We start from the raw sequence: 57,671 nt of genomic DNA, 5'->3' as shown, positions 1-57,671 counted from the left end.
CTTTATAATGTACCAGTAGTGCACACTGGTGTGCTTGATTTTCTTCGTGATCACAAGCATAGATGAGTGTATTGATCACGTGATCAAAGGTATTTACATCATCATTATAGAGTATAATCTCGTGTGCCGGTGATTCTTCGGTTAAGATGTCTAGTTCTTCTTGATATTTTTCTTGATTGCTCATATCATTAAGATTTTTGCTACAAATTTACAAATTTTGTAGGTTTACGCTTTCGCGAAAGCGTAATTCTAACATAATATTATCAACTCTCTAACTGTGTCTAGCCTCGCTTCTCAAACTTACAAGCGACCCAATTATTGCGCTCGTAGTTACTAACGAAATAAAGTCCGTGTTCATTGCATTTTTCGGAAATAAGTGGAATATCTTCTGTATAAAATCCACTTAATAATAAAATTCCATCTTCGGGAAGACAGCTAGCATAGGTAGGAATGTCACTTAGTAGTATGTTGCGATTTATATTTGCGATGATGATGTCATAATTTTTGTCACTAAGTAAAGAGGCTTCTCCCTCATAAGTGGTGATGTGTTTACAGTTGTTACGCTCTACATTTTCTATAGTGTTAAGGTAGCACCAGTTGTCTATATCTATAGCATCTATAGGTTGTGCGCCACGCATCTCTGCAAGTATAGCAAGCACGCCTGTTCCACATCCCATATCTAGTGTTTTCTTACCTGTAACATCAAGTTTAAGAAGGTGCTTGATCATCATATGGGTAGTCTCGTGATGGCCGGTGCCAAAAGACATTTTTGGCTCTATTACGATATCAAACGCTACATCTGTTTTTTTGTGAAAGGGCGCTCTTACCGCACACTTACCATCTACTTCTATAGGTTCAAAATTCTTTTCCCACTCCTCATTCCAGTTTACTTGCTCTATCTCTTCTGCAGTATATGTGATTTTAAATTCTTGAGAATTTAAGATCTGTATATCATTGAGTAGTTGGTCAAACTGCACCTCACCTTCTGGGAACGCCTCTTGCTTCTGTATGTATGCAATTACACCTGTAGAGGTCTCTGTAAAGCTTTCAAAACCTGCGTAGCCTAGCTCTGCAATGAGAATTTCTGTAGCAGGGTCGCGTGGTTCTATAGTAAATGTGTAGCCTAGGTAGATGGGAGTCATTAGTTGTTTTTTTGTAAGTTGTATGTTGCTTCTGGGTCTATGGTGAGAAGTATAGATCCATTTACATCGGGCAAAAATACGGTTTCTGTATCGATGAGAATCTCTTCTTTTGCAGTAAAATCTACTCGGGCAGCTTCTCTAAATTGCTCATTTCTTATAAGTACTTTATAAGGAGCTCGTAAGCTAAAGTTCCATCTTGTAAAGTTTTGATTTTCTAAAAGCGTATAGCTGTCCGGTTGCAGCATTTCGTGTGTCATTTTTACTGCTCTGCCAGTGTGTAAAGACCCTGCGCCATAGAGACCACGTAGCGGCTCGTTTGCCGTGATGTGATCTATGTTTGTAGCAGAGAGTTTTATAATGCTACTCATCTCATCTACAGATAAGTCATTGTTTACGGAGAGCATAAGACCTATAGTGCCGGTTACTAGTGGTGCTGCCGGTGAGGTAGCTTGATAAGGGTTGTAAGCAATCTCTCCATTTTTTTGAAACTTGTAATACTGAAAGATATCATTACCCGGCGCCACAATATCTACTGTGGCGTCAAGATTATTTGTGGAGCTTAAGTACAGTCTATAGCTGTCTTTTGGGTCATTATTTGCAAATCCTCCTGTGCGGGAGAGGTGATACTGTTGTTTTTCGGCATAATATTTACCATTTTTTTCTTCTATGTTGAGACCATCTTCTATAGTATCATATTTATGTTGTACACTACCCACAGATAGTACGTGCTCATAGGCACCTGGGTATCTTAATTGTGTTCCGTTGGTTTTGCTATAAGGTGCATTATGGGGCACAGATACAATGATGGTCCCAAGATCTCGCATCTCATTAATAGCTTCTTGAGCGGTCTCGTAATAGGTGCGACTTCCCCAGCTGCAGTTTATCACTTTCACGCCGCTTCTCGCAAGTTCTAGTAGTTGATTAAATTCTTTAAAATCTCCATAAGTAGTAGTCTTGATGCTACAGTCGTAACAAACACCTGCACCAGCATAGGCATTATCACCTTGAGCAGCTGCAATAGCTGCTATCGTAAAGCCGTGTCCACCAGAGAGGCTGCTTTTTTTTACCATTGTAAGTTTACCAGCAAACTCTGGATCTTCTGGGTCTACATATCCATCAGAAATACCAATGTGAATATCTGGAGAACCCGTTGTGTAATACCAGGCTTGGGGTACTCCCATAAAGTCATAGTAGTCTAATAATAAAGGTGAGCCCAGATTTTGTCCTGTAGTACTTGTTACTCCATAATCATTAGGCTCATAGATTTGTAGCTTTTGAGCGGTAATACTTTCAGAAAACTCAAATATATCTGGAGCAATCATTTTTAACTCCTGCTGAAAGGCAGGTGTAGCCGCAATGGCAAAGAAGGTGCGCTTGAGCTTATCGCGAGTAGCGTATTTAAACCCTTTTCTAAAGATCTTTACATCGTGTTTTTCAAAAAGCGTTTTTAAACGCAAGTCATCTCCTATATACGTAACAACAGAGTCTTGCGTTTGTACAGGTATTTCTATAGCATTTGATACAGTTCTTATATAAAATCTGTCCTCTTGTGCCGTAATGGTATAAGAGAAAGCAATAAGTATGATAATAACTAGCCGCTTCATACCTATGATTTTTTTATCGTAGCTATTTCTTTTTCGAGCGTTGCGACCTTATCTAGTGCTTGTTCTATTTGTTTCTCTTGGCGAATGAGGTGTAGTGTGAGTTCTTCTACTTTTTTGAGGAGTAATCTATTCATCTCACCTAGTTCTATCCCGTTTTTAAGAACCTCTTCGGTAGAGGGGATTTCTGGTAGATGCCCGTTTGTGTTTATGTAGTTTTCAATTTCGCGTAAGCGGGCTAAATCATACCCGTCTTCAAAAACAGTATCTGCCCATTCCTTTAGATCTACTTTTACAGAGCGTGCGTGTATGCGTCCGTTTACTTCTAGCTTATCTGTAGGCTTCTTTTTGCCTATGCCCATATTGCCACTTTTAGTCACATAAATGGCGTTGCTTTCTTTTTTGTTTTTAAAGAGAGCCAGTGATCCATCACGGTTTGTGGCAGTCTCACTAGTAGTTTGAGCAGCACAGCTTGAGGTGGTTAATATTATAAGTAGAGCGAGCGAGAGTATTTTCATTACAATAAGATTTAGCTCTAAAATACTAATACCAATTGATATAAAATAAAAATGCGCCAGCCGTGATGGCTAGCGCATTCCTATTTATGATAAAATGTGGCTGCTTTTATGCAAAAGCATTTACAATTTCAAAAAAGTCATCTGCCTTAAGCGATGCACCACCTATAAGGCCGCCATCTACGTCTGGCTTGCCAAAAATCTCTTTTGCATTAGCAGGTTTTACAGAACCTCCGTAAAGTATGGTTACATTTTCTGCTACTTCTTTGTTATAGGTCTCTGCAACTGTTTTTCTTATAAACGCGTGCATATCTTGTGCCTGCTCTGGTGAGGCAGTCTCTCCCGTACCTATTGCCCATACTGGCTCATATGCTAGCACGATACTAGACCAAGCCGAAGCATCAAGGTGAAAAAGTGCGTTTTTGAGCTGGCTCTCTACAACCTTTTCTTGGTTGCCAGCCTTGCGATCTTCTAGCTCTTCTCCAAAACAAAATATCACTCGCATCTCGTTTTCAAGGGCAGCATTTACCTTTTCTGTAAGAAGCTCATCTCCTTCATTAAAATAAGCACGACGCTCGCTATGACCTAAAATTACTGTATTTACCCCCACACTTTTAAGCATAGCAGCAGAGATCTCACCAGTGTAAGCTCCACTTTTTGCCTGGTGCATATTTTGTGCGGCTACTGTGATGTTACTATCGGTTAGACTCTCAAAGGCACTATGTAAATTAATGTATGTGGGAGCAATAATAACCTCTGCATCACCATTATTTACTTTGCGTTTTAAGTCTGTGATGAGACCAGCTGTGGCAGCAAGGTCATTGTTCATTTTCCAGTTTCCGGCAACGATGTGTTTTCTCATTATGTATATTTTTCGGCGCTAGGGTAGTAGCTTGTTAGTTGTATGTGATTATAGATGAGCTTATCAAAGTGATTAATAAGGGGTGTTATTACGCTTTCGCGAAAGCGTACTCATCATAACAAATATAACACCCGTAATTGAAGTTTGGGGTGCGGTTAACGTAGTTTTCACGATACCGTTTTCGTAAGGTGGCAGTGTCTTATCCCAGTTTTACCTTTGGGTCTAGCCATTTATATACAAAGTCTACTAAGATATTAATGATAACAAATAGGGTTGCAATCACCAGTACAGCTCCCATTATAATAGGGAGATCTAAGGTGTTGAGCGCATCTACTATCTCTTTTCCTAGTCCGTTCCACCCGAAGATATATTCTACAAAAACAGCGCCGGCTAGCATAGATGCAAACCACCCAGAAATAGCAGTTACAACAGGGTTGAGCGCATTTTTTATAGCGTGATTTTTGATAATCTGGTAGGTGCTAAGCCCTTTTGCACGGGCGGTACGTATGTACTCTTGATTATATACTTCAAGAAGTGAGTTGCGCATAAGTTGTATTACAACTGCTAGTGGGCGTATGCCTAAAACGAGGGCTGGTAATATGAGATTTTTCCAGCGTATGTGTACCTCTTCGCCAAAATCATCCATCTCATACAGGCTACCCGTCATATTAAGATTAGTAAAGGAGTGCAATACATAGCCAAATAGCCAAGCAAACAAAATAGCACTAAAAAAACTAGGGACACTCATCCCTAGGGTGCTCACAATCTGTATGGTTTTATCTACCCAAGAGTCCCTCATTTGCGCCGAAATAATACCGAGTATAATCCCAATAACTATCGCTATAAGTATGGCACTTACGGCCAGTACAATAGTGTTAGGTAGCGTTTCTGCGATAACTTGAGTGACCGGTTTACCCGTTTTCTGAAAGCTTTCTCGTAAGTATGGATATTTTAACACCATAGTAGTGTTACCTATCGTAAATAGGGGAGTAGCGTTATACTTTCCGGAAGTGAGAGAGGTGTAGTTAGTATGATCACTTGCGTGAAAAGACAATGGTGACAAATCATTGAGGTAATACGCATACTGCGTACTTACAGGCTTATCAAAACCATACTTTGCACGCACCTTTGCTAGTTGTTCTGGGTCTTCATTTTGATCTAGCATCATACGTGCGGGATCACCGGGTAGTACCGTAAATAAAAAGAAGATAACCGTCACAACTCCCCATAAGGTGAGAAGTGCATAGCCTAGTTTATATATAAGTTGCTTGACCAAGTTATTTTATATCACTAGGAGTGAGTTTTCCTTGTTTTATGGCAAGCGCATCTTCTAGAGAAATCGCTTTATACACAAAGCCTTCACCAAAGAGTGCTTGTGCATACTCCTCAATAGTTTGTGTAAAACCTGCTTGAGCACGTATTGCATTTACCTCTTCTGGGTTTTTTACAGGCCACATAAAATCACCAGACCCATAGTTTACGCCTTGCGTTCCATATACTTGTGGGAGGTCTTGCTGTGAGAGATAACGATCTTCCATCATTGCAACGAGGCGCATAGGTAATTCTCCCTTTGCTCCAGCCTCCTTTATAGTGTCTAGATAAGTGTCTATTTTATTAGAATGCTGCACTACATACCAGGCTGCGGTGTTTGTAGGTTCTCCTACAATGCTTTTACCTGGATAACCAGATGTAGTAAGTATGCGTTCTACCCGCTGTAAATTTATGCTGTCTAGTAGTTCCTGCTGTTTCCATAAAAAGCCTTGCAACTCTTCTGGGGCTACACCTGCTTTTTTAGCTTCAGCTATTTTTTCTGGACCTTCAGGTAGATACATTAGTTTGCGGTATTTCTGGTCAAGGTATGCAATGCTGTCTAGCTCATACTTGAGAGCAAAGTCCATTTCTGGTTTACTATTTTCTTGAGGTACAAGTCGTAGGTCTTCTGCATCATTGTAATGCAATTTTTGAAGAATGGTTCCTTTATGCATACTCACAATACCAGGGTTTGCGCGTATAATGGTTTTAAGTACCGTCTCGTCTGTAAAGAAAAACTTAAAAGGCAATCTATTTTCTTGTACAAAAGCATCTGCAGCTTCTTGGGCAGATGAGCTTAGCCCTATTATATTATACCCTTTGCGTATAGCCTCTTCTGTTATATTACGTATGTTGTAATAACCCTGAGGTTCTGTGTTGAGTAAATTATAGGCAATGATTACGATTAGATTTTCTTTTTCAAGATAAGTAGTTGTATAATCCCTACCGTCACGCTCTATAGTAAAGTCGTGCACAGGTGGTTCATATCCCTCACTAGTTTGTACTACCTCATAAGATACGTATGTGCCATCTACCTCTGGATACCCTCCATCTGTAGTGATCACCTCTTCTTTACCATCTACAAGAAAGGTCCATTGATACTCAAAGGTCGCCTCTGGTGCTCCTTCTGGTACCACCATACCCTCTGCAATATTAGACCCTACTTTGTATGCTCTAAAATCTAGCCACGGTAGGTGCTCAAGTACGTGCATACCAAAAAACATACATCCTAAAAATGATATAAAAACAAGCGATGCATTTATAAGTTTTGAGAAGAGTGGTTTAATGTGTTTCTGGTTAATCATTAAGAAAAGAATCAATACTAGAAGTATGACATCCTTTACAAAAGACTCCCAAGGCACGAGTGGTATCGCATCGCCAAAACACCCACAATCTGTCACCTTATTAAAGTAAGCCGAGTAAAACGTGAGGAATGTAAAAAATACAATCATCGCAAACAGCAGCCACAAGGTGATTTTCTTTCTAAAACCTACGAGCAGTGCAATACCCAGTAACACCTCTACTACAACCAGTATAATGGAGATAAGCAGTGCATAAGGAGATAAAAACTCTAACCCTAACACCTCTGCGCTAAAATATTCTTGAAGTTTATATGAGAACCCAAGCGGGTCATTAAGTTTTATAAAACCAGAAAAAATAAACAAAGCACTTACTATAAAGCGTGCTATGTGTGTAGGTACCTTCATCATAAAAAAGCTTTGGTCGTTTTTAATATAGCTGTAGTCAGTAATAAATATTAAGCCTCTCCTAAGTGTATCATTGCAAACACCGCATAGTTTATCATATCTTGATAATTTGCATCAATCCCCTCAGACACCAGTGTTTTACCTTTATTATCCTCTATCTGTTTTACACGTAACAGCTTCTGCAATATAAGATCAGTAAGGCTGCTCACACGCATATCTCTCCAGGCCTCACCATAGTCGTGATTTTTATCCATCATCAACTGTTTTGTGAGTGCGATTTTCTCATCATAAGCCTTTACAGCCTCCTCAAGCTCGAGGTCGGGTTGCTCTACCACACCGCGCTCGAGATTTACTAGTGCCATCGCACAGTAATTTATAATGCCTATAAACTCAGACTGCTGTCCCTCATCTACCTTTTGTACCTCGTTTTGCTGTAAGCCACGTATGCGTTGTGCTTTTATAAAAATCTGATCTGTAAGAGATGGCAAGCGCAGTATGCGCCACGCACTCCCGTAATCCTTCATTTTTTTTATATACAAATCTCTACATTGAGTGATTACCGCATCATATTGCGCAGACGTATCGGCCATAGGGTTTCTTTTGATTTTTGGTAAATTTCGGTTAAAAACTTCAATATAAGAAATACCCCTTGCCTTATAAAGAGAGAAGTGTACTATCTTTTTGAAGCACACAATTTATGGTGTACTTTTGGGGGAGTATCCCGCTTTCTGTTACAATTCCTCGCGGCGGTTGCACCAGCCAGCTGTGGGATTTACACGGCAATCGGGGCTAGAGACTAGAAGTAGTCTATACCTCGAGACTTTATAAGTGATACTACTGTATATAAATAACTACATCTAAACAACGTTAACCTATAATGACCATAAACTGCAACGGAAAGCTAATAGATCTCACCACACCAAAGGTAATGGGTATTCTCAATCTCACACCAGATAGCTTTTATGATGGAGGGAAGTATGATGATATAGATGCTGCCATAAGTCAGGTAGAGGTGATGCTTAGCGATGGCGCTGCATTTATAGATGTAGGTGCATATAGTTCTAGGCCTGGTGCGACAGATATTTCGGTAGAGGAGGAGGAGCGTAGGCTCATACCGGTGGTAAGGCAGTTAGCTACTACTTTTCCGGAGATTGTGATAAGCGTAGACACCTTTCGCGCAAGCGTAGCAAAAAAAGCAATTGAGGCAGGTGCAGCTATTGTAAATGATATAAGTGCTGGGATGCTGGATGATGATATGATGGCTGTCGTAGGGGCATTACAGGTGCCTTATATAATGATGCATATGCGAGGGACGCCTCAAACTATGAAGCAACTTACCACTTATGACAATTTTCTTAAAGAGGTTATGTGCTACTTCTCAGAACGAGTTGCAGTGGCAAAAAGTCATAAGATTAATGACCTTGTTATAGACCCTGGTTTTGGCTTTGCAAAAACTACTGCGCAAAGTTTTGAGCTACTCAATAACCTTGACTTGTTTAAGGCTTTTGAAGTGCCCGTGCTAGCGGGTGTTTCTCGTAAATCTATGATTTATAAAACATTAGATGTAACGGCAGATGGAGCTCTTAATGGCACGACTGTTCTTAATACGGTGGCAATAAGTAAAGGTGCGCGTATACTGCGAGTACACGATGTTAAGGAAGCTATGGAGGTGATATCACTCTCAAATGCTTTGACATCTAACTTGTCTTAATAAGATTAGGTATTATAACAATTGCATTTAATCTCCGTTAGGATACACAAAACCGCCTTTGATTAACAGAATTTTGGCAAAAAAATGCTATTTTTCACCTCTTAAACATATCTATGATGAAAATCCTACGTCTAGCATTAGCTTTCATACTATTTTCTTTTTCTAATACCTTGGTTTTTGGACAGGCTAGTCCTGGTGGACCTACGTGTGCAGACGCTGTACCTTTTTGTACGGCAGAGCTAGCTCAGCCCTTTGATAACTGCTACAATGGTAGTACAAATCCAAACTGTACTACTTCTGGAGAATCAGGAATTGATTATGGCTGTTTAGGCTCTACGCCCTATCCAACTTGGTATTTTTTACAAATAGACCAAGCGGGAACGCTTGAGTTTGAAATCGTTCAAAATGGATCTATAGAAGACGACGGAACTCCTACAGGAAATGGACTTGATGTGGATTTTGCTATTTGGGGGCCCTTTAATGACACTAACGTATGTGGTATGTTAGGATCACCATTAGATTGTAGTTTTTCAGCAGCACCCATTGAGAATGCCACTATTCCAAATGCGCAGGTTGGTGAGGTTTATGTTTTTTTAGTAACTAATTATGCTGCAAGTATTGGAGGTACAACGAATGGAGGTCAAGGTGAAATTTTTATAAGTCAAACAAATGCTACTGCCGGTAATGCAGGAACTACAGATTGCTCAATAGTTAATGCTTCTTTAGGAGCAGATCAAGAGGTTTGTGACGGAGAGACAGTAACGCTAGATGCGACATCTCCAGATGCGGCTGGTTATGCTTGGGCAGTAGATACGGGCGCAGGTTTTATGCCAGTACTAGATGGTACGGGTACACAAGTTACAACAGCAACACTTGATGTAACGACTTCTGGTAACTACCAAGTGACTATAACAGATTTTAATGGTGATACCGGGACAGATGAGGCGTTAGTAACATTTTTTACGGTACCTACAGCAACGCAACCAGCAGATCTTTTTGAATGTGATACAGATGCAGACGGATCGGCTACTTTTAATCTAGACACACAAATAGGAGATATCCTTAACGGACAAGACCCTAATGAGTTTGATGTGACTTTTCACTTAAGTCTTGCAGATGCTTCTGGTCCGGCAGGAATAGGAGCCCTTACAGGTACCGCAGCTTACACTTCTACTACAGATGAGATATTTGTGCGTGTAGAAAATGCAAACTTGGCTGAGTGTGTAGCGACTACAAGCTTTATGATTAACGTTGTAGATTTACCTGTAGCAACGATGCCAGGTCTTTATGAGATTTGTGATGATGCGGCAGATGGTGATGATACAAATGGTGTTGCCACCTTTGACCTATCTACACTTAATGATGATGTTTTAAATGGACTTGACCCTATGCAATTTGTGGTGAGTTACCACGCAACAGGTCCTGATGCGACTGCAAATGCAAATCCATTACCGTTTGCTTATGAAAACGTAGGTTCACCAAACAATGATCAAATCTTTGCACGTGTCGAGAATACGGCTTTTACAGGTTGTTTTTCTATCACCCCAGTAAATTTACGAGTAAATCCTCTACCTGTATTAACTTCACCTGTGACGCTGCGCCAGTGTGATGATGATATGAATGGGGTAAGCATTATAAATTTAACCCAAGCAGAAGGCGAGTTAAGCACAAATGCCGTAAACGAAACCTTTGCATATTTTGATTCTTCTGGAGCTTCTATTCCAGACCCTACTGCTTATATGAATAGTAGTAACCCATTTCTTGAAACAATTACAGTAACAGTAACAAACTTAAATGGGTGTTCTCGCGATGGTGCCATAAATCTTATAATTAGTGCTTCTCAAATACCTGGAGGTACATTATTTGCAGATGAGATGGAGTGTGATACAGATAGTGATGGAGTGGCTTTATTTGATTTTTCTGCAGCAACAGCAGCTATAGAAGCATCTTTTGCTCCGCAAGTTGTTATCGTGTCTTACTATGAAACACAACAAGAAGCTTTATCTGAAGTAAATCCTATTGTAGATCCATCTGCTTATAATAACAACCTTACGTACACAAGTGCTGGAGGAGTTCAAGATATCTGGGTACGAGTTGAAGCAGACACAGACAATGGTTGTGTAGGTCTTGGAGAGCACGTACGTCTTACCGTTGTTCCTAACCCCACCTTTTTACCCAACATCTCTGCGCTAGAAGAATGTTCACCTATCGCAAATGCTGCACAATTTGATTTAACCGAGAACGATGCCGAGATTACGGGCGGTGATCCTAATATTCTAGTTACTTATTATGAAAATGTAGGGAATTACACGGCGATGAATGCCATTGCCAGCCCTACTGCTTTTTCAAACAGCAGCAACCCTCAGACCATTTACTACAGTCTAGAGGATGCCACTACAGGCTGTACTACGTTTGATTTTGTCAATCTTGCGATGAACTTTGAGCTCATCGTAAACCAAAATCCTGTACTCACCACACCTACCGAACTTCAAGTTTGTGATGATGATGGTGTGATAGATGGACTTACCACGGTAGACCTCTCTTCAAAAGATATAGAGATTACGGGTGGCTTTGATGCAAACCTTACCATCACCTACCACCTAGACCAGGCTGGGGCCGATGCTAGTGATGCAAGTATTCCAGACAAAACAATGTTTACAATGACCACCAATCCTCAGATTGTAGTGGCTCGTGTGACTGATAATACCACGGCTTGTTATTCAACGGTGAACCTTTCTGTGCGTAGCTTCCCAGTGCCGGTACCCGTAACCCCTGCAGATTATGAGGAGTGTGATGATGATAACGACGGAGTTTTTGACTTCTTCGTGCTCTCCTCTAGAGACACCGAAATCACCGGTGGCGACCCAACCCTTACCGTCGCCTATTACCTCACCCAGGCAGATGCAGATAATGCACCAGTAGGTCAGGAGCTTGATAATATGATGTATATCAACAATGAGCCTTTTGAGCAAATTGTGTATGCCCGTGTCTTTAACGATGCTGGTTGCTACAGTACCACACCGCTTACCTTGCGTGTACTCAACACCCCGATGCCTAACCAAGATGCGCTTCCATACGCCTTGTGTGATGACGATACTGATGGGCTTCAGCTATTTGATTTAAGTACACAAGAAGCTAATATTCTAGGCGGATTAGACCCTACAATGCATACGGTGGAGTGGTTTTCTTCACTCGCTTCCGCGGAAGCTGGTACTCCTGCCATTGCAACTCCTAACGCTTATACGAGTAATACCGCTACCGTATATGCCCTAGTAACCGATACTGCACAGATGACCACTACGATGACCTTCTGTAGTAATATTGCTCCTTTAGAACTTATTGTAAACCCATTACCAACTCCTATCCAACCTGCCGAATACGAGCTCTGTGACGATATAGAAAGCGGTAGTGATATCGATGAGTTTGCAAGCTTTGATTTACGTAGTCGTGACGATGAGATTACTGGTGGTAATGATGACTGGAGTGTAAGCTATCACCTCACCCAAGCAGATGCAGATGCGGGTACACCAGCACTTGCAGATATGTATCAGAATGTGGTGATGGCAAACCAAACCATCTTTGTACGTGTAGAAGATATAGTAACGTCTTGTTATGAGACCATCACCTTAACCTTAGTGGTAAATCCATTACCATCACCTACCACCATAGCACCGGTAGAGGAATGTGATACAATGGCAAATGATGGCGACCCAGATAATGATGGGGATGCTATTTTTGATCTTACAGGTCAGGTAACGACAGACATTATAAATGGCGAAGCCTTTGTGGGACTTAGTTTCCACGAGACAATTGCCGCTGCGGAGCTAGGTACACCAGCCATTGCAAACCCAGCAACCTACCAGACGGTATCAAGAACTATCTATGTACGTGCAACAGATACAGACCCAGCTACCAGCACTGAGTGTTACCGTATCGTGGAGTTAGAACTTATCGTGCAACCTGCACCGGTACTACCTACCACCATCCCAGACCTTACTGAGTGTGATGATGATGGGGACGGGCAAGCGCTGTTTGACCTTACACAAAATGATGCCGTGATCTACGGGACACAAACCCCTGCAGCTATAACACTTACGTACCACGAGACGCTTGCCAGTGCAGAAGCTATGGTAGGCAGTGCGGCAGATATGCCTATTGCAGACCCTGTAAACTACCTTGCCAGTGCACCAGCTACCCAGCTGTGGGTACGTCTAGAAGACACCACAACAGGTTGTACTGTTGTAGGTACTTTTAATCTAAACATTGCAATGATTCCTACCATCACTCCACCAGGGCTTTTTGAAGCCTGTGATAGTGCGGGTGCCCTCGTAGGAACCGATGATGATGGGATTACCACTTTTGACCTTACCAGCCTTGATGCAGGTATTACCGGTGGCGACCCAACCCTTACCGTGACCTACTATGAGTCGCAAGCAGACCTAGATGCCGGTATTGCAAATGCTATTGCCACACCAGAGGCATATATCAATGATGGTAGTAGTCCGCAGACGCTTTTTATCTTAGTAAGTAGTAGTGATGCAGGAATGTGTGGAGCAGAGACCACGGTAGACCTGCAAGTTAATCCGCTACCTGTTATTGGAGAACCTTTACCAGAAGCGATAGCCTGTGATGAAGACAATGATGGTTTTGGAGCCTTTGATTTGCAACAGTATAATGATGACTTATTAGCAACCCTTACAGATATCACCCTACGTTTTTATGAAACCCTAGATAATGCCACGGCAGACACGGGAGCAGGGCAGATAGATATTACCGTTCCTTATAACAACATCACAGGGATGACCTCACTGTATGTGGTAGCACAAGATACCAATCCTGCTACGGCAACGGCTTGTACTAAGATTTATGAATTTGAGCTTGTGGTATATCCTATCCCTGAGATTCCTACGGCTCTTGAAACCCTTACCGAGTGTGATGATGATAATAACCTGATGGAAATCATCGACCTTACTCAAAACGAGGTTGCCATCATAGGGACACAAGATGCAACCACGCTTGTCATCACGTATCACAACACCCTGGCAGATGCAGAAACGGGTAACAACCCAATTATTGATCCAGCCAACTATAACGCAACACAGATGATACCACTTGAGGTAATCTGGGTACGTTTACAAGTAAATGATGGTAGTCCAAATATGTGTGCTGCAGTGAGCTCTTTTGAAATCTCTGTAGAAAGCCCACCTACGGCAAACCCAGCCAATGATGATCTAGACCTAATGGTTTGTGATGATGATGCAGATACTTTTAATGTGTTTGACCTTACCGTTAATGAGGCAAGTCTTACCGGTGGTGATCCATTATTATCTGTAACCTATTATGCGAGTCTTGCAGACCAGATGAGTGATACGCCTATTGCAGACCCTACGGCTTATACAAACATTCAGAACCCACAGACGATACAGGCAGTAGTCTCTAGCGCAGCAGGATGTACCGACCAGACTACTTTTGACATTGAGGTGTTACCACTACCTACGCCTAACACAATGCCAGATGCCGTAGAGGTATGTGATGCCACGACAGATATTGATACCGATGGCGATGGGGTGATTGACGCTGGTTCTGGTTCAGATACCGATGGTTTTGAGAGCTTTGATCTTACGGGTGTGATTGCTCAGATAGGTGGAGGTGAGCCTGTAGATATCTTAGTGTATACAGATCTCGCTTTCGCGGAAGCGAACCCAGACGACCCAACACTTGCAGTGGCAGATGTTACCAATTTTATCAATACCACATCTGGTAACCAAACGCTCTATGCACGTGTGGAAAGAAATGTGCCAGGAGATGATGACTTAGACAGCGACGGAAACTTATGTTATGTGATTGTACCTTTTGAGGTGATTGTAAATCCACTACCTGTCTTGGCAGAAGCGGGACCTATTGATTATACCTTCTGTGAAGAATTTGATGGTGATGATACAATGGGAAGTGTGGATCTTACGACCCTTGCAGATGAGATAGGGATTCTTGCAGCGCCACAGGTAACGAGTGATTTTACGATAAGCTATCACCAGTTACTGGTGCAGGCAGAGGCAAACACTGCAGCACTAAGTTCGCCATACACGGTGGCAGATGGTGAGGAACTGTTTGTGCGTATTGAAGATAACACCACAGGCTGTGTGAACTTTACAAGCATCATATTTACGGTAGAAAGTCGTCCAGAGGTATCTCCAGCAGATAATATGGTACAGTGTGCCGATGATCTTGGGATTAATGTTGCGCCTAATCAAGATGAGGCCACCTTTGACCTTACGCAGCAGAATGCTATGATTACCGGCGGGGTAACTGACACTTCTGTAACCTACTACACCAGCCTTGCAGATGCAGAGGCAATGATTAATGCGATAGACACGCCTAGTGCTTATGTGAATACGAGTAACCCACAGACTATATATGCCAGAGCGGTTAATACAGCTAGTAACTGTGAGAGTACGATGGTGGTAGACTTTGAGATTTTTGTGCAACCACTACCATATACAGACCTTAGCAATGAGGGTGGACAGATTTGTGTGGATGAGATTACTGGAGAAACTTTAGAACCATTTACAATAGATGGTACGGTAGAAGATCCTCAGATTGGGGTGAGCTATAGCTATGCGTGGACGCTCGATGGTGCATTGATATCACAAGACCCTGTGGTGACTGTAGATGCTGCAGGAACCTACCAGGTGCTGGTCACAGCTACGTATGTAGATGGTACGGAATGTGATTACCTTGCCGAAGCGGTATATACAGCAGAGAGTGCACCGGTGTTTGAGGCGATTGTACTAGAACCTTCTTTTAATAGTAGCGGGTTGTATACGGTAGAGGTGATAAATATCACAGGGGTAGATCCTACCTCTGAGTATGAGTTTGCACTAGATGATGGCCCGTTCCAGAGTAGTACGACTTTTACAAATGTGACTCCAGGGACGCACACCATTTTTGGAAGACTAGCAAGTGGTAACTGTTCGATCTCTGAGTTTGAGATAGGGATCATCGATTACCCGCGCTTCTTTACACCTAACGCAGATGGTTTCCACGATACGTGGAATATCATAGGGCTAGGGGTGGATCCTAACCTGAATGCGAAGATCTTTATCTTTGATAGATACGGGAAGCTCTTAAAACAACTGAGCCCTACAAGCCCAGGATGGGATGGGACCTTTAATGGCCAACCGATGCCGAGTAACGACTACTGGTTTAGAGTTGAGTTTACTGAGGTAGATGACCTAGGGACACAGAGAACGGTTAATGGACACTTTACGTTGAAGCGATAAGAAATACATAAAACCTAATTATTAAAAGCTCTCAGTATCTAATACTGAGAGCTTTTTTAGTTATGGTATGAGGTGTGAATTATACTCTAGTCGCGGAGTAGTTTGACTGTTGTAACACAGTTTTAACAATGAATAATGAAAGTTAGCAACGCTTAATTCCTTGCGTGAGGGATAGTAGAGGTTACCCTGCAGTGTTGTGGAGCGATAGCGTAGCATCACGAAGCGTATGAACGTATAGCCCGGTCACTATACTTGAAGAATGAAATGATGAAAGAATAGGGGCACGCCCTAGTAGAAAGAATGAGACTATCTAAAAAGTTCCCAATCTAGTTTTACAGAAAATACATTAGAATATATCGCGGCGCTCTGATCACCTATGTCTGTGAGTGCATAATCTACGTGAATACCTTTGTACTTAAAACCTACTCCAATGTTAGGCTGGAAGCCCACTGTAGTACTATTATCAAGTGCTGTGAGTTCTTGGAAATTACCTACACCTGCTCGCACATACACCAGCTCTGCATAGCCAAATTCAAGGCCTAGGGCAGGAGTAGCACTTACAGACGAGCTAGAAATGATATCATTAGTTTGAGTAAATCTAAAATTCATATCCAGTTCTGCTCTTAAGGAGTAGTCGTAATGGAAAATCCACTGTCTTCCCATACCTATTTGAAGTTTTGGGATGGTGATTTCTGTTTTTTCTGGAAGTTCTTGATTTTGCCCTTCTACGGCATCGCTTATGGTAGCAAACTCCTCTTCATCTATGCTCCACGCATTTACGGTAGTGGTAATATCACGCGCCATAAGCCCAAAATCCCAGTCGCCTCTCTTAAATTGTAATCCTACATCAAGGCCAAAACCCCAACTATTTGCAAAGTCGCCTATCACACGACGTACCACCTTTGCATTCACCCCTAGATTTAAACCATCTAGTGGCAGCGCGCGGGCATAAGAGACCGTTAAGGCGTAGTCTGAAGTAGAAAATAAGCTTATACGATTGTAATCTATATTACCTTGATCATCTATGAGCTGTGTGGTATTTAAAATATCGTCTACCCCAAACCTTATGATAGAAATACCTACGGCACTTTTATCATCTAGTGGTTTTGCAAAGCCTATGTAGTCGTAGTTTGCAATGTTTGCAAAGTAAGATGCGTGCATTAATGAGATCTGGTTATCTTCTAGATTCACTAGCCCTGCAGGATTCCAGTAGCCCGCATTTACATCACTTGTACTTGCCACCACAGCATTACTCATACCAAGAGCGGCAGCGTCTACACCAATATTCAAAAATTCATTTGAGTAAGAACGTACCGCTTGAGATGCGGCAGTCATTGTAATAAGTATAGATAGTATGGTAAGCGATTTTTTCAATAGCAGGATTTGTGAGACAAATATCTCACTTTTAGTACACATTGTAAACAATAAAACCGTCTAGATATTGCCTGTAGTCACATAAGTATAGATATCTTCCCTATTTTTACCGAAAATTATAAAATGTCTATAAAGAGTTACGTACCTAATGCCATCACAATGGGCAACCTTTTAAGCGGTTGTGTCGCAGTCGTATTTGCTGTAAATGACAGGCTTGAACTTGCTGCAATATTTGTAGCTCTTGGGATTTTCTTTGATTTTTTTGACGGATTTTTTGCGCGTATTCTCAATGCCTCTAGTGAGGTAGGATTGCAACTAGACTCACTGGCAGATATGGTAACAAGCGGCGTAGTGCCTGGTGTGGTAATGTATCAACTGCTAGAAGATGCTAGCGGCATCCCTTGGGGAGCGGCACTTGAAGAACAGCACTTTCACTTAGGGTATATAGGATTTGCAATAACGATGGCTTCGGCATATAGGCTAGCAAAGTTTAATGTAGATGATCGCCAGACTAATTCTTTTATAGGACTTCCTACGCCTGCAAATACCTTATTTATACTAAGCTTGCCACTTATATTAATGTTTGAGGAGTACGCTTTCGCGAAAGCGTTATTAGAAAACCCATATGTCCTTGTATTACTTACCGCATTAAGTTGTTTTATGCTCAATGCAGAACTTCTTTTATTTGCTTTAAAGTTTAAAAACTGGTCTTTTGGCCAAAATAAAGTGCGCTATTTATTCTTACTTGCAAGTGTATTACTACTGGTGTTCTTTCAATTTTTAGGAGTTCCTTTCATTATTATCTTATACATTCTTCTTTCCTTAGTTTTTAGGGAGCAATCATAGGTCTAGCTTATTTCAAGCTATTATCTTTGTGAAAAATTTGAACACAATGGATAATCAAGAAATAAGAAATCTCGAGCCAAAAGCTCTCTGGAATAAATTTGCCGATCTTAATGCCGTACCACGACCTTCTAAAAAGGAGGAACGTGTGATTGCGTTTATGAAAGATTTTGGTACTAAACTAGGTCTAGAAACGATAGAAGATGAAGTAGGCAATGTGATCATAAGAAAACCAGCTACTGCAGGTCACGAAGATAAAAAGATGATTGTGATGCAGTCACACCTTGATATGGTGCATCAAAAAAATAATGATACCGAGTTTGATTTTGACAATCAAGGTATTGAGATGTATGTAGATGGTGACTGGGTACGTGCAAATGGTACTACACTAGGAGCAGATAATGGTCTTGGAGTGGCGACCATAATGGCTGTGCTTGAAAGTACTACAATAGAACACCCTGCTATTGAGGCGCTTTTTACAATAGATGAAGAGACTGGAATGACAGGAGCAATGGGTCTTAAGGGAGGAATTCTTAAAGGCGATATCTTACTTAACCTTGATACAGAAGAAGATGATGAGATAGGTGTAGGTTGTGCAGGTGGTGTAGATATCACGGCTACACGTAGCTATACAGAAGAAGGTCTAGATGACGGTCTTGTAGGATATGAAGTGAAAGTGGCTGGTCTTAATGGGGGTCACTCTGGGATGGATATTATAAAAGGCCTAGGTAATGCAAATAAGATGATGAACCGTCTCTTATACAATGCTGCAGAAAATTTTGAAATTCGTATATCTAGTATAGATGGCGGTAGTTTACGTAACGCGATACCAAGAGAGAGCGTAGCTATCATAGCTGTAGATGAAAATCAGAAAGCTGCTTTTGAAGCAGATTTTACAGATATGGCGGCAGCAATACACGGTGAGTATGCTTCACTAGAAAAAGAGTTAGAGCTATCTATCAAGCAAATAGCTCTCGATGATAACGTGATGAGCCTTGAGTCACAAAGCCAGTTGCTCAAAGCTATCTACGCGGCACATAATGGTGTGTACAGGATGAGTCCAGATATAGCAGATCTGGTAGAGACATCAAATAACATAGCAAGAGTTATCGTAAAAGAGGGTAGTATAAAAATAGGATGTCTTACTCGCTCATCTGTAGATAGCTCTAAAGATGATCTTGCAAATACACTTACAGCTACTTTTGAACTTGCAGGTTTTGATGTAGCGCTTTCTGGAGATTATCCAGGATGGGCACCTAATATGGATAGTGCCATTTTAAAAGTGCTTGAAGCAAAGTATAAAGAAATAAATAATGAAGCTCCGCACGTAGCTGCTTGTCACGCAGGATTAGAGTGTGGTATTTTAGGTCAAAACTATCCTGAGATGGATATGATATCTTTTGGACCTACTATAAAAGGAGCGCACTCTCCAGATGAGAGAGCAAGTATCTCAAGTGCTCAGAAGTACTGGGATTTTGTTATTGAGATTTTAAAAGATATACCGGTGGCTTTGTAAGTTACTTGTGTTTATATATAAAAAAAGGGAGTCATTATTATGACTCCCTTTTTTTATGCTCGTAAGATTTGCGCTTACTTAACAATTTCTAATAATTCTATTTCAAAGACCAGGTCAGACTTAGGAGGGATAGCTCCTGGGTAACCTTGCTCTCCGTATCCTAAGTGATAAGGGATGAACAATGTTGCCTTGTCACCTACAGACATCTTCTGGAGTCCTTCTTTAAAACCAGCTATAAGTCTAGCCTCAGGGCTGTATAGTGTTTCTAACGGGTTGTATTGCCCTACAGCTTTACGGCGCTCGTCTAGTTTATTGTTTTTCTCTGCGATTTCTGCACTACTAGTGTCAAAAAGTTCTCCCGTTGTAAAATATCCAGCGTACTCGACTTTTACTTTTTGACCTGTATTAGGTTGTACACCTCTTCCTTTTTTATCAAAGAAGATGGCAAGACCGCTTGGTAAATTTTCTGCCTTGTCTCTTTTTGCAAAGATTTCGGTTTTCTTACCTGCAAATTGTTTTGCACGTTCTTCGGCTTCTGCTTTTTGTCTCTCTTCAAAAGCAGCAAGCTCTTTTGTAAATGTCTCTGCAGCGTTATAATTTTTTACAGCGCTACCTTTACGTATGATGTTTACTTGTTGGATATAAACAGAGTCTTTTGGTTTTCCGGCTCTTGGATCTGTCATAGGTACATCAGCAATAGCGTCTATTACTTTAAGACCATCTACTACCTGCCCCCATACAGTATGACAGCTTACACGTGGGTTCTCACAGTTTTTAAGATCGCCATTTGCATCATACCCATCAAGGTGTGGTGTCGCTTTATGAGTGATAAAAAACTGACTTCCGTTTGTGCCGTAACCAGAGTTTGCCATAGAGAGTGTCCCTACAGAGTCGTGACGACGCTCTGGAGATAACTCGTCAAAAAATTTGTAACCTGGCCCGCCAGAACCTGTTCCTTGTGGGTCACCACCTTGTATCATAAAGTCCTTTATAATTCTATGAAAGGTAAGACCATTATAAAAAGGCTTCCCAGCATAAGCACTATCTACTAGAGGGTGTGTACCCTCTGCTAGTGCAACAAAATTTGCCACAGTAGCTGGAGCATCTTCATAATAAAGCTCTGCAACGATGGTTCCCTTATCTGTTACAATCTCTGCATACAGACCATCGTTTAGATCTGGATACTTGTCGTTGCAAGAGAAAAGTGATAAAATGACTGCAATTAATAACATACCTGTTTTTTTCATTGTTAATGATTTACTTAATCGTTTGATTGGTTTTTAATTTCTAGCAAAGTAACGGTACTACGCACCGGAGTATTGCTGGGCACTCTGTTTTCAACACCATAATAGCCATAAGCTTTATGGCTAGGAAAAAGAAAAGTTACTGTCTCTCCTTCTTTCATAAGTTTAAGACCCTCTCTTATACCAGAAATGAGGTCTTGATTGCTTTGGTCTATTTGAGTAACCGTATTACCTATCTCTTCTTGAGATACAAGTACCTTGCCATTTATAGCGGCAATATTGTAATTAAATAATACGAGGTCTCCTACCTGAGGTGTAGGTTTTGATAAGGTGTCTTTTTGCACATATGTATACCAAAAACCACTAGCCGAACTTTGATAATCATTTATGCTATCAGACTCAATAACTTTTTTTAAAGCTTTCTCTTCTTGAGCAACACGTTCTATATTACGGGTGATAGTTTTTGTCTTAACATAAGACCCAGATTTTTGAGTAACTGGCCTCCTTGCTACAGTTTCAGAACAAGAGATGGTAAGTAGTGCTATACAAAATATTACAAATGTGTATCTCATTGTGTTAATTGTTCTTTATATGAAGGTAATAATGCTTTAAACTGCGCTACGGTTTCTTCAAGAGATTCATCACTTTTACCTCCTGCTGCATTTGTATGTCCTCCACCGTGGTAATGTGCTCTTGCTAGTTCATTTACAGAAAAATCACCTTTAGAACGCAGTGACATTTTAATAATACGGTCTGCTTTATTTTCTATAAATATAACGGCAAATATAATGCCCTCTAGTGAAAGACAATAATTTACAAACCCCTCAGTATCTCCTTTTTGAAATTTATGATCATCCAGTTCCTTTTGTGATATGGTGATGTATGCCGTACGATACTCACGTAAGACTACAAGATTGCTTAGTGCAACGCCTAGTAGTTGTAGTCTAGACTCGCTATTAGTGTCATAAATGTTTTGATGTATCTGGTCATTATTTGCTCCTTTCTTAATAAGAGCAGCAATTACCTCGTGCGTTGTAGCTGTGGTAGACGGAAATCTAAAAGATCCCGTATCTGTCATAATACCTGTGTATAGACAGCTAGCCATATCTGCAGTAATCACATCCTCATCGCCTAGTGATTTTATAAAGTGATATACCATCTCACAGGTACTACTCATACTTGTGTCACTATAGGTTACAGCCGCATAAGTGTCTGGCTGCTGGTGATGGTCTATCATTATAAAGGGAGCACTTACTTTATCCAGCTCTGCCTCAAGGTCGCCTGCACGTGAGAAGTGGTTAAAGTCTAGTGTAAAAATAAGATCTGCTGTTGTGATAGCTTTTCTCGCATTGCCTGTATTTGAAGTGTAAAATAATACATCACTATCTCCCGGAAGCCATTTTAAAAAATGTGGATACTCATTAGGAGCAACGACTACAGCCTGGTGTCCCTTTTTATTAAGGTATGCTGCAAGGGCAAGCGTGCTTCCCATTGCATCTCCATCTGGGTTTTTGTGGGGTATAATGGCAATTTTTTTTGAGTTAGAAAGTAACTCTTTTGTGGTTGTAATTTGCGTAGGATTCATAGATAGCGAAGATACAATTTCTCTTGTGCTTGTTTTCGGCTTGTGATTAATTATTTGGAATTTTAGGTAGTTGTAAACTTAATATTGTGATAACATTAAAAATCGGTATTTTTGCACGCGATTTCAAGAAGGTATTTGCGCTTTCGCGAAAACAAATAAGTTATTCTCACAAATGTGAGGGTTTTTGACAACACAAATTGCTTAGGCACATAAACGTACAGCCTTTGCAGAAAATGAAAGATATGACAAATAGAACTTTTACAATGATTAAGCCTGATGGCGTTGAGAATGGACACATCGGAGCAATTTTAGAAAAAATCACTGCTAGTGGTTTCCGTATCGTAGCGATGAAGCTTACTCAAATGACAAAGGCAGATGCTGAGACATTTTATGCTGTACACAATGAGCGTCCATTCTTTGGAGAGCTTGTAGAGTTTATGACACGCGGACCTATTGTTGCAGCGGTACTTGAAAAAGAGAACGCAGTAGCAGATTTCCGTACTTTAATAGGAGCTACTAACCCTGCAGATGCTGCCGAAGGTACTATACGTGCACTTTATGCAACTTCTATGGGAGAAAATGCAGTACACGGTTCTGATAGTGATGAGAATGCAGCTATAGAAAGCGCTTTTCACTTTGCTGGACGTGAGATGTTTTAATTGCTAGCGCAGTTACAAACTACCATATAAGGTGTTTTACACCATACTTTAAAACCCTCTCTATAACGGAGAGGTTTTTTTATGCCTTGATTTTTTTTGCGTTAAGGATAGTAGCGGTTACCCCACAGGAGTGAAGCAAGTGGAGGGACGACACTTGTGTAGCGACGAGGAGTATGAGCGTATAGCCTGCCTCGTAGAGGAACGCCCAAAATTGCCAAAACAACTTCATAACTGTTGGTTGTAGAACGATAAAAATGAGATTTACAACGTTTGAAATTGCGTTAATGTATATCTATTAATGTAATAGCAAATAAATTAATTAATTATAGCTATTTTTGCACCGCCAAAAACACGGCATTAATACAACCTATTATGGACATAAGGAATATCGCGATTATCGCCCACGTAGACCACGGTAAAACAACCCTGGTAGACAAAATTATGTATCACTGTGAGCTTTTTAGAGAAAATGAGTCTAAAGGTGAGCTTATATTAGATAACAATGACCTGGAGCGTGAGCGCGGGATTACTATTACTTCAAAAAACGTTTCTGTAACCTACAAGGGTACTAAGATTAATATCATTGATACTCCTGGTCACGCCGATTTTGGTGGAGAGGTAGAGCGTGTTTTAAATATGGCAGATGGTGTGTGTCTACTTGTAGATGCCTTTGAAGGACCTATGCCACAAACACGTTTTGTATTACAGAAGGCAATAGATCTTGGTCTTAAGCCTTGTGTGGTTGTAAATAAAGTAGATAAAGAAAACTGTACTCCAGAGGAGGTACACGAGAAGGTTTTTGACCTTATGTTTGAACTAGGTGCCGAAGAGTGGCAACTAGACTTCCCTACTGTATACGGAAGTGCAAAAAATAACTGGATGTCTGACGACTGGCAGAAGGAAACAGACTCTATCGAGCCATTATTAGAAATGGTGATGGAGCACATACCAGTACCAGAAACTAAAGAAGGAAACACGCAGATGCTTATCACATCTCTAGACTTCTCTTCTTTTACAGGGCGTATCGCAATAGGACGTCTTAACCGTGGTGAGCTTAAAGAAGGTATGCAAGTATCTCTTGTAAAGCGCGATGGTACTATCAAGAAAACTCGTATCAAGGAGCTTCATACTTTTGACGGTTTAGGTCGTATTAAAGTAGAGTCTGTACAAGCAGGTGATATCTGTGCGATTGTAGGTCTTGAAGGATTTGAGATAGGTGATACTGTAGCAGATTTTGAAAACCCAGAAGGTCTTGCAACGATTGATATTGATGAGCCTACAATGAGTATGTTATTCTCTATTAACGATTCTCCTTTCTTTGGGAAAGACGGAAAGTTTGTAACATCACGTCACATTAAAGATCGTCTTACTAAAGAACTAGAAAAGAACCTTGCCCTACGTGTACACGATACAGATAGTGCAGATAAGTTCTTAGTATATGGTCGTGGGGTAATGCACCTTTCTGTACTTATCGAGACAATGCGTCGCGAGGGGTATGAATTACAGATAGGACAGCCTCAAGTAATTATAAAAGAAATAGACGGTGTAAAATGTGAGCCGGTAGAAGAGCTTACTATTGACCTTCCAGAAAATGTTTCTGGTCGTGCAGTAGAGTTTGTAACAATGCGTAAAGGTGAGATGCTTTCTATGGAAGCAAAAGGTGAGCGTATGATTATAGAATTCTTAATCCCATCACGTGGTATTATAGGATTACGTAACCAACTTCTTACTGCTACTGCTGGAGAAGCAATTATGGCACACCGCTTTAAAGAATACCAGCCTTTTAAAGGTGATATCCCTGGACGTATTTCTGGATCACTTGTATCTATGGAAAACGGTACGGCTATCCCTTACTCTATAGATAAACTTCAAGATCGTGGTAAGTTTTTCGTATCACCTGGTGAAGATATCTATGAAGGTCAAGTAATAGGTGAAAACTCTCGTCAGGATGATATGAATATCAATATCACAAAAGCAAAGAAGCAGTCTAACGTACGTTCTTCTGGAGCAGATGATAAGGCTAAGATTGTACCTGCAATTAAGTTCTCACTAGAAGAAGCACTAGAATATATTCAGAAAGATGAGTATGTAGAGGTAACTCCTAATCACTTAAGACTACGTAAGATTTTCTTAAAAGAAGTAGACCGTAAGCGTAACAAGATTGCTTAAGGATTTAGTATTCTTATAAATAATAAACCCCGCTCTATAAGAGTGGGGTTTTTTTTGCGCTATCGCGAAAGCGATATATAAATACCTTTATTTTTTTAAACCAAGTATGCTGAAGAAGAAGCTAAAGAGAATGGTCTGTACTCCGAGCAACATAATAGTCACAGCCGGTACAACTACCCGCAAAGTACCATAGCCTGTAAGATCTCCAAAATTTACGGACTTCCAGTTGAGGTATGCATACATAGTTGCACCTAGAGCAACCAGTATGAGTATAAAACCTACTATGAGTCCTTTCTCAAGCGTAAGTATATCAAATAAGGAGTCATATTTTTTAGATTTAGGTAAGAGTTCATTTTCTACCGTATAAATCTTTGTGAGTCCATAAAAAAGCAATAGTTGAAAACCTATGAGAAAAGCTGCACAACTATATAACAAAGTATGCACGCCTAGGGTGATGCCTCCTAGACCTAAAGGCCCAATAATTAAAAGTGTGCTTAACACAGATCCTACTATCATTAAAGAAATTCCTGGGATCATAAACAACCAGCTAGGGCTGTACAGTAATAAGAACCGTAAGTGCCTCCAGCCATCACTCCAGGTGTTAAGATGAGGCGGTCTCGTTCTACCATCTGGAGAGAGTATTGTAGGTACTTCTGCGATGGCCATATTTTTAAGGCTTGCTTTTACAATCATCTCTGAGGCAAATTCCATTCCAGTAGTCTGTAAATCCATAGCGATAAAGGCTTCTTTGCTAAAACCTCTCAGCCCACAATGAAAATCACCTATATTAGATTTAAAAAATAACCTGCCTAAAAACGAGAGCACTGGATTACCTAGGTACTTATGTAAAAAGGGCATAGCTCCTTTTTTAATTCCTCCCTTGAACCTGTTACCCATTACAAGGTCATAACCTTCTCTTAGTTTTATTAAGTAAGGCATAAGAGTAGTAAAATCATAACTATCATCCGCATCACCCATTATTATATAAGTTCCTTTTGCTGCTTTTATTCCACCCTTAAGTGCGCTGCCATAGCCTCTTGCGGGTACATCTATGACCTTTGCACCATTTGCTATCGCAATAGCTTGTGATCCGTCTGTACTTCCATTATCACCTATGATTACTTCGCCTTGTATGTCATTAGTTTGTAGAAAATCATTTGCTTTTTTTATACAAGTCTCAAGTGTTTCTGCCTCATTGAGACAAGGCATTACGATACTAAGTTCTATACTCATTTTCATTAGGTTTTGGGTTAAAAAGAAGCAAGCACATAAGTGTCGCTAGCACATAATTATAAAACAGGTAACGTTGTATGGAGTGGCAAGCAAGCCCCACAATGAGTGCGTTAGAAAATAGTAAAAGTCCTGAGAGTACGATAAACGTATGCTTTTTGTTTGGATTTTTTATAAACTTGATAAAGCCATATATAGAAACTATTAGTAAGAATATGAGGATATATATAGATGTAAACCCGTGTTTTACTCCTTCCCAGTATATAGCTAGATAAGTCTTCCAATTATTTGTAATGAGAGTGTATGTTAAGGTCTTTGCTGTTTGTTCAGCTGGGATGGAGCTATAGTGCGGAGTGTTATCTATATGTTCAAAATAATCTCGAGCCTTTTTATGAAAGTTCTGATTACATATAACAGGGAAGTTATTGTGAAAAACCATATAACTTTCTTCGAGTGTACCAGTAGCTTGCTGGTGGGTGAGTCCCAAGCTGTCAATAGTATTATATGATGCAGTAAACAAGTGTTTTGCGTGCTTATCTGGTATAGATATGCTGTCTGATGCTTTTGCAACATATAAAGGTAAAGTCGAAATATTTACGTAGCTGTAAGGAGTGGTCACAAAAAAGCCGTGCACAGCTTTATGATAGGAGGCATCAATTATTTTTGAAGCAATAGGCGAGAGCGCTAGTAATAAGAAATGAAGTGCGACAACCGTCTTTTTAAATTTTTTGTTTCTAGCATATAGTGCATATACTACTGCAAAGATGGGGCCTACAATAATAAATTGTCCTCTAGTAAAACAAAGTGCTAGAAATATCACTAAGGTGAGCAAGAGGTCAGACCTTTTATTACTAACTATAAATTGTATAAAGTAATTAATCATCCATAAATAGAGTGGGTACGCCAGTCCTTCTGATGTTAAGTTATGCGCCGTAAGTAATGGGGGAAAGTAGGGAAGTAATAGTGGTATGAGCAGTAGGTAATCACTATGCCAAGACCATTTTATTACCCTTTGTAATGTTTTAAAAATTGTACCTATAGCGAGTCCTCCTAATATTACTTGGGCTATAACAATAAATTCTTTGTAATGATTTGTACTTATAAACTCCCAGCCTCGTAACCATAAGGTATACATAGGGAATCGTTTCATATCAACTCTATAATAACTCGCCGAGTCAAAAGACCATATAGCATTACTCATCATATAAGCTATAATTAAAGCCAAAATGATTAAGAGGTTAGGTAAATACTTTTTGACAGATTGTGTCATAGTTACTCAGACAGGCAATGGTTACTATAATTAAACGTTCATAATATTATACTTGCAATATACATTAGAATTAAAAATAGTTTTACTTTTATTGCAATATCCTAAAACTCGCAACCAAACCATCTATACTGTAAAAAAATATCAATCCGCAGATGCCCAGCGCTGGAACAAATTTGTAGCACAGGCAAAAAATGCAACCTTTCTACACGACCGTTCCTTTATGGAGTATCACAGCGATAGGTTTACAGATTACTCACTGCTGGTTTACAAAGGTGAAAAACTTGTAGCACTCTTTCCGGCAAATGCAGACGGAAATGATCTATACAGTCACCAAGGGTTAACCTATGGTGGTATTTTGCTTTCGCGAAAGCAAAAACTACAAGATGTCATAGCAATTACTCAAGAAATATTAAAGTATGCGCAGCAACAAGGCTTCACATCTTTATATCTAAAACAGCTTCCCACGTTTTATGCGGTGATGCCTAGTGATGAGTTTGAGTATATCGCACAATTACTCAGTGGAAGCTGTTACCGGGTAGATACTGCTTCTGTAATAGATTATAGGAATACATTATCCATACAATCTAATCGTATGGAAGGAGTGAAAAAAGCAGAAAGAGCAGGTCTGGTTATAAAAGAGGAAGTAGATTTTCACAACTTTTGGAACGAGATACTTGTACCTAACCTAAAGCAAAAACATCAATCACAACCCACACATACCCTAGAGGAAATAAAAAAGCTACAAGCTTCTTTTCCAGAAAACATAAGGCAGTTTAATGTCTATCATAATAATACGATAGTAGGAGGAGCAACTATATTTGAGACTAAAACCACGGCACACGTTCAATATATTTCGGCAGGAGGGAATAAGCAGGAGTTGGGAACGCTAGACTTTTTGTTTTATGAGCTCATAGAGCAAACCTTTGCACATAAAGACTACTTTGACTTTGGTATTTCAAACGAAGAGGGCGGCACAAAACTCAATAGGGGCTTATCTTACTGGAAAGAATGTTTTGGAGCACGTACCCACGTTCATAAATTCTATAAAGTTGCCGTGCAGAATCATTCACTACTTAATGATGTCTTGATATGATTCCATTTTTAGACTTAAAAACGATAAACGCACCTTATGAAAAGGAGTTTAAAAGTAAGTTCGATTCTTTTTTAGAGAAGGGATGGTACATTCTGGGCAACGAGGTGACTGCTTTTCAAAAAGAGTATGCGGCTTACTGTGGCACTCAATTTTGTATAGGTACAGCAAATGGCCTTGACGCCTTGAGACTCATTCTAGAAGGTTATAAAATACTAGGTAAACTACAAGAGGGTGATGAGGTGCTCGTTGCGAGTAACACCTATATCGCAACCATCATAGGTGTCAAACAAGCAGGATTAATACCTGTACTTGTTGAGGCAAATCTTGATACATTCAACTTTGATTATAGCGATTTAGAACAGAAGATCACTTTAAAGACAAGAGTGATTATGCCTACACATTTGTATGGCAGACTAACAGATATGGATAGGGTTAACGCTTTCGCGAAAGCGTACAACCTACTCACCGTTACAGATTGTGCACAATCACACGGGGCAATTACAGCATCTGGTAAGCGCAGTGGCTCTCTCGCAGATGCGAGTGGTCATAGTTTTTACCCCACAAAAAATCTTGGTGCTCTAGGTGATGCAGGAGCAATCACCACAAATGACAAAGCCCTAGCCGAAGTTGTAGAAAAATATAGAAACTACGGTTTTAAAGAGCGTTATGTCGCACAATATACTGGAGTAAATAGCCGCCTCGACGAACTGCAGGCTGCTTTTTTGAGAATAAAACTTAGAGATCTAGATACGCAAAACAGTAAGCGCATCGCTATTGCAAAGCATTATCTTGAAGGGATAAATAATGAACATATTATTTTACCACAATGGTCTGAGGGTAAGGATCACGTCTGGCATCTATTTGTAGTGCGCTGTGCGCAGAGGGATGCATTACAAGAACATCTCAAGGCAAATGGTATCGCAACGATTATACATTATCCAGTGCCGCCACACAAGCAAGAGGCTTTACAAGAGCTTGCATCTATGTCCTTACCGGTTTGCGAGCAGTTGCATAGTGAGGTGCTGAGTTTGCCTATTAGTCCATCACTTACTAAAACAGAGATTACCCAGATTATAAAAGCAATAAACGACTTTAAATGCTAGGTAAACTACGTAGCGGCATTGCAAATAATCTTTTACTTAAGATTACTTCTTTTAATGCAATAAGTGTGGGCTTACAAATACTGGGGGGTCTTATCACGTCAAAGCTTATCGCTATTTATCTAGGAGAACGCGGTATGGCATTGCTGGGTTATTTACGCAATTTTATGACCACCACGCAAGCAGCTGGTAATCTAGGTTTGTCTAACGGGATTGTAAAGTATGTTGCCACAGGTGATGAGGAACGTCATCCATTATCAAAGTTACTGTCTACTGCTGTCATCGTGAGTTTGATCGCTACCATTATTGTCTCGGGGATTTTATATGTAGGTGCTGCTTATTTTAATACTCAGATTTTTGGCGATGAGGCACAGTACACATATGTGTTTAAATGGCTAGCAATAGCGCTACCGTTTATAACGCTTAACGGAATTTTGCTAGCTGTTATTAATGGACAGTCGGCTTATAAGAAGGTGGTGAAGATTCAAATCTTTTCTAACCTGATAGGTCTTGCCATAACCATCTCAAGCATCATATACTATGGTGTACAAGGAGCACTATTTGCGCTAGTTGTCAGTCCGGCGGTGATTCTTATGATTACCCTAGTTGCTTTAGGAAAAGAAGGTAATGTATTGAAAAGCATCTCATTCTCAAAATTTGATACTGGCGCTCTTCGTAAACTAGGGTCTTACACGCTTATGGCCTTATTTTCTATGATTGTGTTACCGCTGGTATATATCGCTATGCGTAGAGAGATAGGAGAGGGAGCTGGTTACTGGGATGCTATGACACGCGTGTCAGACTACTATTTTAAGTTTGTAGCGACATTAATGACCTTATATATTTTGCCTCAATTATCAAAAGCCACCACAAGCAGTGCTTTTAGAAAAGAGATTTTCGGGTTTTATAAAACTATCTTGCCCCTGTTTGGGCTCGGGTTGTTGCTTATTTATTTTTTGCGTTCATTTATTGTTCAGTTATTATTTACTGAAGATTTTATGCCTATGACCTCATTGTTTAAATGGCAGTTGCTAGGAGATTTTTTTAAGGTTGCCTCACTAGTGATAGGATACCAAATTATTGCCAAAAACAATCTCAAATTATTTCTCATTACCGAGGTGATCTCCCTTGTTATAATTTATACTTCTGGAATATACTTTGTGCAAATTTTTGGCGCAGAGGGTGCTACAATGGGACATTGTTTAAGTTATTTTATGCATTTATTGGTATTACTGTTTATCTTTCGGGAACCGCTTTTTACAAAAACGAATGAGTAGCCTAGGTAACATATTACAATCATTTAGAATCTGGAAGTACAAGTTGCTCTCACAGACTACCTATGTAGACGGCAAACCTATGCTTTATCAACCCGCACAACTTAATGGGAAGGGTGTGATACGCTTTCGCGAAAGCGTACAAATAGGTGTTATTAATTCTCCGTCATTTTATAATACCTATGCTTATATCGAGGCAAGAAAGGAGGGAAGTGAGATTGTTTTTGGGAACAACGTTGCGATAAATAATAATTTTTGTGCCATAGCAAACGAGGGAACGATTGTGATAGGAGATGATACAACAATAGGGCTTAATTGCTCCATTTATAATTGTAATTTTCACAGTCTTGACCCCACCAGACGCCGAAGCGATACGGGACCAAGTGCCGCAGTAACGATAGGTAAAAATGTTTTTATAGGCAATAATGTGAGCATCTGGAAAGGCGTTTCAATAGGTGATAATGCCGTGATTGCTGCTGGAAGTGTTGTGACATCTTCGGTAGCTGCGGGAGGTACATTCTCTTAGTTATGTAGCTTGCCAGGTCTTAAGATATTGTTGGGCGACTTTTGTGTAGTGGTGATGGGTTTTTATAAAGTGATGTGCGTTCTCACTTATCTCTTCAAGAAGCGCAGGTGACGCTATGAGCTTTTCTAGATTTGCCACAATTTCATTTACATCTGGTGTCGCATCTATAGCCACAGTTTTATCTAATTGATATTGTGCTTTAAAATGCGTACCAGCACCAGTAAAGACTACCTTAGCTTTTGCCATAGACTCCAGCGCATTGTAACCTTGATCGTGGGCATAAACTTGATCTAGCACAATATGTGCTTTATTATAAGCGGTAATATATTCATCATACGGTAGATTTTCTGTGGTGATGATGTTTACCTTCTCGTTGTATTTCTTGTTTATAATTGTAAGCGCTTGCTCAAAAAGGTCATTTCCTTTTTTGTAATAGTTATTTCTATTAATCCCGTGAAAGATGGTAATGGGGTACGTAAACGCAATCTCCTGCTTAGGTATCTTATCTACGTTAATAGGGTTTGGGATGAGCCCTTTGTATAAACAATGACCTTTAAGAGGGAAATGATAATCAAGATCTGTCGCAATCACACCATCTACAAGCTTATATAGTGCCGTGTGTAATTTTTTATAAGCGGGTGCTAGGTACTTGAGCGCTGGGGCAAAAGATGTTTTTGTGAGTTTACCTTCCTTATAGGGTGTGGCAATTGTGTATGGCAACTCGTCTGTAAAAGCGTGGGTAACACTTATGTGATCTGTACCGCAAGAGAGGAGAAAGAGTTTTTTATTATGCGCTTTGAGATACTTTGCTATCTCAAGTTCTAATGACGGTGTGGTGTTAAAACTAGACTCGTTAATAAGTTGCACCACGTCATAACCAGAAAGTTGAGGTTTTAATTTTGTAAAATGGTTATGCAGTGATTTTTCTGAAATATCAATACCGGTTAATTTAAGAATGCTCAGTTTTAGCTTCTTTTTCCAGCCAGAGGTATAACCTCTTTCTAGTGTGATGTCTACGGGGAATTTTTTAAAACCATCGCCAGAACCCACAAGGGTAACCTCGTGACCTAATGCGGTGAGACCTTCTTTGAGAGAATTATGAAGTCGGCTGTATTCGCCTACGAGTAAGATGCGCATTGATTATATTTGGTAAACAAAAAACTCCTTCTGTTGCCGAAAGATACTCATAAAAAAATTGCACTTGTTACCATCTCCTTATCTGGTGGTGGAGCAGAGCGGTCTACGGCATTTTTATCACAGGTACTCACAGGTCTTGGGCATACGGTACATATCATCTGTATAAGAGATGGAGTTTCTTATCCCTATGAAGGAACATTATTTAATCTAGGAGCAGATAAGCGTGAGGAGGACGGCCTAGTAACAAAGTATAAGCACCTCAAAAGATTAAAGAATTATTTACATAATGAGCAGTTTGATCTTATTATAGATAGCAGGTCTCGATCTTCTGCCTTAAAAGAGTGGGTATACACCAAGTATATTTATAAAGCCCAAAGCGTACTTTATATGGTGCGAAGTGCTCGATTAGAAACATATTTTCCAGCACCAGATATGCTTGCAAAATGGTTTTATGGTAAGAGTCATTTTGTAGGAGTTTCAAAAAGTATTGCTGCAAGAATTAAAGCGAGATACGGATTTAAGCATATTCACCAGGTGTATAATCCTATCCCAAAAATGACTTTTGGAGAGAGCAATGTAAGCCTTCCAGAGACGTATCTTTTAGGGTATGGACGACTGGTAGATGATGTGAAGAACTTTAGTTTGATGATTTCCGCTTTCGCAAAAGCGAACTTAAAACTACCTCTAGTGATTATGGGAGATGGTCCAGATGCCAAAAAGCTAGCAACACTCTCAAAATCTCTGGGAATAAATGATAAAGTTATCTTTATAGGGCATCAATCTAATCCTGCACCTGTAGTGGAGCGAGCCTTGTGCACCTTACTCACTAGTCACTACGAAGGCTTCCCAATGGTACTCGTAGAGTCACTAGCACTAGGCACTCCAGTTATAAGTGTAGATTGTGACTCAGGACCAAGAGAGATTGTGCAAAACGGTATAAACGGTATGCTAGTAGCAAATTATGATGAGGTGGCTTTAAGTACCGCCATTCGTACATTTGTGCTAGATGGCGAGCTTGCCAGTAGATGTCAAAAAAATGCGCAAAAAAGTGTAAAACATCTAGCCGCAGAACACATCGCTCTAGACTGGAAAAAATTACTAGATAGCTTATGAAAAACCTGATAGAAATACCAAGAATTACAGACCCCAGAGGCAATCTAGCTGTGATAGAAAAAGAGGTGTTACCTTATGCTATTAAGCGTGTGTATTATCTACACGATGTGCCTAGTGGAGCATATAGAGGAGGTCACGCTCATAAGGAGTGTAAGGAGTTGCTCATTGCTGTAAGTGGGAGTTTTGAAGTAGTGCTTGATAATGGAAAAGAAAAGGAGCGTGTAATGCTTAATAAGCCTAATCAAGGCTTGCTTATTGATGTAAATATCTGGCGAGAGTTAGAAAACTTTTCTTCTGGAGCAGTATGTCTCGTGCTGGCATCTCACGAGTATGATGAAGATGACTATATACGTAACTATGAGAATTACAAATCCCTAAAAAGCTGAGAGTTTGAGTCCAGCCCTTTCAAGCAAGCTTTGACTCTTAAAAGCAAGACGTAAGGCGTAGGTGGGTAGACTTAATAAAAACCGTTGTTTATTATTAAGGTTATTTATATCAAGATGCTCTAGATAAGTGTTTACTTCTTTCTCTTGACCCCAAAGTCGCGCTCTTATGATGAGCGAGTACCTATTGAGATCTATGAATCTTTTGAGTCCTTTGTTTGTTTTTTCTTCTTCTAAATATGCTAGATAGTCTGGTCTATCTTTTACCGAGCGAGTTCCTTTATAAAGGCTTTGTGGCGCATAGCGATAGGTTGCACACGCTTTTGTGCTAAAGGCTATTCTGTATTGTAAACCTATGCGTATCCACAAGTCGGTATCTTGACCGCTTTTTATCTTTTCATTAAAATAGCCTACATCCTCACATACAGAACGGTGAAAAACTGTTGAGCTGCTTGTAAGAAGTGTGTTTTTATAACTGCTTGTAAAGTAATCAAGGTCTAGAAAAGGTTTGTTGTCTGGATTGTCAAAGCTATAACTGTTAGGTCTTGTTGCGTTTTTATATTCCTTAAGCACGGCTGTTGCAAATACATAGTGCTCGGGATATACATTAATAAGAGCTGTGATTTCCGCTAAGTAGGAGGGAGCCCATAAATCATCACCATCTAGCAGTGCGATAAACGATCCTCTGGCAGATTTTATGCCTATGTTGCGTGCAGCACCTGCTCCTACATTTTCTGCAAGCGGGAGATATGTAATTTTTTCTGAGGCTATGGATTTTATGACAGCATCACTACCATCTGTAGAGCCATCGTTTACTACTATAATTTCAAAGTCTTGAATGCTTTGCTTTAGTACACTCTCTATGGTCTCCTTTACAAAAGGGGCTTTGTTATATACCGTAATGACCACAGAGAATTTAGACATTTTTTCGACTTTTTATGTAGTAGTTGAGCCTGAATAAGTCAAACAGAAATAACGAAGGTCTATTACTCACGATGTTGTTTTGTATGCCTAATTTAAAGAGGCTAAAAATTGTAGTATATACAAAGTCTAGACGGAGTTTTTTTAATTTTTGATACGCTTGTTGTAGTGATGTGAAGTCTCTGCTTACACTCCCGCTACGCTCATAATGTATGAGCGTGTCAATAGCCTGTAGTGACTTGTCTAGAAATATCAAATTCTCTTCAAGACCCGTATGTACAATAGGATTATCTATGTGTAAAACAGTAATTTTTTGATGATAAATCTGGTAAGAGAATATATTGTCAAGTCCGTAGCGCCTGCTCTCTACAATGTTTAGACTAAAGAACACTTCTTTTTTTACAAGTATATTTTGAGAGATAATATACGATGGGTTTTTCATTCGTATTTCGGGATTTTTTGACTCTCGTTTTATACCGTACTTCCAGCGTAGCTCTTTGTTTTTTGGTGGTATGTCTACATATGAAGTACCCCCTACTATGATAGAGTTGTCACTTTGTAATGCTGCTAGGTAGTTTTTGATAAATTGCTTGTTCTCAATGAGAACATCTGCATCAAGAAAGAGAAGCCAGTCATACTTTGCGTTTTTGGCAAGCTTTGACCGCGTGGCTGTTCTTCCTAGGTTGGTTTTATTTATGAGTGCTTGAACGTAGGGTTGTGCGGTGAGTGCACTATTTTGCTCTTGGTATATGGTTGAGGCATCCTCACAAAAAATAAGTTCATAGACTACTCCTGCCTCTCGTGTCTGATCAAGAAGCGATGTGACAAGTGCAGTGATGTCTGTATTATATGTCGGGATAAGAATGGAAAGCATACCTGCAAACGAAAATACAATATTAAGATGATGTATACCTACGCTTATAAAAACGGTAGTCGGCAGCTTGTCTTGGTAAAAGGATTATACAGTCTTTTGTACAACTTCAAAAACCTTGTTGCCGTCACATTTTAATGTCTTAGAAGGGTATTTAAGTAAAAGTGCATAGTCGTGTGTTGCCATAAGGATGGTATTGCCGTTTTTATTAATCTCCTGCAATACTTCCATAACCTCTACACTCGTTTGTGGATCTAAGTTACCTGTAGGCTCATCTGCCAGAATAAGTTCTGGGTCATTAAGCAAAGCACGGGCAATGGCGATACGTTGCTGCTCACCTCCAGATAGCTGGTAAGGATATTTAAAGCCTTTACTTTTCATCCCTACTTTATCGAGAACGGCATCTATTTTTGCCTCCATAGCTGTTTTATCTTTCCAGCCGGTAGCCTTGAGCACAAATTTTAAATTTTCTATTACCGTACGGTCATTCAGCAATTTAAAATCTTGAAAAACAACGCCCAGTTTACGACGTAAGAAAGGAATATTCTTTTCTTTAAGTCCGTTAAGGTCTACGCCCACTATGTTTCCTTTACCCTCTGTGAGCGGAAGGTCACCGTAAAGCGTTTTCATAAAACTACTTTTTCCAGACCCTGTTTTACCTATGAGGTACACAAAGTCACCTGGCTCTATGGTGACATTTACTTCAGAGAGAATGAGGTTTTCTCGTTGGTAAATTGCGGCGTGTGATAATTGAAGTACGGGTTGTGACATAAGTTTTGGTCTGAGTTTCAAAGTAACGGAATTTAGATGAAAGTGTTTTATGACCTTTTAAAAATTTCTTTAAGTATCTCAGGTATATGATGCTCAGTGCTATTTGTATTAATTAAACAAGATTGTTAAAAACCCTTTTTACAACTTCACATAATTAACAAAGATTTAGGTCGTTATCTTACTGTAAGAAAGATAACTTTGAAGAGGTTAGAAAAGAGCGTTTTTACGCTTTCGCGAAAGCGTAATTCTTCCCACATAACATCAATAAAACAACTCATAACTATGCATAAAATCAAGTATGTACTTGTTGCATTATTTTTATACACCAGTATTGCGGTAGGGCAACAATCTGCAATTTATACAAATGACCTCGCTCAGTTTAATAAGGCACTGTCGTTATACAATAGCAAGCAGTACCTAGCATCTCAAACACTTTTTGAAGAGGTAAAAGCAAAGACTGATGATACAACGGTAAAAGGTGACTGTGCTTATTATATTGCAAATGCCGCTGTGAGACTCAACCAGCAAGGAGCAGATAACTTGATGCTGGCTTTTGTGACAGAGTACCCTACAAGTACAAAACGCAATAGTGCTTTCCTAGACGTAGCACAGTATTATTTTGAAAATGGCAAGTTTGCTTATGCACGTAAATGGTATGATCGTGTAGATGAGTCAACACTCACAGAGGGAGAGAAGGAGACTTTTTACTTTAATAATGGGTATGCTTATTTTAAGAGTAAGCGTTTTGACGAAGCAAAAAAATACTTAAATCGTGTGCGCGATTCTCAAAAATACGGAGCACAGGCTAAGTATTATATCGGTTTTATGGCATATGAAGGAGATGACTATGAGCAGGCAAATGAACTTTTTGATGAGGTAGAAGCTGAGAGTGGAGGGGCTTATAATGAAGACCTTGCCTATTTTAAAGCAGACCTTAATTTTAAACTAGGAAAATTTGATCAAGCCATCACAGAGGGTAAATCTCAGCTCGCAAATGCAAACCCAAAAGAGAAGTCTGAGCTTAACAAAATAATAGGTGAGAGTTACTTTAACCAGAATAAATATAGCGAGGCATTACCATATCTTAAAGAGTATAAAGGTAAACGCGGTAAGTGGAATAATACAGATTACTACCAGCTAGGATATGCTTATTATAAGCAAGGAGATTATGCAAGCGCTGTAAATGAGTTTAATAAAATCATAGACGGTAATAACAGCGTTGCACAAAATGCTTACTATCACCTTGCACAATCGTACATAAAGCTTGATAAAAAACAAGAGGCACTTAACGCATTTAAAAATGCGAGTGAGATGGACTATAATGAGACTATAAAAGAAGACAGTGGTCTCAATTATGCAAAGCTTAGCTATGAGATAGGTAATGCATATAAGCCTACACCTACTGTTATAGCAGATTATATGGAGGCGTATCCAAAATCTCCGGCAAAAAGCGAGCTAGAGTCATTACTTATAGATTCTTACATCACTTCAAAAAACTATAAGGAGGCAATGCAATTACTTGAGAGCAATAACAGCTTTGATAATAAGACAGCTTACCAGAAGGTAGCCTTCTTATATGGGCTTGATTTATATAACGAAGGAAAATTTCCAGAGGCTAGCGCTGCCTTTACAAAGTCGCTTAAAGAACCACAAGATCCATTATACGTTACAAGAGCAACCTACTGGAAAGCAGAGAGCGATTATATTGCAAATGATTTTAAGGAAGCCATCATAGGGTATAAACAATTTTTAGGAAGTAGTAATGCTGCCAGTACTCCAGAATATGGTGATATAAACTACAACCTAGCCTACGCATATTTTTCTGATAAAAATTATGAGCAAGCAGCCAACTATTTTGAAAATTATACAAAAGGAAATGTACAAGATAGAACACGACTTAACGACGCCTTTCTTCGTCTGGGAGATAGTCGCTTTATAAGCAGTAAGTACTGGCCAGCGCTAGAGGCATATAATAGTGCGATTGCTCTTAATGAGACAGATCAAGATTATGCGACTTTTCAGAAGTCTATGAGCTACGGTTTTATAAAAAAGAATAGTGACAAGATAGCGGGTCTTAAAAGTTTTGCAACTAAGTTCCCTAGGTCTACCTATCGTGATGACGCTTTATACGAGCTAGGTAATATGTATGTCTCACAAAATAATAATGACCAGGCCATTGCGGCTTATGATAAGCTTGTAAGGGATCTACCGGGTAGCTCATACGTGTCAAAAGCACTGCTCAAAAAAGCACTTATTCTTGATAATAACAACAACTCAGATGAGGCGTTGCGTATACTACGTGGTGTTGCGGCAGATTATCCCGGTACGCCAGCAGCACTACAAGCAGTGACTACTGCAAAGCTTATTTATATAGACCTAGGTCGTGTAGATGAGTACGGCCAGTGGGTGAGCACGCTAGATTTTATAGATGTTGAAGATGCAGAACTAGATGATGCTGCATATGCCTCTGCAGAGAAGCAGTATGTAGAAAATAATATAAACCAGGCATCACGACTCTTTGAGGAGTACCTTACTAATTATCCTAATGGTCAGCACGCGTTACAAGCTCATTTTTATGTGGGTCAGATCGCTTTCGCGAAAGCGGAATACCAACAAACCATACCACACTACAAGTTTGTAATAGATAAAGAGCGTAGTGAGTTTACAGAGCAGGCACTGGCAAGACTGGGACAAGTATACCTTACTGCCGAAAATTATGTAGAAGCCATCCCAGTATTACAACGACTAGAAACAGAAGCAGACTTCCCGCAAAACATCATTTTTGCACAATCTAACCTTATGAAATCATACTATGAGGGCGATGATTATAATCAAGCGGTAATCTATGCTACAAAAGTGCTAGCAAACTCAAAAATAGACAACACAGTAAAAAGTGATGCTCAAATTATCATTGCACGTTCTTCTATAAAAACAGGAGATGAGGTAAGAGCAAAAACAGCCTATGCAGAGGTGCAAAAAATTGCAACAGGTTCTCTAGCGGCAGAGGCTTTATATTATGATGCTTATTTTAAAAATAAAGCAACAAGCTATGAAGCGTCTAACGTTGCTGTTCAAAAACTAGCAAAAGATTATAGTGGTTACAAAGAGTATGGAGCAAAGGGTCTTGTGCTTATGGCAAAAAACTTTTATGCGCTAGGTGATGCTTATCAAGCTACTTATATACTTGAGAGTGTAATCACAAACTTTGCAGATTATCCAGAAACGGTAGAAGAAGCACAAACGCAACTTGCTATTATAAAAGAGGCAGAGGCAAGAACAAATGCTTCTGTAGAGAAAGGATAATAGTAGTAGTACAATATATATTTAAACACGTTAGTCTAACAACGTAAAAAGTAAAAAACATTTTATGAATAGTTCATTTCATACATCATATAAACTTATAGTTGCTGTGATAGCACTTCTAGCTGTGCAAGTAAGTTACGCTCAAGAAGAGGAGTCTACTATAGGTACAGAAGTGGTAAATGTGGTAAAGGCATACACGCCTACCATACGCGACGCTTTTAAGGTAAAGGCTACGCCGCAGCTTAATGACTCCATTACCACAGCAAAGAAAAAAGTGACTTACAGTATCTTTTCTGTACCTGTAGCGAGTACGTTTACACCAGCAAAAGGTAAGGCGGCTGTTGTAAAAAAAGCAAAAAAAGAAAAGTTATATGATAACTATGCAACCTTAGGTTTTGGAAGTTTTACATCTGTACTAGCAGAGTTTTACAGCAATTTTCAAATAAGCCGTACAGAAGATTTTGGAGTATTTTTAAATCATAACTCTTCACAAGGAGGTATAGATGGTACTGTGGTAGACGATTTCTTTTACGATAGTCGTCTCAATCTCAATTATGGAGCAAGAGAGCGTGATCTTACTTGGCGTGCAGATCTAGATGCAAAGCATCAAGTGTATAACTGGTATGGTATACCGGAGGAACTTAAGGAATTGCAAGGCCCAGCAGATGGTCCTTTATTTACAGAAGATTTTGATGTAACACATTCGTATCTCACAGCTGGTCTTAATGGTTCTATAAGTCTTAAAGATTCTTTCTTTAAGGAGGCCACGGGAATGGTGCGTTATTTTGGAGATGACCTAGAGAGTACAGAGCTTAGGGCTGTGGTAGCACCTACGGTTGAGTTTCCTATCGCTGGTGAGTTAATTACAACAAAGCTGTCTGTAGACTACCTGAGTGGTTCTTTTGCAAATAGCTTTGGTACAACTGGGACAGAGATTAACTATAGCTTTTTAAACGCAGGTATTAACCCAAGTCTAGTAATTCTAAGAGATGACTTAGAGGTAAAGTTAGGGGTAGAAGGTGTTGTATCTCTTGATACAGAAAATAGTGAGACAGACTTCTTTATTTACCCAAAAATCGCTGCATCTTATAGAGTAGCGGGCGATTACTTTATTGCTTATGGAGGACTTGAAGGAGGTCTTATACAAAATAATTACCACGACTTTGCTCAAGAAAACCCTTTTATATCACCTACACTTATAGTAGCTCCTACAAATAAGCAATATGATGGATTTTTAGGTATGAAAGGAAAACTCTCTGAAGCCCTGAGTTATAACTTACGTGCTAGCTATGCATCAGAGAGTGGGAAGGCGCTATACCAGCATAACCCTTACTCGCAGAGCGGTAACAACTTTGGGCAAAATGGCTATGAGAACGGAAACTCCTTTGGTATCGTCTATGATGATGTTAATACATTAGGTGTTTTTGCAGAGCTTAATTTTGATGTAAATGCAAATTTTAAAATGAAGCTCAACGGGCAGTTTAACTCATATGCCACAGATACACAAACAGAGGCTTGGAACCTTCCAGATCTACAAGCGTCATTATTTGCAGATTATCAAATTACAGAGCAATGGTTTGCTGGAGTGAACGTATTTTTTACAGGAGAGCGTCAAGATCTTGTATTTAGTCAAGACCCGGTAGATATATTAACGCCTAGTTCTATAGAAACTTTAGAGAGCTATTTTGATGTAAATGCGCACGTGGGTTATCGCTTTAATAATCGTCTATCTGCCTTTGCCAGAGTTAATAACATACTAGATAGTAACTACCAGAAGTGGCTTAATTATGAAGTGCAAGGACTTCAAGGTATGGTAGGTGCTACTTATAAGTTTGATTTTTAGTAAAAATAACACCCATCACAAAGCAACCTTTCTGTAGTACCTGCATCCTTTATGTAAACCCTATATAATGAAAAGAATGTTAGGCATTGTTGCCTTGTTTATAGCTACTGTTTCTTGCAGTTCTGATTTAGATTCTGAAAGTCTTTCAGATTGTAGTCTTGTAGATTGTGCCTCTGGTAATTTACTATTGCAATTTTTAGATAGTGAGACAGAAGAAGATGTGTTTTTTAACGGCACTTATAATCTTGAAGATGTAGTTATAACAGATCTAGAAACTAATGAAGATTTTGTATTCTTTACAGGTATCTCTCAAGAGTTTGAAACTGCACAAATAGCGCTTAATACTTTTTTTGAAAGTCGTAATAATGTGATGCTTCGTATAGCCGTGCCAGATGGCTTTGAGACTACCTTATCATTTAATGTGACATTTATAGAGGGAGAATGTTGTAATGTAAATAACTATACAGACGTATCATTTACAAATGTGACTAGCGTAGATGATAGCGATGGAGATCTCATATATAAAATATTCTTATAAAACACTTAGGTATGAAAAAGCTACTTCTTCTAATAATATTAAGTTTGTCACTAGTTACTTGCGACTCAGATAATCTAGATTGTGCAAACGTACTCTGTGCGCCAGGTCCAGCGATGGTAATAACCTTTTTTGATGCCGAAACTGGGGAGCAATTATACACAGATACAGATGGAGAAGCTCCAGATGGCTTTGCTGTTACCGTACAAAATGACTTAGAGCTTTCATATAACCAAGGTTACGTTTTTCAAGATGGAGAGCTTGTCATATATGTTTTTCCAGAGGTGGCTACCATCGTTCAAGAAGGCGTTTTTGATGTGACAATAAATGCAACAGTACAAACACAAAATTCTTCAGGGTGTTGCCCAGATTATAGCATAAGTAATTTTAATGCTACAGGTGGAGACCTCACTGTAACACAATCACCAGAGTTGAGGTTACGCATAGATTTTTAGAAAAAAATCGAAACTAAAAAAAAGAGGTTTTGTACATTAGTGCAAAACCTTTTTTCTTTTGAATAACACTTGGCACTGCGAGCTCTGTAACCACCAGTGTAAAAACCTAAAAGAAGGTTCTATTTGCAATCTTACAAAGCGAAAACCAGCCTTTAATCGTACCTGCTCAAAAAGCTCTTTTCTACAAAATTTAAGAACCAACTTATGGAAGTAAACGTTGTTTATGAACACGCTATAAAAGATAAATGGTGGAACTACAGCTATACCATAATATTTGGCTTGCTAGGTGTGGGAGTTACTTGTTTGGCTGCTTATTCTATAGTTTACATAATTGATCTTAACAGCACACTACAGCCTTCAAATATGCACGGCCTTAAACTATATCTCATTCCATTTATAATTTTTGGAATTGCTCTTAAGATTTTATCACAAGCAATAGGGATGTACAATATGTACGTACTAAAATCTCGCGAGGCAAAACGTAAAAAAAATCGGGTAGATGCCGTGCTTGCCTTATATGGTATCACCTATGATATAGATGTGCAACTACACCCTAATTATAGGTTTCCTCAAGATGCTCAAGTAGATTTACAAATTAATAATCTTAGGTAATCACTTATAACTTCTCTTTCGTATTTTTATGCTTTAAACCATATTTTGATGCGTAAACTTTTATTTTCTTTATCAGTTCTTAGTCTTTTCATTTCTTGCGATAACAAGCAGGAGGCAGACCTTATTGTCACAAATGCAAATGTGTATACGGTTAATGACGCTTTCGCGAAAGCGGAATCCTTTGCCGTAAAAGATGGAAAGTTTATTGCCGTAGGAACTACAGCAGATATAACAGCACAATATCAAGCCACCGAAACTATAGACGCTACAGGCAAAACCGTTTTGCCAGGCCTTATAGACGGGCACTGTCACTTTTATGGACTGGGTCAGAACTTACAAATTGCAGACCTCGTAGGTACCGAAAGTTATGATGAGGTTATAGAAAAGGTAACCGCTTTTGCCAAAGCAAATCCAGAAGCAACCGTTATACGAGGAAGAGGTTGGGATCAAAACGACTGGGCAGTAAAAGAATTTCCTACTAAAGATAAGCTAGATGCTCTTTTTCCAGATACACCAGTGGTACTAGAGCGTGTAGATGGTCACGCATATCTTGTAAATCAGAAAGCGCTTGATCTCGCAAAAATAGATAACATCACAAAGGTAAGTGGTGGAGAGATTGTGCTGGTAGATGGTAAAGTGACTGGAGTACTTATAGATAACCCACAAACGCTTGTAGATGCCGTAATGCCACAAGCCAGCGTTGCCGAAAACGCTCAAGTATTACTAGAGGCGCAAGAACTTTGCTTTTCTTACGGGCTTACTACGGTAAATGATGCGGGTCTTAATAAAGATATAGTAGAGCTTATAGACAGCTTGCAACAGCAGGGAGACTTAAAAATGCGCATCTACGCGATGTTGTCTAACAATAAAGAAAACCTAGATTACTACTTAAGCTCTGGTAAGATTAAAACAGATCGTCTTAATGTGCGTTCTGTAAAGGTGTATGGTGATGGTGCTTTAGGATCTAGAGGTGCTGCGATGCGAGAGTCATATAGTGATAAAAAAGGTCACTTTGGGGCAATGGTAACACCAGTAGATGAAATTAATGAACTTGCAGAGCGCATCGCTGCTGCAGACTTCCAGATGAATACGCACGCCATAGGTGATAGTGCAAACGTGGTTGTACTGCGAGCATACGATAAGGTTCTTACTTCAAAAAAAGATCCTCGCTGGAAGGTAGAGCACGCTCAAGTAGTGTCTACAGAAGATTTTGATGTTTTTAGTGATAAAATTTTACCTTCTGTACAGCCAACACACGCCACAAGTGATATGTACTGGGCAGAAGATAGAGTAGGAGCAGAGCGTATAAAAGGCGCTTATGCTTATAAAGACCTACTTAAACAATCTGGGCTTGTTATTTTAGGAACAGATTTTCCGGTAGAGCAGGTGTCACCTTTCTACACATTTTATGCAGCAGTGGCTCGTAAAGATTTAAAACAATATCCAGAAGGAGGCTACCAGATGGAAAATGCATTGTCTAGAGAAGAAACCTTAAAAGGAATGACTATATGGGCAGCCTACTCAAACTTTGAAGAAGCAGAAAAAGGAAGTATCGAGTCAGGTAAGTTTGCAGACTTTATCATTATGGATCAAGATATTATGACCGTAGATGAAGATGCAATACCTAATCTTGAAGTGGGTGCAACATACGTAAACGGCGAGAACGTTTACAACAAGCTATAATGAAGTCACAACAAGATCACCTCATTGAGCTTGCTCATTACAGAATGCCTTTTGGGAAATATAAGGGTAAATACCTGGTAGACCTGCCTGAGTCGTATTACGTATGGTTTAGGCAACAAGGCTTTCCAGAAGGGAAGCTAGGTAGGTTGCTACAAGAAATGATGGAAATAAAAGTTAATGGACTAGAGCCTATGGTGCGTAAAATACAGCGCGGTTTCCCTAAGCCTATTAACTTGAGCTAGCTTAAAACCCTTTGTGTATTATAAAAATAGCAGGTCTTTTATGTAGGTCTGGCGCATTAGATTTCCAGAAAGAAGCACTTTTTGTGATAATATACTCTGTAGGTAAGGTGATATCACAGGCTATACAAACTTGTGTATCTGGGTGTACTGTAGCACAAATATCTTCTAGCATTTTATTATTACGATACGGTGTCTCTATAAAGAGTTGCGTCTGGTTGTGCTCAAATGAGAGACGTTCTAGTCTTTTAAGCTCTTGTTTGCGCTCTTTTTGATCAATGGGAAGGTAGCCGTTAAAGGCAAAGTTTTGTCCATTCATACCACTACTCATCATTGCCATAAGTATAGAAGACGGCCCTACTAGAGGTATAACTTGTATTCCTTTTTGATGGGCTATTTTCACCACTTCTGCACCGGGATCTGCAACCCCAGGAACGCCAGCCTCAGAGAGTAAACCTACAGACTCACCTTGTAAACAAGGCTCTAGGTATGAAGGTATCTCAGATACGTCTGTGTATTTATTGAGTTGAAATAGCGTGAGTGACGGCTGTGACTTGCTAGGCGAGATAGCCTTAATAGAGCGGCGTGCCGTTTTTTCATTTTCTACTATATATGTATCTATAAGCTCTACCACTTTCTTTACTGAGATAGGCATCACCTCTAGAGCGTTTGTTTCACCTAGAGTAGTAGGTATGAGATATAATTTTCCGGTAGTTGTAAATGTGCTCATAGATAAGTCTACGGTCAGTCATATGGTTGGGGAGCTGATCGTGATAGACGCAATATAAATAGCTTTACCTAGATGCGCAACCTTAAGCGCATATTCTATTGCTGCTCACAAAGACCATTTTTTAGTATAGGCGAGCTACAATCTCTTCACAGGCTTGGTCTAGCATCTCATAAACTCTTTCAAAATCTTCTTGCATACCATTATAAGGATCTGGAACATCTACCTTCTCACCGGGAAAAACGGTATCCAAAATCATTATAACCTTTCGGCGCTCCTCATCTGTACTGGAAAGGGCTAGTACATCTTCTAGGTTGTTTTGATCCATCACATAGATGTGGTCAAATTTTTTAAAATCGCTTCTTGCTATTTGCCTTCCTTTTAACTGTGAGATGTCTATACCATTATCTCTAGCTACTTTTATGCTTCTAGCATCTGGAGCATTACCTACGTGCCAGTCACCAGTGCCGGCAGAGTCTATTATAAATTGCTCACTATCTAGTTTATTACGTAAGATACCTTCGGCTAGGGGAGATCTACATATATTACCCAGGCACACCATAAGGATGTTTGTTTTTGACATCTGTAAACTTTTGAGGCGAAAATAATTATTTTAAATACGCTTTCGCGAAAGCGTACCCTTAATTTATAAAAACAAAAAGCCCCGACTGTATATAGTCGAGGCTCTATGATTAAGGTTAGTTAGTATTAAATGTAAGTGAGAATTTTGTTACTCACCTCTATTTCTTTTTCCTGGGTATGCAATAGTACCGTGCTCTGCGAGATCTAGTCCTAGCTCTTCTATCTCCTTACTTACACGTAAACCGATAGTTTTCTTGAGTATAAATAGGATTACAAATGATAGTCCTACTGACCAAGCTGCATAAGCAAAAGCTCCTAGTGCTTGAACGCCTAGCTGGCTAGCGCCACCACCGTTTAATAGACCTATACCTGTGTCTCCATCTATACCCCAAAGACCAATAACAACAGTTCCCCATACACCTACAACACCGTGTACAGAAACAGCACCTACTGCGTCATCTATTTTAAGTTTTTTCTCAATAAATTCTATAGAAAAAACAACTAAGATTCCCCCAATAAGTCCAGCTAAGGCTGCACCACCTGCACTCATATTACCACATCCTGCGGTGATACTTACTAAACCTGCTAAGGCACCATTTAACGTTTGTGCTAGGTGTGGTTTTCCATACCAGATCCACGTAGTGATTAGGGCACCAAGTCCACCTGCAGCGGCAGATAGGTTTGTAATTAATACCACATTTGAAGCTCCTATGGCATCTGCACCACCCCAAGCGAGTTGTGATCCACCATTAAAACCAAACCATCCTAACCAAAGGATAAATACCCCTAGCGTTGCAAGTACTTGGTTATGTCCTGGAATTTCCAACACTTTTCCATCAACAAATTTTCCAATACGTGGTCCTACTAGTATAGCAGCTACTAAAGCAGCCCATCCACCTACAGAGTGTACAATAGATGATCCAGCAAAGTCTATGAAGCCTAAGTTAGATAACCAGCCTTCTCCTTGCCATTGCCATCCACCAGAGATAGGGTAGATAACTGCTGTCATTATTAAAGAGAATATGATATAGGTAGAGTATTTTGTTCTACCAGCAATCGCTCCAGAAACGATAGTTGCAGCAGTTGCGGCAAACATAGTCTGGAAGAAAAGATCTGCACCTTCACCTTGAAAAAGACCACTCCAGAAAAACCATCCGTTAGAAGTATCTCCATACATAAGTGAGTATCCTACAATCCAGTAAGTTAAAGAACCTACACAGATGTCTAGTAGGTTTTTCATAGCAATGTTTACAGCATTTTTTGATCTGGTCATTCCAGACTCTACGAGTGTAAAACCAGCTTGCATAAAGAATACAAGTATTCCAGATAAGAGCATCCAGAGCATTCCTAGATCTCCATTTATTCCTGAGATAGCATTTTCTAAATCTTCAGGGCTCACAGTGTCTTGTATTAACAAGAGGTTAGGCATTATTGAGTTTAACAGTTGTAACATAATTAGTAATGAGTAGTTAGTTTATTAAAATTTATATATTCCGGCAATTACAAAAGATGATAAAGAATTGCTAGGGTCTTGATCTGTGTCTAAAAATGTGTCTTCACTAGCGCTATCTAGACGGAATTCTGGTTTTATAGTAAGATCTCCTACGCTGTAGCTACCTGTAAGTGTTACTGCCACTACAGAGGCATCACCTTCTAGGTCATAACCTCCTATTGCTCCAGCACCACCTTCACCTTCTGCAAAGTACTCACCACGTAAACCTAAGGTGAATGCGTCAGAAGTTTTGAACTGTGGGTATAGTGCTACGCCATAAAAAGAAGCACCATCTGTATCATTATAAGTTGCGTTAAGTCCTAAGAAAAAGTCGTCAGATAAGTCATACCCAGTTGTAAGGTCTACTTGAAAAGTACTTTCTGTACTACCACCTTGCTTACCGTATAAAAAGTTGAGGTATGTACTCTTATATCCTAATTGAGCTCCTAGTGTGTAGTTGTTATCAAAGTTAAACTCTGTAGCGTCTGTCTGGTTAAGTACTGCTAGCATCGCACTAAAATCTTCAGAGAGGGTGAAGTCTGCCTTAATACCTGTGTGAGAAAAAGGACCGTAAGAAAACATATACGAGGTAGAGTAGTTAAAGTTTGCTGTAGGTGATATCACCTCATAACCTAGAAAGGTATTAAAGTTACCTAGTGTAAGTTTTACTTTTTCTGATACATTCCAGTATACGTAAAGTTGATTTACAATGTTAGATGAAGGTCCAGAGAGGAAAACAGCCTCCTCACCACGTGGTCCAAAAACAAGATCTGCCACGGCACCTACTTTTCCGTTTTCACTTTCAAAAGCGCCTATCACATTTGCCATACCTATTGCAAATCCATTTCGGTTTGCAAAAGATGTGTTTGGAGCGATAGCATCTTCACCATTGGGTCCAGAAATATTTTGTCTAAAATAGACATCGACACTACCTTCTACGGTAAACTTTTTCTTGTCTTCTGTTTCTTCTTGAGCAAACATAAATGTTGTGCTTATGGTTAGTAATAAAAGTGTGCAAATAGATTTCATAAAAATATTATTTTCAGTTGATTTGGCGTTAAAAGTATCTTAAAAAAATATTAACATATTAGTTTTTGGGGGTTATGTGTAAATTTTTATGATAATTTCAAATTGACCCCCTAAAAATTAGGGGTATCTTAAATAATCTATGTTTTTATTGAATTTTCTATTTGATTTAATTTGGTGTTTTTCTATTAAAAAACGTTTTTGATTGATGATAATTCATATTTTTTAGAATAATAATGAAATAGCGATAACGTTTTCGGCAATTTTAACAAATATTAAGGATTGGGATTTCGCATTTTTTCAAGACAAAAAATATGTAATTAAAAATTCTAAAGGGGGCAAATTGTGATACTCGCAATTATCATTGTGACTTTTTGAGACTTCAATAAGTACTTTTATCTTGAGCATAAATACAAAGGGTTTTACCCTATAAATAAGGAGTTATGCTTAGAGATCAAGGATTATATTTAAGAGAGTTTGAACACGACGCGTGCGGTGCGGGATTTATATGTAGCCTCAAAGGAGTAAAGTCTAACGACATTATTCATAAGGCACTTGAGATACTAGAAAAACTTGAACACAGAGGAGCTGTAAGTGCAGATGGTCGCACAGGAGATGGTGCAGGTATATTAATAGACATCCCTCACGACTATTTTCAAGCCACTTGTGACTTTGCATTACCAAAAGAAGGAACGTATGCCGTGAGCAATGTTTTCTTACCTCGTAAAGAAAATCAACGTGCATATTGTATTTCGGTTTTTGAAAAAAGCCTTACAGATCAAGGTATCAATATTTTGGGCTGGAGAGATGTGCCGGTAGATCAATCTATACTGGGTGAGATTGCTCAAGTGTCTGAGCCTTTTGTAAAACAAATTTTTGTGAGTTATGAGAGTATGGGAGATAATTCCGCTTTCGCGAAAGCGCAACAAAAACCCACACCAGAGTTTGAATTTAACTTAAAGCTATTCACAGCTCGTAAAATCGCCGAGCATACCATCTACAACTCAAAGTTATCTGAAAGCTCATTCTTTTACTTACCTAGCTTCTCAACTAAGACCATTATATATAAAGGACTTTTAATGCCCCAACATATTAAGGTATATTATAAAGACCTTATGGATCCTCGTGTGGTGACAAGGCTTGCGCTTGTACACCAGCGATTTTCTACTAATACATTTCCTACTTGGGATCTGGCACAACCTTTTAGGTATATGTGTCACAATGGAGAGATTAATACCTTAAGGGGTAATGTGACCAGAATGTATGCGCGTGAGGAACTTATGGAAAGTGCACTTTTTGGTGAGGAGATAAAGAAAATACTTCCAGTTGTATTACCAGGTAAGTCAGACAGTGCCTCTATGGATATGGTAGTAGAGCTCTTACTTATGACGGGTAGATCATTACCAGAAGTAATGATGATGCTCGTGCCAGAAGCGTGGGAGAAAAATGATGATATGTCTCCGGCAAAGCGCGCATTTTATGAATTTAACTCTTGCCTTATGGAGCCTTGGGATGGTCCAGCCTCTATACCATTTACAGATGGTAATTATATAGGTGCCGTTTTAGACCGTAATGGATTGAGACCTTCTCGATACTCTGTCACAAAAGACGGTTATGTGATAATGTCTTCAGAAATTGGAGTGGTGGAGATAGAACCACAAAATGTACAGATGCACGGTCGTCTCGAGCCAGGTAAAATGTTTCTGGTAGATATGGCGCAAGGTCGTATTATAAATGATGAGGAGATAAAAGAAGAGATTGCAACACGTCACCCATATCAAGAGTGGCTGGATGATAACCTTATTCATCTTAGAGATATACCTTATAATGAGTGCCCTTTATTTTTAAATGAAGCACCACTTAAGGAGCGTTTACTCACCTTTGGGTACACGCAAGAAGATATAAATACGATTATATTACCTATGGCTGCAAAGGCAAAAGAGCCTATAGGGTCTATGGGTAATGATGCTCCTATAGCGGCACTTTCTGAGAGACCACAGTTAATCTATAATTACTTTAAGCAACTCTTTGCGCAGGTTACAAACCCACCTCTAGATGGTATACGAGAGGAGTTAATTACGGATATCTCACTCACGCTGGGTGCAGACTCAAATATTTTTGAAATAAACGGAGAGCATTGTAAGAAGCTAAAAATTCAAAACCCTGTTATCTCAAAACAAGATTTAGATAAAATCAAAAGTTTAGATAACGAGAGCTTTAAGGTGGTTTCTGTGCCTATTTTATATAAGGTAGAAAAAGGACACAATGGCCTGGAGGATGCTTTAGAAAACTTACTGCAGGAGGTTTCTCAACAGCTAGATGAAGGTGCAAACATCATTATCTTATCAGATAGAAATACATCACAAGAGCTTGCACCTATACCGGCATTACTTGCTTGCTCTTATGTAAATAATGGACTAGGCGGTAATAAAAAGAGATCCAGTTTTAGCCTCATTATAGAGTCTGCAGAGCCTAGAGAGGTGCATCACTTTGCTTTGTTATTTGGATATGGTGCTAGTGCCATAAACCCGTATATGGTTAATGAGATTATAGAAAACCATCCAGAAGATTTAAAGCTTGCAAATGTTGATGTAGAAGAAGCAATACAAAATTTTAATAAAGCAGTAGGCAAAGGAGTCCTCAAGGTGATGAATAAAATAGGTATCTCTACCCTTAACTCATACCGTAGCTCACAACTTTTTGAGTGTATAGGTATCAGTAAGAAGATAGTAAATCAGTACTTCCCGCGCACGGTTACGAGAATAGAAGGTGTAGGACTACACCAGTTAGAAGGTGAGATAAGTAAACGACATAAGACAGCATATCATACAAAAGATATCGCAGCAGATCTTCCTCTTGAGATAGGTGGTGAGTATAGATGGAGAAGAGATGGAGAGGCGCATTTATTTAATCCGCTTACCATTGCAAAGCTTCAAGAGTCTGTGCGTAGCAATAAGCCTGTTATTTATAAAGAGTATGCAGATCGTGTAAATAATCAAGCCAAACAGCTTATGACCATACGCGGTCTATTTGAGTTTACAAATTATGATCCTATAGATATTGATGAGGTAGAACCGTGGACAGATATTGTAAAGCGTTTTAAAACGGGTGCAATGTCATATGGTTCTATTAGTAAGGAAGCTCACGAGACACTTGCTGTAGCAATGAACCGTATAGATGGTAAGTCTAACTCTGGTGAGGGAGGAGAAAATCAAGAGCGTTTTTATAAAGACGTAAATGGCGATTGGAAAAACAGCGCCATAAAGCAAGTGGCGTCAGGGCGTTTTGGGGTAACCTCAAACTACCTAACAAACGCTGCCGAGATACAAATAAAAATGGCGCAAGGAGCAAAACCTGGTGAGGGCGGACAGTTACCTGGACCTAAGGTGAATCCTGAAATTGCAAAAACACGTAATTCTACACCATATGTAGGGCTTATATCGCCACCACCACATCACGACATTTACTCTATAGAAGATCTATCGCAGTTAATTTATGATCTCAAATCTGCAAATAGAGAAGCGCGAATTAATGTGAAACTAGTGTCTGAGGTAGGTGTAGGTACTGTAGCAGCTGGAGTTGCAAAAGCAAAAGCAGATGTAATACTTATATCTGGACACGATGGAGGTACAGGAGCAACACCTCTTACCTCGCTAAAACATACCGGTTTACCCTGGGAACTAGGTCTAGCAGAAGCACAGCAAACCCTTGTGATGAATGATTTACGTGGGCGTGTACGACTTGAGTGCGATGGCCAGCTCAAAACAGGCCGAGACGTAGCAATTGCTTGTTTATTAGGAGCCGAAGAGTTTGGCTTTGCAACAGCACCGCTAGTAGCCTCGGGATGTATAATGATGCGTGTATGTCATTTAAACACTTGTCCAGTAGGGATTGCTACTCAAAACCCAGAACTACGTAAGCGTTTTAAAGGAAAACCAGAGCACGTAGTAAACTTTATGTATTTCGTAGCGCAGGAGTTGCGAGAGATTATGGCAAAGCTTGGATTTAAAACGGTAGATGAAATGGTAGGTCAAGTGCAAAAGCTGGATCGCAATAACACCATAGAGCAGTACAAAGCGTTAGGCTTAGACCTTACCCCTATATTACATAAGGTAGATACTTCAAAAGGGCAGCCTTTGCATAATGTAGAAAAGCAAGATCACGACCTTGAGAAAGCGCTTGATTTTAAAATTATATCACAGGCGCACCCGGCACTTTTTAGAAAAGAAAAAACCACACTAGATTTTAAGATTACAAATGAAGATAGAGCAGTAGGAGCTATATTAAGTAATGAGATATCTAAGATTTACGGTGTGAATGGATTACCAGAAAACACTTTAAAAATTAACTTCGAGGGTTCTGCAGGGCAGAGTTTTGCAGCCTTTGCGACGCACGGACTCACACTGGCAGTTACTGGTAACACAAATGATTATATAGGTAAAGGTCTCTCTGGGGCCAAAGTAATAGTGAAGGTTCCGGTAGAGGCGACCATCATACCAGAAGATAATGTCATTATAGGTAATGTAGCATTTTATGGTGCTACCGCTGGTGAGGCATATATAAATGGTAAAGCTGGAGAGCGTTTTTGTGTACGCAACTCTGGAGCAAAAGCCGTAGTAGAGGGTATAGGTGATCACGGTTGTGAGTATATGACAGGAGGTATTGCAGTCATATTAGGCGAGGTGGGAAGAAACTTTGGTGCTGGTATGAGTGGCGGTATTGCTTACGTGTATGATACGGCAAGTACGCTTTCGCGAAAAGCAAACACAGAAGGGCTTAACTTCCTTAAAGTTGAAGAAGATCAAGATAAGAAAGAGCTCAGGCAATTAGTTGAAAACCATTACAACGCCACGCTCTCTCCACTGGCTCAACGACTGTTAGAAAACTGGGATGCAGAGATTAAAAATTTCACGAAAGTGCTACCAGAAGAGTACCGCAAGGCATTGATAAGATTAGAAGAAGAAAAAACATTAGCAAACTAGAAGATGGGGAAAGTAACAGGATTTTTAGAATACGATCGCAAAGACGAAGGATATATAGCGCCAGAAGAGCGTGTTAAAAATTATAAGGAGTTTACTGTACCGCTAGAAGAAGCAGATTTAAAAGAGCAAGGCGGCCGCTGTATGGATTGTGGTATTCCGTTTTGTCACTCGGGTTGCCCGCTGGGTAATCTCATTCCAGATTTTAATGATGCGGTCTATAAAGGAAGGTGGAAAGAAGCGGCAACTATATTACACGCGACAAATAACTTTCCAGAATTTACAGGGCGTTTATGTCCAGCACCTTGTGAAGAGGCGTGCGTTCTAGGTATAAATGCAGACCCCGTAAGTATAGAAAATATAGAAAAAAATATAGTAGAACGAGCTTTTGACGAGGGGTGGGTTGTCCCACAACCGCCGCAAAAGCGTACACACAAATCGGTTGCAGTGATAGGGTCTGGCCCTTCTGGACTAGCCGCTGCACAGCAGCTTAATAGGGCTGGGCACACTGTGACCGTATTTGAGCGTGATAGTAAAGTAGGAGGTCTTTTAAGGTATGGGATTCCAGATTTTAAGATGGAAAAAAATGTGATAGACAGACGTCTTGCCGTACTCGAGGGCGAGGGTATCACTTTTAAAACTAATACTTACGTAGGCCAGACTATAAGTGTAGAAAAATTGCAGAATGAGTATGATGCTATAGTGCTTTGCGGTGGAGCTACTTTAAGAAGGTCTATACCTATAAAAGGGGCGCATCTTAAAGGGGTTTATCAAGCAATGGACTTTTTAAAACAAAACAATGAGCGACAAGATGGTATAACTGAGTGGGATGAGACCATTGTAGCTACAGATAAAAACGTGATTGTTATAGGGGGTGGTGATACGGGGTCAGATTGTATAGGTACTAGTAATAGACAAGGAGCAAAAACGGTTACAAATTTTGAGATTCTTAATAGACCTACCATAGAGCGACCTACAGAGCAACCTTGGCCTTATTACCCTATGCGATTGCGTACAAGTTCTTCTCACAAGGAGGGGGTAGAAAGAGTTTTTAGTATTTCTACAAAGGAGTTTGTGGGTGATGCGAGCGGTAATCTCACGGGGCTTATAACCTCAGAAGTAGAGTGGATTACAAATGAAAATGGTAGGCGTGAGCTTAAGGAATTACCAGGAACAGAAAAGGAGTGGGCTTGTGATATGACTTTCCTTGCACTAGGCTTTACAGGACCTGAAAAAACACTTATAGACCAGCTACACTTAGATACAGATATGCGTGGTAACGTAAAAGCAACCTCTTATGCTACAAATGTACCTGGCATTTTCACCGCGGGTGATATGCGCCGTGGCCAGTCACTCATTGTATGGGCAATCTCAGAAGGGAGGCAAGCTGCACATCACGTAGATGCATACTTGATGGGAAGTTCACAGTTGCCCCTTAAGGATGAAGATAGCGATTTACCTAGACGCTAGTTTATAGTAGTTAGTACGCTTTCGCGAAAGCGTAAAAAAAAAGCCTCAAAACATATATTTTGAGGCTTTTTCTATTTTATGATTCTGGTTTTAAACCGAAAGTTTTTTACCGAGGTCTTCTACATATTTTCTAAACTGCTTATCTGTACTCGCTAGATTATCTACCGTTTTACAAGCGTGAAGAACTGTTGCGTGGTCGCGCTGTCCTATCTGAGAACCTATGCTTGCTAGTGAAGCTTTGGTGAGCTTCTTTGCAAAGAACATTGCTAGTTGTCTCGCTTGTACGATATGTCTTTTACGTGTTTTAGACTGTAGCGTTTCTACATCCATCTGGAAGTAATCTGAAACAATCTTTTGGATATAATCTATAGAGACTTCTCTCTTAGTATGTTTAACATAGTTGTCTACAATCTTTTTTGCAAGGTCGAGAGTGATCTCTTTCTTGTTAAAAGATGAGTGTGCTATAAGTGATATAATTGCACCTTCTAGCTCGCGAACATTAGTTTTAATGTTATTTGCAAGAAACTCTACAATCTCTTCTGGCATTTCAACACCATCTTGATAAAGCTTTTGCTTTATAATGGCGATGCGTGTTTCAAAACTAGGGTGTTGTAGCTCTGCACTTAATCCCCATTTAAAACGTGATAAGAGACGTTGCTCTATATCTTGCATATCTACAGGAGCCTTGTCTGAGGTAAGGATTACCTGTTTTCCGTTTTGGTGTAGGTGGTTAAAAATATGGAAAAATACATCTTGAGTACCTGCCTTACCACTTAGTAGTTGAATATCATCTACAATAAGAACGTCTATAACTTGATAGAAGTGAATGAAGTCATTTCTATTATTCTTTTTTACAGACTCTATATATTGTTGTGTAAACTTCTCTGCAGAAATGTATAAGACAGTTTTTGCAGGATACTTATCTTTTATCTGTACACCTATTGCGTGAGCAAGGTGTGTTTTACCTAAACCTACTCCTCCAAATATTAAAAGCGGATTAAAAGAAGTTCCTCCTGGCTTATTTGCCACGGCCATACCTGCAGATCTTGCAAGACGGTTTGAGTCTCCTTCTAAAAAGTTTTCAAAATTATAGTTAGGGTTGAGCTGTGACTCTATTTGTAAATTTCTTATTCCAGGAATTACAAAAGGATTTTTAAGCTCTGGATTTTTATTTTTAAGTGGAGCATCTACTTCTTGTGATTTCATAGTGCTACGATTTGCACTAGGAATTCTTTCTGTAAAAGGTTGATTGTTTCCGTAGGTATTTTCCATCTTGATCACATAGACCAGTTTGGCGTTTTCACCTAGTACTTTATTAAGAGCAACTTTAAGAAGTTTTACGTAGTGTTCCTCAAGCCACTCGTAAAAGAATTTACTAGGTACTTGAATACTTAATGCGTTATCTGTGAGTTTGACCGCCTTAATCGGTTCAAACCACGTTTTGTATGCCTGGGGTGTAATATTGTCCTTTATAAAAGAGAGACAGTTATCCCATACAGATTGCGCAGTTAGAGTCAT

General features: G+C 39.6%; 44 protein-coding genes (1 of these 44 running past the window's edge). 21 read left to right on the top strand and 23 right to left on the bottom strand.

Annotated features, from left to right (window positions below; genetic code table 11):
• The 8 genes from ABVM49_RS00220 to ABVM49_RS00185 form a co-directional block, all read right to left on the bottom strand.
• Positions 1-184, bottom strand: partial view of an ATP-dependent Clp protease adaptor ClpS gene (locus ABVM49_RS00220; protein ID WP_035328087.1) — the 5' portion only. Its footprint begins 92 nt before the window's first position; only the first 184 of its 276 coding nucleotides appear in the window; it begins with the start codon at positions 182-184; its stop codon lies off the left edge, out of view.
• 97 nt (positions 185-281) lie between these two features.
• A complete protein-coding gene (gene prmA, locus ABVM49_RS00215) occupies positions 282-1,142 on the bottom strand; it encodes a 50S ribosomal protein L11 methyltransferase (RefSeq protein ID WP_299151482.1) in 861 nt (286 codons plus the stop codon).
• Complete coding sequence (locus tag ABVM49_RS00210; protein WP_405202541.1) at positions 1,142-2,746, bottom strand: S8 family peptidase; 1,605 nt, start codon at positions 2,744-2,746, stop codon at positions 1,142-1,144. Before ABVM49_RS00210 ends, prmA begins: the two co-directional genes overlap by 1 nt.
• 2 nt (positions 2,747-2,748) lie before the next feature.
• Entirely contained in the window at positions 2,749-3,261 is a 513-nt protein-coding gene (locus tag ABVM49_RS00205; RefSeq protein WP_298352509.1) for a hypothetical protein, read from the bottom strand.
• A 106-nt stretch (positions 3,262-3,367) separates the two neighbouring features.
• On the bottom strand, positions 3,368-4,120 hold the full coding sequence (gene tpiA, locus ABVM49_RS00200) for a triose-phosphate isomerase (protein WP_405202540.1): 753 nt from the start codon (positions 4,118-4,120) through the stop codon (positions 3,368-3,370).
• A 199-nt stretch (positions 4,121-4,319) separates the two neighbouring features.
• On the bottom strand, positions 4,320-5,396 hold the full coding sequence (locus tag ABVM49_RS00195; protein WP_405202539.1) for an ABC transporter permease: 1,077 nt from the start codon (positions 5,394-5,396) through the stop codon (positions 4,320-4,322).
• Between the two features lies 1 nt (position 5,397).
• Positions 5,398-7,140, bottom strand: coding sequence for a BT_3928 family protein (locus ABVM49_RS00190; RefSeq protein WP_405202538.1), 1,743 nt, complete (start codon positions 7,138-7,140; stop codon positions 5,398-5,400).
• A gap of 47 nt (positions 7,141-7,187) precedes the next feature.
• Positions 7,188-7,727 carry a DUF1599 domain-containing protein gene (locus tag ABVM49_RS00185; protein WP_035329080.1) on the bottom strand — a complete coding sequence of 180 codons (540 nt, stop codon included), beginning with the start codon at positions 7,725-7,727 and terminating at the stop codon, positions 7,188-7,190.
• A gap of 287 nt (positions 7,728-8,014) precedes the next feature.
• Here ABVM49_RS00185 and folP point away from each other — a divergent pair, with 287 nt between their 5' ends.
• Both folP and ABVM49_RS00175 read left to right on the top strand, forming a co-directional pair.
• Positions 8,015-8,848: a dihydropteroate synthase gene (gene folP, locus ABVM49_RS00180; protein ID WP_405202537.1), complete on the top strand. Its 834-nt coding sequence runs from the start codon at positions 8,015-8,017 to the stop codon at positions 8,846-8,848.
• 113 nt (positions 8,849-8,961) lie between these two features.
• Positions 8,962-16,128 carry a T9SS type B sorting domain-containing protein gene (locus tag ABVM49_RS00175; protein WP_405202536.1) on the top strand — a complete coding sequence of 2,389 codons (7,167 nt, stop codon included), beginning with the start codon at positions 8,962-8,964 and terminating at the stop codon, positions 16,126-16,128.
• Positions 16,129-16,434: 306 nt separating this feature from the next.
• Here ABVM49_RS00175 and ABVM49_RS00170 read toward each other — a convergent pair whose 3' ends face one another.
• Positions 16,435-17,502, bottom strand: a complete 1,068-nt coding sequence (locus ABVM49_RS00170; RefSeq protein ID WP_405202534.1) for a PorV/PorQ family protein — start codon at positions 17,500-17,502, stop codon at positions 16,435-16,437.
• 123 nt (positions 17,503-17,625) lie between these two features.
• On the opposite strand from ABVM49_RS00170, the gene ABVM49_RS00165 reads away from it, so the two are divergent.
• Both ABVM49_RS00165 and ABVM49_RS00160 read left to right on the top strand, forming a co-directional pair.
• On the top strand, positions 17,626-18,348 hold the full coding sequence (locus ABVM49_RS00165; protein ID WP_405202533.1) for a CDP-alcohol phosphatidyltransferase family protein: 723 nt from the start codon (positions 17,626-17,628) through the stop codon (positions 18,346-18,348).
• Positions 18,349-18,394: 46 nt separating this feature from the next.
• Positions 18,395-19,861, top strand: coding sequence for an aminoacyl-histidine dipeptidase (locus tag ABVM49_RS00160; RefSeq protein ID WP_405202532.1), 1,467 nt, complete (start codon positions 18,395-18,397; stop codon positions 19,859-19,861).
• A gap of 74 nt (positions 19,862-19,935) precedes the next feature.
• Here ABVM49_RS00160 and ABVM49_RS00155 read toward each other — a convergent pair whose 3' ends face one another.
• The 3 genes from ABVM49_RS00155 to ABVM49_RS00145 are packed head-to-tail and all read right to left on the bottom strand — an operon-like array spanning position 19,936 to position 22,690.
• Positions 19,936-21,108 (bottom strand): peptidylprolyl isomerase, encoded by a 1,173-nt coding sequence (locus tag ABVM49_RS00155; protein ID WP_405202531.1) that lies wholly within the window; start codon positions 21,106-21,108, stop codon positions 19,936-19,938.
• A gap of 14 nt (positions 21,109-21,122) precedes the next feature.
• Positions 21,123-21,677, bottom strand: coding sequence for a gliding motility-associated peptidyl-prolyl isomerase GldI (gene gldI / locus ABVM49_RS00150; RefSeq protein ID WP_405202530.1), 555 nt, complete (start codon positions 21,675-21,677; stop codon positions 21,123-21,125).
• Positions 21,674-22,690 carry a bifunctional oligoribonuclease/PAP phosphatase NrnA gene (locus ABVM49_RS00145; protein WP_405202529.1) on the bottom strand — a complete coding sequence of 339 codons (1,017 nt, stop codon included), beginning with the start codon at positions 22,688-22,690 and terminating at the stop codon, positions 21,674-21,676. The genes gldI and ABVM49_RS00145 overlap by 4 nt, the downstream gene beginning before the upstream one ends.
• Positions 22,691-22,932: 242 nt before the next feature.
• Here ABVM49_RS00145 and ABVM49_RS00140 point away from each other — a divergent pair, with 242 nt between their 5' ends.
• Both ABVM49_RS00140 and typA read left to right on the top strand, forming a co-directional pair.
• A complete protein-coding gene (locus ABVM49_RS00140) occupies positions 22,933-23,349 on the top strand; it encodes a nucleoside-diphosphate kinase (RefSeq protein ID WP_035329086.1) in 417 nt (138 codons plus the stop codon).
• Positions 23,350-23,721: 372 nt separating this feature from the next.
• The gene (gene typA / locus ABVM49_RS00135; RefSeq protein WP_038600188.1) at positions 23,722-25,518 is read left to right on the top strand and encodes a translational GTPase TypA; all 1,797 of its coding nucleotides are present in this window, start codon (positions 23,722-23,724) and stop codon (positions 25,516-25,518) included.
• An 87-nt stretch (positions 25,519-25,605) separates the two neighbouring features.
• Here typA and ABVM49_RS00130 read toward each other — a convergent pair whose 3' ends face one another.
• Together ABVM49_RS00130 and ABVM49_RS00125 are read right to left on the bottom strand one after the other, a co-directional pair.
• Complete coding sequence (locus ABVM49_RS00130) at positions 25,606-26,751, bottom strand: glycosyltransferase family 2 protein (protein ID WP_405202528.1); 1,146 nt, start codon at positions 26,749-26,751, stop codon at positions 25,606-25,608.
• The gene (locus tag ABVM49_RS00125) at positions 26,735-27,973 is read right to left on the bottom strand and encodes a hypothetical protein (RefSeq protein WP_405202527.1); all 1,239 of its coding nucleotides are present in this window, start codon (positions 27,971-27,973) and stop codon (positions 26,735-26,737) included. The genes ABVM49_RS00130 and ABVM49_RS00125 overlap by 17 nt, the downstream gene beginning before the upstream one ends.
• 136 nt (positions 27,974-28,109) lie before the next feature.
• Here ABVM49_RS00125 and ABVM49_RS00120 point away from each other — a divergent pair, with 136 nt between their 5' ends.
• From ABVM49_RS00120 to ABVM49_RS00105, 4 genes are read left to right on the top strand one after another with little or no spacing between them, the layout of a single operon-like run.
• Positions 28,110-29,111: a GNAT family N-acetyltransferase gene (locus ABVM49_RS00120; RefSeq protein ID WP_405202526.1), complete on the top strand. Its 1,002-nt coding sequence runs from the start codon at positions 28,110-28,112 to the stop codon at positions 29,109-29,111.
• A complete protein-coding gene (locus ABVM49_RS00115) occupies positions 29,108-30,214 on the top strand; it encodes a DegT/DnrJ/EryC1/StrS family aminotransferase (RefSeq protein ID WP_405202525.1) in 1,107 nt (368 codons plus the stop codon). Before ABVM49_RS00120 ends, ABVM49_RS00115 begins: the two co-directional genes overlap by 4 nt.
• A complete protein-coding gene (locus tag ABVM49_RS00110; RefSeq protein WP_405202524.1) occupies positions 30,208-31,488 on the top strand; it encodes an O-antigen translocase in 1,281 nt (426 codons plus the stop codon). The genes ABVM49_RS00115 and ABVM49_RS00110 overlap by 7 nt, the downstream gene beginning before the upstream one ends.
• On the top strand, positions 31,481-32,011 hold the full coding sequence (locus ABVM49_RS00105) for a DapH/DapD/GlmU-related protein (protein WP_405202522.1): 531 nt from the start codon (positions 31,481-31,483) through the stop codon (positions 32,009-32,011). Before ABVM49_RS00110 ends, ABVM49_RS00105 begins: the two co-directional genes overlap by 8 nt.
• On the opposite strand, the gene ABVM49_RS00100 is transcribed toward ABVM49_RS00105, so the two are convergent.
• Positions 32,012-33,148: a glycosyltransferase gene (locus ABVM49_RS00100; RefSeq protein WP_405202521.1), complete on the bottom strand. Its 1,137-nt coding sequence runs from the start codon at positions 33,146-33,148 to the stop codon at positions 32,012-32,014. It lies immediately after the preceding gene.
• A gap of 33 nt (positions 33,149-33,181) precedes the next feature.
• On the opposite strand from ABVM49_RS00100, the gene ABVM49_RS00095 reads away from it, so the two are divergent.
• Positions 33,182-34,261, top strand: a complete 1,080-nt coding sequence (locus ABVM49_RS00095) for a glycosyltransferase (RefSeq protein ID WP_405202520.1) — start codon at positions 33,182-33,184, stop codon at positions 34,259-34,261.
• Positions 34,258-34,647: an FdtA/QdtA family cupin domain-containing protein gene (locus ABVM49_RS00090; protein ID WP_298354347.1), complete on the top strand. Its 390-nt coding sequence runs from the start codon at positions 34,258-34,260 to the stop codon at positions 34,645-34,647. Before ABVM49_RS00095 ends, ABVM49_RS00090 begins: the two co-directional genes overlap by 4 nt.
• On the opposite strand, the gene ABVM49_RS00085 is transcribed toward ABVM49_RS00090, so the two are convergent.
• From ABVM49_RS00085 to ABVM49_RS00075, 3 genes are all read right to left on the bottom strand, one after another.
• The gene (locus ABVM49_RS00085) at positions 34,636-35,568 is read right to left on the bottom strand and encodes a glycosyltransferase family 2 protein (protein ID WP_405202519.1); all 933 of its coding nucleotides are present in this window, start codon (positions 35,566-35,568) and stop codon (positions 34,636-34,638) included. The genes ABVM49_RS00090 and ABVM49_RS00085 overlap by 12 nt on opposite strands.
• Positions 35,561-36,439 carry a glycosyltransferase family 2 protein gene (locus ABVM49_RS00080; RefSeq protein ID WP_405202518.1) on the bottom strand — a complete coding sequence of 293 codons (879 nt, stop codon included), beginning with the start codon at positions 36,437-36,439 and terminating at the stop codon, positions 35,561-35,563. Before ABVM49_RS00080 ends, ABVM49_RS00085 begins: the two co-directional genes overlap by 8 nt.
• A gap of 84 nt (positions 36,440-36,523) precedes the next feature.
• Complete coding sequence (locus ABVM49_RS00075) at positions 36,524-37,207, bottom strand: cell division ATP-binding protein FtsE (RefSeq protein WP_405203691.1); 684 nt, start codon at positions 37,205-37,207, stop codon at positions 36,524-36,526.
• A gap of 282 nt (positions 37,208-37,489) precedes the next feature.
• Between ABVM49_RS00075 and ABVM49_RS00070 the strand changes: the two genes are divergently transcribed.
• The 7 genes from ABVM49_RS00070 (at position 37,490) to ABVM49_RS00040 (ending at position 45,880) form a co-directional block, all read left to right on the top strand.
• Positions 37,490-40,510, top strand: a complete 3,021-nt coding sequence (locus ABVM49_RS00070) for a tetratricopeptide repeat protein (RefSeq protein ID WP_405202517.1) — start codon at positions 37,490-37,492, stop codon at positions 40,508-40,510.
• Positions 40,511-40,574: 64 nt separating this feature from the next.
• A complete protein-coding gene (locus ABVM49_RS00065; RefSeq protein ID WP_405202516.1) occupies positions 40,575-42,353 on the top strand; it encodes a TonB-dependent receptor in 1,779 nt (592 codons plus the stop codon).
• A 67-nt stretch (positions 42,354-42,420) separates the two neighbouring features.
• The gene (locus ABVM49_RS00060; RefSeq protein ID WP_405202515.1) at positions 42,421-42,891 is read left to right on the top strand and encodes a hypothetical protein; all 471 of its coding nucleotides are present in this window, start codon (positions 42,421-42,423) and stop codon (positions 42,889-42,891) included.
• An 11-nt stretch (positions 42,892-42,902) separates the two neighbouring features.
• A complete protein-coding gene (locus ABVM49_RS00055; protein WP_405202514.1) occupies positions 42,903-43,343 on the top strand; it encodes a hypothetical protein in 441 nt (146 codons plus the stop codon).
• Between the two features lie 204 nt (positions 43,344-43,547).
• Positions 43,548-43,955 carry a hypothetical protein gene (locus ABVM49_RS00050; protein WP_405202513.1) on the top strand — a complete coding sequence of 136 codons (408 nt, stop codon included), beginning with the start codon at positions 43,548-43,550 and terminating at the stop codon, positions 43,953-43,955.
• Positions 43,956-44,003: 48 nt separating this feature from the next.
• Positions 44,004-45,638, top strand: a complete 1,635-nt coding sequence (locus ABVM49_RS00045) for an amidohydrolase (protein ID WP_405202512.1) — start codon at positions 44,004-44,006, stop codon at positions 45,636-45,638.
• The gene (locus tag ABVM49_RS00040) at positions 45,638-45,880 is read left to right on the top strand and encodes a DUF3820 family protein (protein WP_298354322.1); all 243 of its coding nucleotides are present in this window, start codon (positions 45,638-45,640) and stop codon (positions 45,878-45,880) included. The genes ABVM49_RS00045 and ABVM49_RS00040 overlap by 1 nt, the downstream gene beginning before the upstream one ends.
• Position 45,881: 1 nt before the next feature.
• Here the strand turns inward: ABVM49_RS00040 and ABVM49_RS00035 are convergent, their stop codons facing one another.
• The 4 genes from ABVM49_RS00035 to ABVM49_RS00020 form a co-directional block, all read right to left on the bottom strand.
• Positions 45,882-46,607: an SAM-dependent methyltransferase gene (locus tag ABVM49_RS00035; RefSeq protein WP_405202511.1), complete on the bottom strand. Its 726-nt coding sequence runs from the start codon at positions 46,605-46,607 to the stop codon at positions 45,882-45,884.
• Between the two features lie 121 nt (positions 46,608-46,728).
• A complete protein-coding gene (locus ABVM49_RS00030; protein WP_405202510.1) occupies positions 46,729-47,187 on the bottom strand; it encodes a low molecular weight protein-tyrosine-phosphatase in 459 nt (152 codons plus the stop codon).
• A gap of 147 nt (positions 47,188-47,334) precedes the next feature.
• Positions 47,335-48,639, bottom strand: coding sequence for an ammonium transporter (locus ABVM49_RS00025; RefSeq protein WP_405202508.1), 1,305 nt, complete (start codon positions 48,637-48,639; stop codon positions 47,335-47,337).
• Between the two features lie 24 nt (positions 48,640-48,663).
• On the bottom strand, positions 48,664-49,707 hold the full coding sequence (locus tag ABVM49_RS00020; RefSeq protein ID WP_405202507.1) for a porin: 1,044 nt from the start codon (positions 49,705-49,707) through the stop codon (positions 48,664-48,666).
• A gap of 440 nt (positions 49,708-50,147) precedes the next feature.
• Here ABVM49_RS00020 and gltB point away from each other — a divergent pair, with 440 nt between their 5' ends.
• Together gltB and ABVM49_RS00010 are read left to right on the top strand one after the other, a co-directional pair.
• Positions 50,148-54,686, top strand: coding sequence for a glutamate synthase large subunit (gene gltB, locus ABVM49_RS00015; protein WP_405202506.1), 4,539 nt, complete (start codon positions 50,148-50,150; stop codon positions 54,684-54,686).
• A gap of 3 nt (positions 54,687-54,689) precedes the next feature.
• Complete coding sequence (locus ABVM49_RS00010; RefSeq protein ID WP_405202505.1) at positions 54,690-56,153, top strand: glutamate synthase subunit beta; 1,464 nt, start codon at positions 54,690-54,692, stop codon at positions 56,151-56,153.
• A gap of 90 nt (positions 56,154-56,243) precedes the next feature.
• Here the strand turns inward: ABVM49_RS00010 and dnaA are convergent, their stop codons facing one another.
• A complete protein-coding gene (gene dnaA / locus ABVM49_RS00005) occupies positions 56,244-57,671 on the bottom strand; it encodes a chromosomal replication initiator protein DnaA (protein ID WP_035328159.1) in 1,428 nt (475 codons plus the stop codon).

This window comes from Dokdonia sp. LLG6352-1, assembly GCF_045055815.1.
GTDB lineage: Bacteria > Bacteroidota > Bacteroidia > Flavobacteriales > Flavobacteriaceae > Dokdonia > Dokdonia donghaensis.
The sequence above is the reverse complement of the archived record's forward strand: the minus strand, read 5'-3'. Positions and strand labels throughout refer to the sequence as shown.

Coding starts and splice junctions, on each gene's coding strand:
- prmA (WP_299151482.1), bottom strand. CDS start 1,142: ATGACTCCCATCTACCTAGGCTACACATTTACTATAGAACCACGCGAC.
- ABVM49_RS00210 (WP_405202541.1), bottom strand. CDS start 2,746: ATGAAGCGGCTAGTTATTATCATACTTATTGCTTTCTCTTATACCATT.
- ABVM49_RS00205 (WP_298352509.1), bottom strand. CDS start 3,261: ATGAAAATACTCTCGCTCGCTCTACTTATAATATTAACCACCTCAAGC.
- tpiA (WP_405202540.1), bottom strand. CDS start 4,120: ATGAGAAAACACATCGTTGCCGGAAACTGGAAAATGAACAATGACCTT.
- ABVM49_RS00190 (WP_405202538.1), bottom strand. CDS start 7,140: ATGATGAAGGTACCTACACACATAGCACGCTTTATAGTAAGTGCTTTG.
- ABVM49_RS00185 (WP_035329080.1), bottom strand. CDS start 7,727: ATGGCCGATACGTCTGCGCAATATGATGCGGTAATCACTCAATGTAGA.
- folP (WP_405202537.1), top strand. CDS start 8,015: ATGACCATAAACTGCAACGGAAAGCTAATAGATCTCACCACACCAAAG.
- ABVM49_RS00175 (WP_405202536.1), top strand. CDS start 8,962: ATGATGAAAATCCTACGTCTAGCATTAGCTTTCATACTATTTTCTTTT.
- ABVM49_RS00165 (WP_405202533.1), top strand. CDS start 17,626: ATGTCTATAAAGAGTTACGTACCTAATGCCATCACAATGGGCAACCTT.
- ABVM49_RS00160 (WP_405202532.1), top strand. CDS start 18,395: ATGGATAATCAAGAAATAAGAAATCTCGAGCCAAAAGCTCTCTGGAAT.
- ABVM49_RS00155 (WP_405202531.1), bottom strand. CDS start 21,108: ATGAAAAAAACAGGTATGTTATTAATTGCAGTCATTTTATCACTTTTC.
- gldI (WP_405202530.1), bottom strand. CDS start 21,677: ATGAGATACACATTTGTAATATTTTGTATAGCACTACTTACCATCTCT.
- ABVM49_RS00145 (WP_405202529.1), bottom strand. CDS start 22,690: ATGAATCCTACGCAAATTACAACCACAAAAGAGTTACTTTCTAACTCA.
- ABVM49_RS00140 (WP_035329086.1), top strand. CDS start 22,933: ATGACAAATAGAACTTTTACAATGATTAAGCCTGATGGCGTTGAGAAT.
- typA (WP_038600188.1), top strand. CDS start 23,722: ATGGACATAAGGAATATCGCGATTATCGCCCACGTAGACCACGGTAAA.
- ABVM49_RS00130 (WP_405202528.1), bottom strand. CDS start 26,751: ATGAGTATAGAACTTAGTATCGTAATGCCTTGTCTCAATGAGGCAGAA.
- ABVM49_RS00115 (WP_405202525.1), top strand. CDS start 29,108: ATGATTCCATTTTTAGACTTAAAAACGATAAACGCACCTTATGAAAAG.
- ABVM49_RS00110 (WP_405202524.1), top strand. CDS start 30,208: ATGCTAGGTAAACTACGTAGCGGCATTGCAAATAATCTTTTACTTAAG.
- ABVM49_RS00105 (WP_405202522.1), top strand. CDS start 31,481: ATGAGTAGCCTAGGTAACATATTACAATCATTTAGAATCTGGAAGTAC.
- ABVM49_RS00100 (WP_405202521.1), bottom strand. CDS start 33,148: ATGCGCATCTTACTCGTAGGCGAATACAGCCGACTTCATAATTCTCTC.
- ABVM49_RS00090 (WP_298354347.1), top strand. CDS start 34,258: ATGAAAAACCTGATAGAAATACCAAGAATTACAGACCCCAGAGGCAAT.
- ABVM49_RS00085 (WP_405202519.1), bottom strand. CDS start 35,568: ATGTCTAAATTCTCTGTGGTCATTACGGTATATAACAAAGCCCCTTTT.
- ABVM49_RS00080 (WP_405202518.1), bottom strand. CDS start 36,439: ATGCTTTCCATTCTTATCCCGACATATAATACAGACATCACTGCACTT.
- ABVM49_RS00075 (WP_405203691.1), bottom strand. CDS start 37,207: ATGTCACAACCCGTACTTCAATTATCACACGCCGCAATTTACCAACGA.
- ABVM49_RS00070 (WP_405202517.1), top strand. CDS start 37,490: ATGCATAAAATCAAGTATGTACTTGTTGCATTATTTTTATACACCAGT.
- ABVM49_RS00065 (WP_405202516.1), top strand. CDS start 40,575: ATGAATAGTTCATTTCATACATCATATAAACTTATAGTTGCTGTGATA.
- ABVM49_RS00060 (WP_405202515.1), top strand. CDS start 42,421: ATGAAAAGAATGTTAGGCATTGTTGCCTTGTTTATAGCTACTGTTTCT.
- ABVM49_RS00055 (WP_405202514.1), top strand. CDS start 42,903: ATGAAAAAGCTACTTCTTCTAATAATATTAAGTTTGTCACTAGTTACT.
- ABVM49_RS00050 (WP_405202513.1), top strand. CDS start 43,548: ATGGAAGTAAACGTTGTTTATGAACACGCTATAAAAGATAAATGGTGG.
- ABVM49_RS00045 (WP_405202512.1), top strand. CDS start 44,004: ATGCGTAAACTTTTATTTTCTTTATCAGTTCTTAGTCTTTTCATTTCT.
- ABVM49_RS00040 (WP_298354322.1), top strand. CDS start 45,638: ATGAAGTCACAACAAGATCACCTCATTGAGCTTGCTCATTACAGAATG.
- ABVM49_RS00035 (WP_405202511.1), bottom strand. CDS start 46,607: ATGAGCACATTTACAACTACCGGAAAATTATATCTCATACCTACTACT.
- ABVM49_RS00030 (WP_405202510.1), bottom strand. CDS start 47,187: ATGTCAAAAACAAACATCCTTATGGTGTGCCTGGGTAATATATGTAGA.
- ABVM49_RS00025 (WP_405202508.1), bottom strand. CDS start 48,639: ATGTTACAACTGTTAAACTCAATAATGCCTAACCTCTTGTTAATACAA.
- ABVM49_RS00020 (WP_405202507.1), bottom strand. CDS start 49,707: ATGAAATCTATTTGCACACTTTTATTACTAACCATAAGCACAACATTT.
- gltB (WP_405202506.1), top strand. CDS start 50,148: ATGCTTAGAGATCAAGGATTATATTTAAGAGAGTTTGAACACGACGCG.
- ABVM49_RS00010 (WP_405202505.1), top strand. CDS start 54,690: ATGGGGAAAGTAACAGGATTTTTAGAATACGATCGCAAAGACGAAGGA.
- dnaA (WP_035328159.1), bottom strand. CDS start 57,671: ATGACTCTAACTGCGCAATCTGTATGGGATAACTGTCTCTCTTTTATA.